This window comes from Sporichthyaceae bacterium, from assembly GCA_036269075.1.
Lineage (GTDB): Bacteria > Actinomycetota > Actinomycetes > Sporichthyales > Sporichthyaceae > DASQPJ01.
In genome coordinates, this window is record DATASX010000030.1 from 1 (window position 1) to 57,671 (window position 57,671).

General features: G+C 70.7%; 47 protein-coding genes (1 of these 47 running past the window's edge). 22 read left to right on the forward strand and 25 right to left on the reverse strand.

The window, feature by feature from the left end; translation table 11 throughout:
- Positions 1-72: 72 nt before the first annotated feature.
- The 3 genes from VHU88_05730 to VHU88_05740 all read right to left on the reverse strand — a co-directional run bounded on the left by VHU88_05730 (position 73) and on the right by VHU88_05740 (position 3,680).
- Positions 73-879, reverse strand: a complete 807-nt coding sequence (locus tag VHU88_05730; GenBank protein HEX3611168.1) for an ABC transporter ATP-binding protein — start codon at positions 877-879, stop codon at positions 73-75.
- Positions 876-2,396 (reverse strand): cell wall synthesis protein CwsA, encoded by a 1,521-nt coding sequence (cwsA, locus tag VHU88_05735; GenBank protein ID HEX3611169.1) that lies wholly within the window; start codon positions 2,394-2,396, stop codon positions 876-878. Before cwsA ends, VHU88_05730 begins: the two co-directional genes overlap by 4 nt.
- A 246-nt stretch (positions 2,397-2,642) precedes the next feature.
- On the reverse strand, positions 2,643-3,680 hold the full coding sequence (locus VHU88_05740) for a hypothetical protein (protein HEX3611170.1): 1,038 nt from the start codon (positions 3,678-3,680) through the stop codon (positions 2,643-2,645).
- A 486-nt stretch (positions 3,681-4,166) separates the two neighbouring features.
- Here VHU88_05740 and VHU88_05745 point away from each other — a divergent pair, with 486 nt between their 5' ends.
- A complete protein-coding gene (locus VHU88_05745; GenBank protein ID HEX3611171.1) occupies positions 4,167-4,376 on the forward strand; it encodes a hypothetical protein in 210 nt (69 codons plus the stop codon).
- Positions 4,373-4,657 carry a hypothetical protein gene (locus tag VHU88_05750; GenBank protein HEX3611172.1) on the forward strand — a complete coding sequence of 95 codons (285 nt, stop codon included), beginning with the start codon at positions 4,373-4,375 and terminating at the stop codon, positions 4,655-4,657. The genes VHU88_05745 and VHU88_05750 overlap by 4 nt, the downstream gene beginning before the upstream one ends.
- 13 nt (positions 4,658-4,670) lie before the next feature.
- Here VHU88_05750 and VHU88_05755 read toward each other — a convergent pair whose 3' ends face one another.
- Entirely contained in the window at positions 4,671-7,163 is a 2,493-nt protein-coding gene (locus VHU88_05755) for a transglycosylase domain-containing protein (GenBank protein HEX3611173.1), read from the reverse strand.
- Between the two features lie 209 nt (positions 7,164-7,372).
- On the opposite strand from VHU88_05755, the gene VHU88_05760 reads away from it, so the two are divergent.
- Together VHU88_05760 and VHU88_05765 are read left to right on the forward strand one after the other, a co-directional pair.
- Positions 7,373-8,119, forward strand: coding sequence for a response regulator transcription factor (locus tag VHU88_05760; protein HEX3611174.1), 747 nt, complete (start codon positions 7,373-7,375; stop codon positions 8,117-8,119).
- 16 nt (positions 8,120-8,135) lie between these two features.
- Complete coding sequence (locus VHU88_05765) at positions 8,136-9,032, forward strand: hypothetical protein (GenBank protein ID HEX3611175.1); 897 nt, start codon at positions 8,136-8,138, stop codon at positions 9,030-9,032.
- An 842-nt stretch (positions 9,033-9,874) separates the two neighbouring features.
- On the opposite strand, the gene VHU88_05770 is transcribed toward VHU88_05765, so the two are convergent.
- Entirely contained in the window at positions 9,875-11,455 is a 1,581-nt protein-coding gene (locus VHU88_05770) for an ABC transporter substrate-binding protein (protein ID HEX3611176.1), read from the reverse strand.
- Between the two features lie 612 nt (positions 11,456-12,067).
- On the opposite strand from VHU88_05770, the gene VHU88_05775 reads away from it, so the two are divergent.
- From VHU88_05775 to VHU88_05790, 4 genes are all read left to right on the forward strand, one after another.
- A complete protein-coding gene (locus VHU88_05775; GenBank protein HEX3611177.1) occupies positions 12,068-14,545 on the forward strand; it encodes a S53 family peptidase in 2,478 nt (825 codons plus the stop codon).
- Positions 14,546-14,721: 176 nt separating this feature from the next.
- Positions 14,722-15,105: a hypothetical protein gene (locus tag VHU88_05780; GenBank protein ID HEX3611178.1), complete on the forward strand. Its 384-nt coding sequence runs from the start codon at positions 14,722-14,724 to the stop codon at positions 15,103-15,105.
- Positions 15,102-15,983, forward strand: coding sequence for a mechanosensitive ion channel family protein (locus VHU88_05785; GenBank protein HEX3611179.1), 882 nt, complete (start codon positions 15,102-15,104; stop codon positions 15,981-15,983). Before VHU88_05780 ends, VHU88_05785 begins: the two co-directional genes overlap by 4 nt.
- Positions 15,980-16,249: a hypothetical protein gene (locus VHU88_05790; GenBank protein HEX3611180.1), complete on the forward strand. Its 270-nt coding sequence runs from the start codon at positions 15,980-15,982 to the stop codon at positions 16,247-16,249. Before VHU88_05785 ends, VHU88_05790 begins: the two co-directional genes overlap by 4 nt.
- Here VHU88_05790 and glgX read toward each other — a convergent pair.
- From glgX to VHU88_05830, 8 genes are all read right to left on the reverse strand, one after another.
- Positions 16,194-18,335: a glycogen debranching protein GlgX gene (gene glgX, locus VHU88_05795; protein ID HEX3611181.1), complete on the reverse strand. Its 2,142-nt coding sequence runs from the start codon at positions 18,333-18,335 to the stop codon at positions 16,194-16,196. The genes VHU88_05790 and glgX overlap by 56 nt on opposite strands.
- Before the next feature lie 77 nt (positions 18,336-18,412).
- Positions 18,413-20,188, reverse strand: coding sequence for a glycoside hydrolase family 15 protein (locus VHU88_05800; GenBank protein HEX3611182.1), 1,776 nt, complete (start codon positions 20,186-20,188; stop codon positions 18,413-18,415).
- 118 nt (positions 20,189-20,306) lie between these two features.
- On the reverse strand, positions 20,307-20,501 hold the full coding sequence (locus VHU88_05805) for a CsbD family protein (GenBank protein HEX3611183.1): 195 nt from the start codon (positions 20,499-20,501) through the stop codon (positions 20,307-20,309).
- Between the two features lie 91 nt (positions 20,502-20,592).
- Entirely contained in the window at positions 20,593-21,030 is a 438-nt protein-coding gene (locus tag VHU88_05810) for a hypothetical protein (GenBank protein HEX3611184.1), read from the reverse strand.
- Between the two features lie 47 nt (positions 21,031-21,077).
- Complete coding sequence (locus VHU88_05815; GenBank protein HEX3611185.1) at positions 21,078-21,515, reverse strand: PRC-barrel domain-containing protein; 438 nt, start codon at positions 21,513-21,515, stop codon at positions 21,078-21,080.
- Between the two features lies 1 nt (position 21,516).
- Positions 21,517-22,143, reverse strand: coding sequence for a PRC-barrel domain-containing protein (locus tag VHU88_05820; GenBank protein HEX3611186.1), 627 nt, complete (start codon positions 22,141-22,143; stop codon positions 21,517-21,519).
- A 223-nt stretch (positions 22,144-22,366) separates the two neighbouring features.
- Entirely contained in the window at positions 22,367-24,307 is a 1,941-nt protein-coding gene (locus VHU88_05825; GenBank protein HEX3611187.1) for a potassium transporter Kup, read from the reverse strand.
- A 177-nt stretch (positions 24,308-24,484) separates the two neighbouring features.
- Positions 24,485-24,772 carry a hypothetical protein gene (locus VHU88_05830; GenBank protein ID HEX3611188.1) on the reverse strand — a complete coding sequence of 96 codons (288 nt, stop codon included), beginning with the start codon at positions 24,770-24,772 and terminating at the stop codon, positions 24,485-24,487.
- 200 nt (positions 24,773-24,972) lie between these two features.
- Between VHU88_05830 and treY the strand changes: the two genes are divergently transcribed.
- Together treY and treZ are read left to right on the forward strand one after the other, a co-directional pair.
- Positions 24,973-27,642 carry a malto-oligosyltrehalose synthase gene (gene treY / locus VHU88_05835; GenBank protein ID HEX3611189.1) on the forward strand — a complete coding sequence of 890 codons (2,670 nt, stop codon included), beginning with the start codon at positions 24,973-24,975 and terminating at the stop codon, positions 27,640-27,642.
- Positions 27,639-29,384, forward strand: a complete 1,746-nt coding sequence (treZ, locus tag VHU88_05840; GenBank protein ID HEX3611190.1) for a malto-oligosyltrehalose trehalohydrolase — start codon at positions 27,639-27,641, stop codon at positions 29,382-29,384. Before treY ends, treZ begins: the two co-directional genes overlap by 4 nt.
- Positions 29,385-29,406: 22 nt before the next feature.
- Here treZ and VHU88_05845 read toward each other — a convergent pair whose 3' ends face one another.
- The gene (locus tag VHU88_05845) at positions 29,407-30,201 is read right to left on the reverse strand and encodes a SigB/SigF/SigG family RNA polymerase sigma factor (GenBank protein HEX3611191.1); all 795 of its coding nucleotides are present in this window, start codon (positions 30,199-30,201) and stop codon (positions 29,407-29,409) included.
- Between the two features lie 259 nt (positions 30,202-30,460).
- On the opposite strand from VHU88_05845, the gene treS reads away from it, so the two are divergent.
- Together treS and VHU88_05855 are read left to right on the forward strand one after the other, a co-directional pair.
- Positions 30,461-32,131: a maltose alpha-D-glucosyltransferase gene (treS, locus tag VHU88_05850; GenBank protein ID HEX3611192.1), complete on the forward strand. Its 1,671-nt coding sequence runs from the start codon at positions 30,461-30,463 to the stop codon at positions 32,129-32,131.
- A 9-nt stretch (positions 32,132-32,140) separates the two neighbouring features.
- Positions 32,141-33,523, forward strand: a complete 1,383-nt coding sequence (locus VHU88_05855; protein ID HEX3611193.1) for an aminoglycoside phosphotransferase — start codon at positions 32,141-32,143, stop codon at positions 33,521-33,523.
- 52 nt (positions 33,524-33,575) lie between these two features.
- Here the strand turns inward: VHU88_05855 and VHU88_05860 are convergent, their stop codons facing one another.
- The 3 genes from VHU88_05860 to VHU88_05870 all read right to left on the reverse strand — a co-directional run bounded on the left by VHU88_05860 (position 33,576) and on the right by VHU88_05870 (position 38,760).
- A complete protein-coding gene (locus VHU88_05860; protein ID HEX3611194.1) occupies positions 33,576-36,758 on the reverse strand; it encodes an ATP-binding protein in 3,183 nt (1,060 codons plus the stop codon).
- A gap of 150 nt (positions 36,759-36,908) precedes the next feature.
- Positions 36,909-37,544: a hypothetical protein gene (locus tag VHU88_05865; protein ID HEX3611195.1), complete on the reverse strand. Its 636-nt coding sequence runs from the start codon at positions 37,542-37,544 to the stop codon at positions 36,909-36,911.
- Between the two features lie 16 nt (positions 37,545-37,560).
- Positions 37,561-38,760 carry a branched-chain amino acid ABC transporter permease gene (locus VHU88_05870; GenBank protein ID HEX3611196.1) on the reverse strand — a complete coding sequence of 400 codons (1,200 nt, stop codon included), beginning with the start codon at positions 38,758-38,760 and terminating at the stop codon, positions 37,561-37,563.
- A gap of 116 nt (positions 38,761-38,876) precedes the next feature.
- Between VHU88_05870 and VHU88_05875 the strand changes: the two genes are divergently transcribed.
- The gene (locus VHU88_05875; GenBank protein ID HEX3611197.1) at positions 38,877-39,152 is read left to right on the forward strand and encodes a helix-turn-helix domain-containing protein; all 276 of its coding nucleotides are present in this window, start codon (positions 38,877-38,879) and stop codon (positions 39,150-39,152) included.
- Between the two features lie 98 nt (positions 39,153-39,250).
- On the forward strand, positions 39,251-40,513 hold the full coding sequence (locus VHU88_05880) for a hypothetical protein (GenBank protein HEX3611198.1): 1,263 nt from the start codon (positions 39,251-39,253) through the stop codon (positions 40,511-40,513).
- On the opposite strand, the gene VHU88_05885 is transcribed toward VHU88_05880, so the two are convergent.
- Together VHU88_05885 and VHU88_05890 are read right to left on the reverse strand one after the other, a co-directional pair.
- Positions 40,479-40,937, reverse strand: coding sequence for a carboxymuconolactone decarboxylase family protein (locus VHU88_05885; GenBank protein ID HEX3611199.1), 459 nt, complete (start codon positions 40,935-40,937; stop codon positions 40,479-40,481). The genes VHU88_05880 and VHU88_05885 overlap by 35 nt on opposite strands.
- 85 nt (positions 40,938-41,022) lie before the next feature.
- The gene (locus tag VHU88_05890) at positions 41,023-41,940 is read right to left on the reverse strand and encodes a phytanoyl-CoA dioxygenase family protein (GenBank protein ID HEX3611200.1); all 918 of its coding nucleotides are present in this window, start codon (positions 41,938-41,940) and stop codon (positions 41,023-41,025) included.
- 227 nt (positions 41,941-42,167) lie between these two features.
- Here VHU88_05890 and VHU88_05895 point away from each other — a divergent pair, with 227 nt between their 5' ends.
- Positions 42,168-42,299, forward strand: coding sequence for a hypothetical protein (locus tag VHU88_05895; GenBank protein ID HEX3611201.1), 132 nt, complete (start codon positions 42,168-42,170; stop codon positions 42,297-42,299).
- Positions 42,300-42,306: 7 nt separating this feature from the next.
- On the opposite strand, the gene VHU88_05900 is transcribed toward VHU88_05895, so the two are convergent.
- A complete protein-coding gene (locus VHU88_05900; GenBank protein ID HEX3611202.1) occupies positions 42,307-43,905 on the reverse strand; it encodes a hypothetical protein in 1,599 nt (532 codons plus the stop codon).
- A gap of 97 nt (positions 43,906-44,002) precedes the next feature.
- Between VHU88_05900 and VHU88_05905 the strand changes: the two genes are divergently transcribed.
- The gene (locus VHU88_05905) at positions 44,003-45,037 is read left to right on the forward strand and encodes a MoxR family ATPase (GenBank protein ID HEX3611203.1); all 1,035 of its coding nucleotides are present in this window, start codon (positions 44,003-44,005) and stop codon (positions 45,035-45,037) included.
- On the forward strand, positions 45,034-46,242 hold the full coding sequence (locus VHU88_05910; GenBank protein ID HEX3611204.1) for a VWA domain-containing protein: 1,209 nt from the start codon (positions 45,034-45,036) through the stop codon (positions 46,240-46,242). Before VHU88_05905 ends, VHU88_05910 begins: the two co-directional genes overlap by 4 nt.
- A 13-nt stretch (positions 46,243-46,255) precedes the next feature.
- On the opposite strand, the gene VHU88_05915 is transcribed toward VHU88_05910, so the two are convergent.
- Together VHU88_05915 and VHU88_05920 are read right to left on the reverse strand one after the other, a co-directional pair.
- Entirely contained in the window at positions 46,256-47,314 is a 1,059-nt protein-coding gene (locus VHU88_05915; GenBank protein ID HEX3611205.1) for an alcohol dehydrogenase catalytic domain-containing protein, read from the reverse strand.
- A gap of 82 nt (positions 47,315-47,396) precedes the next feature.
- A complete protein-coding gene (locus VHU88_05920; protein HEX3611206.1) occupies positions 47,397-49,727 on the reverse strand; it encodes a hypothetical protein in 2,331 nt (776 codons plus the stop codon).
- 169 nt (positions 49,728-49,896) lie between these two features.
- Here VHU88_05920 and VHU88_05925 point away from each other — a divergent pair, with 169 nt between their 5' ends.
- Together VHU88_05925 and VHU88_05930 are read left to right on the forward strand one after the other, a co-directional pair.
- A complete protein-coding gene (locus tag VHU88_05925) occupies positions 49,897-50,370 on the forward strand; it encodes a GNAT family N-acetyltransferase (GenBank protein ID HEX3611207.1) in 474 nt (157 codons plus the stop codon).
- 9 nt (positions 50,371-50,379) lie between these two features.
- Positions 50,380-51,141: a polysaccharide deacetylase family protein gene (locus VHU88_05930; GenBank protein ID HEX3611208.1), complete on the forward strand. Its 762-nt coding sequence runs from the start codon at positions 50,380-50,382 to the stop codon at positions 51,139-51,141.
- A gap of 3 nt (positions 51,142-51,144) precedes the next feature.
- Here VHU88_05930 and VHU88_05935 read toward each other — a convergent pair whose 3' ends face one another.
- Positions 51,145-51,621: an SRPBCC family protein gene (locus VHU88_05935; protein ID HEX3611209.1), complete on the reverse strand. Its 477-nt coding sequence runs from the start codon at positions 51,619-51,621 to the stop codon at positions 51,145-51,147.
- Positions 51,622-51,738: 117 nt separating this feature from the next.
- Between VHU88_05935 and VHU88_05940 the strand changes: the two genes are divergently transcribed.
- The 3 genes from VHU88_05940 to VHU88_05950 all read left to right on the forward strand — a co-directional run bounded on the left by VHU88_05940 (position 51,739) and on the right by VHU88_05950 (position 53,769).
- Positions 51,739-52,521 carry an LLM class F420-dependent oxidoreductase gene (locus tag VHU88_05940; protein ID HEX3611210.1) on the forward strand — a complete coding sequence of 261 codons (783 nt, stop codon included), beginning with the start codon at positions 51,739-51,741 and terminating at the stop codon, positions 52,519-52,521.
- Positions 52,522-52,692: 171 nt separating this feature from the next.
- A complete protein-coding gene (locus tag VHU88_05945) occupies positions 52,693-52,872 on the forward strand; it encodes a hypothetical protein (protein HEX3611211.1) in 180 nt (59 codons plus the stop codon).
- 12 nt (positions 52,873-52,884) lie between these two features.
- A complete protein-coding gene (locus VHU88_05950) occupies positions 52,885-53,769 on the forward strand; it encodes a methyltransferase domain-containing protein (GenBank protein HEX3611212.1) in 885 nt (294 codons plus the stop codon).
- A 7-nt stretch (positions 53,770-53,776) separates the two neighbouring features.
- On the opposite strand, the gene recD is transcribed toward VHU88_05950, so the two are convergent.
- Complete coding sequence (gene recD, locus VHU88_05955) at positions 53,777-55,678, reverse strand: exodeoxyribonuclease V subunit alpha (protein ID HEX3611213.1); 1,902 nt, start codon at positions 55,676-55,678, stop codon at positions 53,777-53,779.
- On the reverse strand, positions 55,675-57,671 hold the 3' portion of the coding sequence (locus VHU88_05960) for a UvrD-helicase domain-containing protein (GenBank protein ID HEX3611214.1). 1,399 nt of this gene lie beyond the right edge of the window; only the last 1,997 of its 3,396 coding nucleotides appear in the window; the start codon falls outside the window, past its right edge; its stop codon occupies positions 55,675-55,677. Before VHU88_05960 ends, recD begins: the two co-directional genes overlap by 4 nt.

Sequence of the window (57,671 nt, forward strand, 5' to 3'; positions counted from 1 at the left end):
TCATGGTGAGGATCGAGCGCATCCGGTGCCCGCGGATCGCCTCCAGGGCACTGCGGGCGGTGTCTCTGCCTTTCATTGCCAGCTCCCTCGCTGAGCCGGCAGGCCCAGCAGCGTGTTGAGCGACGTGTGGGTGAGGTCGGCGGCGTCGTCGTCGGACTCGTCGGAGACGATCAGGCCGTCGCTGAGCTTCACTCGACGCGAGGCGCGCGACGCGACCTCCGTCTCGTGCGTGATCAGCACGATCGTGGAACCGGCCGCGTGCAGGTCGGCGAACAGGCCGAGCACGTCGTCCGTGGACGCCGAGTCCAGGTTTCCGGTCGGCTCGTCGGCCAGGATCATCGCCGGGTTGGTCACCAACGCGCGGGCCACGGCCACGCGCTGCTGCTGACCGCCGGAGAGCTCGTTGGGGCGGTGCTCGACGCGGTGGCCGAGGCCCACGCGCTCCAGAGCCTGCATCGCCAGGCGCTTGCGCTCCGGGCGATCCATGCCGGCGTAGACCAGCGGCAGTTCCACGTTGCGCCAGGCCGAGAGCGTGGCCAGCAGGTGGAACTGCTGGAACACGAAGCCGATCTCGGCGTTGCGGACCTGGGCCAGGCGGGTCTCATCCAGGGTCGACACGTCCTGTCCGGCCAGCCGGTACGTCCCGGAGGTCGGGGTGTCGAGGCAACCCAGGATGTTCATCAGCGTCGACTTGCCCGAGCCGGACTGTCCGATGATGGCCACGTACTGACCGACGTGGATGTCCAGCGAGACACCCTGCAGGGCCGACACGATCTCGGCGCCGGTGACGTAGCGCTTGGCCACGTCGGTCAGGGACAGCACTGGGACCGGCGTCGCCGCGGATGCGCCCGCGGCCGCGGATGTGGTCAGCGCGCTCATCCGGCACCCCCACCGAAGCCGCCGCCGCCGAAGCCGCCGGTCGTGGTGCCACCCGTGCGGGTGCCACCGGTGCCGGTCCCGGTGCCGGTGCCGGTCCGACCGGTGCGACCGGTGCCGGTGCCGCCGGTGCGGTTGCCCGCCAGGCTGGTGATCGTGAACTGGACCTGGTCACCGTCGGACAGGCCGGAGGTCACCACGGTCTGCTGGCCGTAGCTGGCGCCGAGGGTGACCGGGACCTGCTGCGGCGAACCGTTGACCACCTTGGTCACCATGGTCTGGCCGTTGACCGTCGTGATCGCGGCGGTCGGCACGGTCAGCACGTCGTTCAGTTGCTGAGTCGTGATCGCGACCGTGGCCGTGTCCCCGGGGTGCAGGGTGGTCGGGCTACCGGTGACGTTGATCGTGACCGGGAACTGCGCCGCGCCTCCGGAGGTCGAGGACGCGGTGACGCCGACCGAGGCGACCGTGCCGAAGACCGGCTGGTTCGAGCCGCTGGTGGTGATCGTGGCTTCCTGGCCGACCTTGATCGAGTCGAGGTCCGCGCCGGACACCGTCGCGTTGACCACCCACGACTTGAGGTTGACCACCTCGATGGCCGCGCTCGACGAGGTCGTCGCGCTCGGGCTCACCGCGGAGGTACCGGTGCCGTGGCTGCTCCCGCCGCCGCCGCTGCCGGACCCGCCGGAGGAGCTGCCGCCCCCGCTGCCGGAGGCCGTGTCGCCGACCGAGATGTTCACCGCCGAGACCGTCCCGGTGATCGGGGAGGTGATCGTCGCCCCGGCCAGGTCGGTGTTCGCGGAGTTCAGCTTGTCCTGCGCGCCTGCCAGCTGCGACTGCTCGCCCGCGATCTGCGCGTCGGCGCTGTCGATCTGGGCCTGCTCGTTCGCCTCCTGCGTGGCCAGGTCGGCCGCGGAGGTGGTCGAGCCCGAGGTCCCGGTCGCGCCGGTCGGCCCGGTCGACGTCGACGCCGAGGCCTTCAGCGCGGCCAGCGCTGCCTTGTCGGCCGCGAGGTTGGCCTGCGCCGAGCTCAGCTGCGCGGCGGTCTGGTTGTACGACGCCTGCGCGGCATTGACCGCCAGCTGCAACGACGTCCTGTCGATCGACGCGAGCGCCTGGCCCTTGGTGACGCTCTCACCGACGGTCACCTTCACCGAGTTCACGGTGCCGGCGCTCGGGAACGTCAGGTCCGCGACGTTGGCCGCGGCCACCGTGCCCGAGGCCTGGACGCTCTTGGAGACGCTGCCCGTCGCGATCGTCGAGGTGATGGTCCGCGAGGTCGGCGCAGGCGTGCTGGTCCCGCCGCGGGTCAGCGCCCACGCGCTGCCACCGCCGGCGAGCAGCACGACGGCCAGGCCGGCGGCTACCCACTTCTTACGGCCGCGACGTTTCGGTCGCGCCAATTCGGCCGCGGTCGGTGCCGCTGCCTTGCGACGCATCAATCTGCGTCGCCGCTTCTCCTCCGCGCCCGGCTGCGCTTCCGCGCCCGCCGAGTCCGCGGTGTCGATGGTCATGCTCATCTGCCGCCCCCACGCCTTTGGCATCGCTACTGCGGGCAGCCCCACGGCCCCCCGGCGAGGACAACATTCGGGCTCGGGGCTTGGGGATTCCTGTGAAAGGGCAACAGCAATTCTGTGACAGAAAGTTCACAGCGAGCGCTCAGGTAAGACGCCCGGTCGGCCGGAACGAAAGCGGACCCGGCAGCCGTGCGCTAGCACGGGCTGCCGGGTCCAGAATGCCGCGAACCTGCGCGGGTTGCGCCTCGATCAGGCGGACTGCGGGGCCGTCGGCATCGACATGGTGCTCGGGGCCTTGCCCTTCGCCGGGCTGGTGCTGCCGGCGGCCGTGCCGGGCTTGGCCGGGGTGCTGGCGCCGTTGGCCGTGCCGGGCTTGGCCGGGGTGGTCGTCCCGGTGGTGCCGGTCTTGCCCGTGGTGGGGGCGGTCTTCGACGCGGTGGCGCACGCGGCACCGGTGGTCGAGCCGGTCTTGGTCCCGCTCGCGGGCTTGCCGGCAGTCGGGGTCGTCTTGCCGGTGGTGGGCGTGGTCTTGTCGGTGCCCGTGCCGGTGGTGGTACCCGTCTTGCCGGTGGTGGCGGTGGTCTTCGCGGTGCTCGGGCACGCCGCCGTCGGGGTGGTCTTCCCGGTGACCGGGGCGGGCTTGGTCATCGGCGCTGCGGGCTTCGCGATTGGGGCCGGCTTGGCCTTGTCGGCGGTGGCCGGGGCCTTGCCGGTGACCGGGGGCGTGGTCTTGGTGGTCATCGCGCCCTTGGGCATGGACTTGACCACGGTCGACCCGTTGCCGCCGTTCCCGCCACCGTCGCCGTCGTGCTTGCCGACCATCGGGGCGCCCTTGTCGGCCGGGCCCGGCTTGCCGTGGTCGGCGTCGCCGCGGTGCATGGGACCGTTCGGGACAGCGCACGGCGGGGCCGGGTGCGCCCACGGGCGGTGCATGCCCGGGCCGTGCATGAACGGGCCGGGGTGGACGGCACCGGGCTTGGCCGGGCCGGGCTTGAGCGGTCCGGGCTTGAGCGGGCCGGGCTTGAGCGGGCCGCCCTTGTCGGCCGGACCGGGCTGGTCCGCGCCGGGCATCGGGTGCTCACCCTTGCGGTGGTGGTTCAGGAACGGCAGACCGAAGTGGTGGTGCCGGTGGTGGCCGAATCGGCCGGGCATCGGCCGGTCGCAGTCGGGCCCTGGCTTGTCGGCCTTCGGGGTCTGGTGCATGCCGGGAGCCGGCGGGGTCGGGTGAGACGCCGCCGAGGCGGTGGAGACACCCGAGAGCGCGGTGGCGCCCGCGAGCGCCACCATCACTGCGATTCTGCGAAATTTCACTGCGGGCCCTTCGTGGCGGATCCCGGCCGGTTCATGCCGGGTTCTGTTGAGTGCACCTATCGGGAGGGCCCGGACAAACCACGGGAAAGCAAGAAGCACCTCACAAAATTTGATCGAACGCAACGAACCGGCTGTTCCCGGGGCGCTCTTGCCATTCCGGACACTCGCTTTGTCCGGGAATGCCAGGATTGTCCGACCGCGCCGATGAACTGACGCACTTTCAGTCCGGGCGACCCAAAAGTCGACGGACTCCCCGACCGATGCTCCGGACATGGAGAACATCAGGCGCGAAGTGGATCTCCACTTCGCCGGCTTCGGTCCTCGGGTGAATTTGCCCGGGCCACAGCGGACCCAAAGCGGACTGCCGGCAATCCCTCAAACGGGCCGGGCAGCCTCGGAGGGTGTGGGCGTGGGGACGGGTGTCCCCGCGCGTGGAGAAGTTCGGGACCCGGGGGGGTCGACATGTCGTTCATCGCAGTGCTCGTGTTCCTGGTCGTCATCGGCACGATCGGGGCGCTCATGGTCCTGACGCCGATGATCGATCGTTCGGCCGCGCAGCCGGACGCCTACTGGGCGCCTGGACCCGTGGTCCCGGCCCCGCGCGACGGCGCAGCCGCTGATGTCGCGGTCCAGGCTGTCGAGGTCGTCGAGCCCGAGGCGGGAGTGCGGTGAGCCGGGTACCGGCGCAGCGCGGCGCCTATCAGGTCCGCGACGCCCACAGCCGCGTCGTGCTGGCGTCCGCCCGGACCTACGACGAAGCCGTCGAGGCAGCACACGGTCAGGCGTGGGCCATCGCCCAGGACATCGAGGGCCGACTCGGTGCGCAGGGCGAAGGTCACGCCGGCGGCATCGAGGTCCGCATCGAGGTCGTCGACGGCGCCAGCGGCGAACGCCTGGCGGCCTACGCGGCCTGGACCGGACCGGTCAAGGCCGCGAACCTGCGCCGAGCCTGAGCCCCGACCGGTACTACGGCGACGGCGGGGTCTTGCCGGGTCCGCCGCCGGACTTGGCCCCGCCGCCGGGGTCGGTCGTGGCCGGCGGTGGCGGTGATTCCGGCGGCTTGGTGACCGGTGGCTTGGTGACCGGCGGTTCGGTCACCGGCGGCTGGGTCACCGGAGGTTCGGTGGCCGGCGGACCCAGGGTGGGCGGCGTCGTCGCGCCGCCCGGGTTCGGGCTCGACGACCCGCTCGGCGAGGCGGAGGGCGGGGACAGGTCCAGGGTGCCCTTGACGCCCGGACCGATGTTGAAGTTCTGGGTCGGCTTGCCCTTCAGTGCGAGCTCCATGAACGTCGTCCAGGTCTGGGTCGGGTAGACCGCGCCGAAGAAGGTAGGCAGGCCGGCCACGCCGTCCAGCGACTCGGTGCCGTCGCCCTTGATGTAGTCGACCGAGGCCGCGATCTGCGGCGTGCAGCCGTTGAACCACGCCGTCAGCGACTGGTGCGTACCGGTCTTGCCGGCGACGGGACGGCCCAAGGCCTTGGCCGCCGTGCCGGTGCCGTTCTGGACGACGTTGATCATCGCGCGCAGCACGTCCGACCGGACCGGCGAGCTGTAGACCGGGCTCGGGGTGATCTTGATCGGCGTGATCGTGACGGCGCTGCCGCTGTTGTCCTGGACGTGGTCGACCACGTGCTGCGGGGCCTGCACGCCGGTGCCGCACAAGGTCGCGTAGCCGTCCGCGACCACCGTCGGCGGCACGGAGAACGTGCCGAGCGTGATGTCCGGGACGTTCTCCATGCCCGGCGCGTTGTTGGGGAACCCGGCCCGGACCAGTGAACCGCGAATCTTGGGCGGCCCGAGGTCGACGGCCAGGTTGAGGAACACGGTGTTGATCGAGTCGGTCAGGCCCTGGAACAGGGTCACCGCGGGTCCGTAGCTGGTGTTGAACTCGTTTCGGCCCAGCTTCTGACCGTTCATGTAGAGCGGCGAGTTGCCGTCGAAGACGGAGTTCAGGCCGTAGCCGTTCTCCAGCGCCGCGGCCACCGAGAACGGCTTCACCCCCGATCCCGGTTCGATCGGATAGGTCGCCATGCTCACCTGGGCGTACTTGTCGGTTCCCAGGAAGTCCTTGCCGCCGTACATCCCGAGGATCTTCCCGGTGTTGGGCTGGACGGCAGCCAGGCCGACCCGCACGCCTTCGGCCTTGGACTTGGGGAACTCCTGCGGCACCGCGGTCTCGGCGGCCGACTGCACCTGCTTGTCCAGCGTAGTGTAGATCTTCAGGCCGCTGTTCTCGATCTGATCCTTGGTCAGCCCGCGGGACTCGAGCTCGTTCTCGACCGTGGTGAGGATGTAGCCCTTCTGCCCGCCGAACTGTGAGTTCTTCTGCTGGGTCGGAATCGTGGGGAACTGCTCGCCGGACCGGTCCGACGCACTCAGCGCCTTGTCGGTGACCATGCCGTCGAGCACGTAGCCCCAGCGCGACTGCAAAGCGGTCAGGCCGGCGGCGGTCGAGGGGTCGTACCCGCCGGGGGAGCGGATCAGGGCGGCCAGCACCGCGTCCTGAGGCACCGTCAGCTTGCTTACGTCCTCGTTGAAGTAGGCCTTGGCGGCGGCCTGGACGCCGTAGGCCCCGCGACCGAAGTAGATGGTGTTCAGGTAGTTCTCGAGGATCTGGTCCTTCGAGAGCTGCTTGTCCAGCTTGATCGCCAGCAACGCCTCCTCGATCTTGCGGGTGAGGGTGCGTTTGGAGGTCAGGTAGTAGTTCTTCACGTATTGCTGGGTGATCGTCGAACCGCCCTGTTGCACCGTGCCGCCGCGCATGTTCACCCAGAACGCGCGGATGATGCCGGTGAACGAGACGCCGCTGTCGTGGTAGAAGTTCCGGTTCTCCGCGGCGATCACGGCGTCGCGCAAGGACTGCGGCATCTGCGTCAGCGGGACGATCTCGCGGTCGGTCTGGCCGAACTGGCCGTAAGCCGTCTTGTTGTCGCCGAAGTAGACCTGCGAGGTCTGCTCGAGCACGCTGGCGTTCACCGCCGGGATCGTGACCCGTTCGTAGGCGATGAACACGATCACGAAGCCCGCTGCGACGATCCCGAGCAGCGCCACGAACGCCTTGATCATCCGGTGTCGGCGCCGGCGCTTCTTCGCGGTCAGCACCGTGATCCCGGCTGCGGCAGCCGCGGCGCCGGATCCGGCTCCGGCGGCCACCGGGGGCCGCTGCGGCGGTCCGCCCGCGGGCTCGCCGCGCGGGGGGAACATGAGCGCAGGCTCGTCGACCGGCGGCGGGGACGGGTCCTGGCCGCCCACGGGGCGGAACCACTCTGAGGTCTGCTCCGCAGGGGGCTCCGAGGTCGGCCGGATCTGCGCGGTCGGCTCGTCGGCAGCGACGGTCCAGGTCTGCGGGCCCGGGCCGGGATCGACCGACGGCGGGGGTGCCGGCGGGGTCGGGGGTTGCGCGGGGCCGGGCCGGCGCCTGCCCAGAGCCCTCTTCAGCCGCTCAAAGGGGTCCTTCACGCGAACCGCACCTCCCGGGCACCCGATTGCACGCCCTGCACCGTCGCGACCCTACCGACCACCACTCGGGGGGCTGCGACCAGCGCCGGACGCCAGGGGCGCGTCCACAACACTTACACAGAAAGACCTCAGAAATGCTCCGCAGATCTCACAGAAATCGCACAAGAAAGGCATGGGAAAGCCAAAGCCACGAGGTCCAGATTGATCACATGACGACTTCTTCCAGCATCTTGAACCCGACCGCCCGACCCGGCGCTCTGCGGGAGGACGGCACCCCGATCCGGGTCCTCGTCGTCGACGACGAGCCGAGCCTGTCCGAGTTGCTGATGCTGGCCCTGCGCTACGAGGGCTGGGACATCCGTACCGCCCCGGACGGCACGTCGGCCCTGCGGATCGCCAAGGAGTTCCGGCCCGACGCCGTCGTGCTGGACATCATGCTGCCGGACATGGACGGGATCACCGTCCTGCGGCGGATGCGCGGCGAGGTCGGCGACGTGCCCACCCTGTTCCTGACCGCCAAGGACGCTGTCGCGGACCGCATCGCGGGCCTGACCGCCGGCGGCGACGACTACGTCAGCAAGCCGTTCAGCCTCGAGGAGGTCGTCGCCCGGCTGCGTGGGCTGGTGCGGCGCACCACCGGCCCGTCGTCGGAGGGCAACCGGCTGGTCGTCGGTGACCTCGTACTCGACGAGGACACCCACGAGGTGTTCCGCGGTGACGAGCTGATCAAGTTGACGGCAACCGAGTTCGAACTTCTGCGCTACCTGATGCGCAATCCGCGCCGGGTGCTGTCCAAGACCCAGATACTGGACCGGGTCTGGAACTACGACTTCGGCGGCCAGGACAACGTCGTCGAGATCTACATCTGCTACCTGCGCAAGAAGATCGACGCCGGCCGCCCGCGGATGATCCACACGCTGCGTGGGGCAGGCTATGTGCTGAAGCCGGCCGCATAGCCGCACTGGGAGACTCATGGCACCGTGGGGGCGACGCAGACATCGCGTCGCCGCGCGGGTCGGAGTCCTGGTGGGCTCGCTGGTCGTGGCCGGCTCCGGGCTGGCGTTGCTCGCGCGACACTTCGGCAACTGGGGGGCCTTCGGTGAGGGTTGTACGGCGCGGGTGGGGTCGCGCAGCGCGGACCTGACCCTGGACCAGGCACGCAACGCCTCCGCGATCGTCTCGGTCGCGGTCCGCCGCGACCTGCCGGCCCGGGCGGCCACGATCGCGTTGGCCACCGCGATGCAGGAATCGAAGCTGACAAACCTCGACTACGGCGACCGCGACTCCCTCGGGCTGTTCCAGCAGCGCCCGTCGCAGGGGTGGGGGACCGCGGCTCAGGTCCTGAACCCGATCTACGCGGCCGGGGCGTTCTACGACGCGCTGGTGAAGATCCAGGGCTATCAGACGATGAACATCAACAACGTTGCCCAGGACGTGCAGCACAGCGCCCACCCCGACGGCTACGCCCGGCACGAGTCCGCGGCGCGCGCCCTGGCCTCGGCGATGACCGGCCAGTCGGCCGCGGCGTTCAGCTGCGTCGTCGGCGGCACCCAACTGCTGGCCGACAACACCGGCACGCCGGCCACCCGGGCGGCGACCGTGGCGACGGCCTTGACCGGTGCGTTCGGCTCGATGCTGACCACCGGCACGCCGGACCAGACCGGCGCCGTCGTGGCCACCGTCGCGGCAGGCACGGAGGCCGGCCAGCACGCCTGGGCCGCAGCCGAGTGGCTGGTCGCCCAGGCGAAGTTCTACGGAGTGTCCGCGGTGGAGTGCGCGGGCAAGGTCTGGACCGCCAAGAATTCCTCGAAGGGCTGGACCGCCGACCCGAACACCTACCCCGGCTCGCTGCGCTTCACCGTCTCCTGAGGCCTCGTCAGGTTCGACATGTCCCGTCGCGCCCACGGCCTCCACGGCGTCGCCTCCGCCCGGCCTCGCCCCCGCCCAGCCCGCCTTGACCCCGTCGGCTGCAGAACACAACCGAGGCGGCTGAGGCGCGACGCGCGGTCGGCCGCGCCACTGGCGTGTCGGCCCTGCTCGGCAGCCTTCACGGCCCGGCCTCGCCCTCCCGCGTCCCGCGTCCCGCGGGCCCGGCCCGGCCCCCGCCCCCGCCCGGCCCCTGTTCATCCCGCCGGCTGCAGAACACAGCCGAGGCAGCTGAGGCGCGACGCGCGGTCGGGCGCGCCCCTGGCGTACCGGCTCTCCTCGGCAGCCTTCACGGCCCAACCTTGCCTCGCGTGCTCGGCCCGGCCTCGCCCCTGCCTGGCCCGGCCTCGTCCCGCGGGCTCGGCCCGGCCCGCCCCCGCCCAGCCCGCCTTGACCCCGTCGGCTGCAGAACACAACCGAGGCGGATGAGGCGCGACGCGCAGTCGGTCGCGCCGCTGGCGTATCGGCCCTGCTCGGCAGCCGACGAAGGCAGGCTGGGGGGCGCGTCTGGAACAGCGCAGCGCCCGGGTGGAGGGGTCCACCCGGGCGCTGCTTGGTTCAGATGTTCAGATCGTGCTTGGAAGGCTTACTTCCAGGTGTATCGCGCTTCGCGCTCAAACCTGTTCAGGCGCCTCGGGAGCGGACGCCGCTCGTTCCTCGCGGCGGTGGCTCGTCTCCCTTCGCCTCCGGTGCTCGAGAGGGCTCGCAAGCTCGCTCTCTCGGCACCTTCGGCTCCGGTCGACGCGCCGTCCGCTCGTTGGTGGGGCGGCGTCGTTCCGCTCGGCTTACTTCCAGGTATAGATGATGAACTGGTCGGGGTCCGGCGCGAAGCCGTTCGGGGAACCGTCGGGGTTCGAGACGGTGTTGGTGCTGGTGTACTTGTAGATGAACTCGCGGCCCTGGCCCATGTTGTGGTCCCAATTGTTGCCGGTGCGCTCGGACTGGACGTAGCTGAAGCGCTGGTCGAGGGACGCGTCCGACTTCCAGACGGTGCCGTTGTCCAGGGTCGCCATCATGCGGTCACGGGTCAGGTTCGGACCGGTGGCCTTGGCAGCCTGCGCGAAGATGTTGATGCCCGCGTAGCCGGCCTGCACGATGTGGTGGTTCGTGCCCTTGTTGAAGCGGGCGTACTTGTTCATGGTGGCCATGAACTCCGGGCCCCACAGCTTGTAGGTGGTGTTGGTCCAGTAGCGACCAACCGGCCACTGGCCGAAGATCGAGCCCAGCACCTCAGCGGCGAGGTGGTTGCCCGAGATGCCCTTCGGCGGGTAGTAGCCCTGCTGGGCCGACTCGACCATGAACTTCGCCATCGTGGCCGGGTTGATCACGTAGTGGATGATGTGCTCCGGCGCCGCCGCGCGCATCGCCAGCACGTACGCGGACATCGAGGTCTCCGAGATGGAGACGTCGGCGCGCTTGACCAGCTTCGAGCCCGAGGCGTCCATGACCTTGGCGACCTCGTTGCAGGCCAGCTGCATCTCCGGGCTGGTCAGGCAGACCATGCCGTAGGTCTTGGGCTTGATGACGTTGGCGGCCCAGTGGGCGCCGGCCATGGCCTCGTGGATCATCGACATGTGGCTCGGGAACATGAACGGGTCCTGCCACTCGGTCTGGGAGTAGGCCCAGGCACCGACGTAGGGCAGGTGGTACTGCTTGAGGTCGTCGTGGATCGAGGCCGTGGCCCAGTCCACGCCGGTGACCAGTGCGAAGACCTGGTCCTGACCGGCCAGCTTCTTGATGCAGGCCTTGGCACGGGCAACCTCGCCCGGGCCGTCGTCGCAGTCTGTCATCTCGAGACGACGGCCCAGGATGCCGCCCCGGTCGTTGATGGCCTGCATGGCCGCGAGGTCGCCGTGGACCTGCGGGGTCACCAGCACGTTGCCCAGCGCCATGCCGTGCATGTTGATCGTGCCGAGCTTGATGGCGTCCTTGGTGACACCGATGTCGGTGGCGCCGTTCTTCTGGTCGTACACCTTCTGCTGATCGGCCGAGGTGTCGGCCTTGACGGTGTCCAGCGCGCCGGTGGCGGTGCCACCCGAAGCCGGGACGGCAGCGGGCTTGGCAGCGGTCGACTTGGTGGTGCTCTTCGTCGCGGTCGACTTGGTCGAAGCGGCGGTCTTGGTGCTGGTCTCGGCCTTGGCGGCCGGGGCCTTCTCGGTGGTGCTCGCGGCGGGAGCCGCAGCCTGGGCCGGGGCCGCAGCCGGGGCCGGGGCGGCCGCGGTGTCGGCAGCGGCGGCGGCCGGAGCGGCCGGAGCCTGCGCGACCGAGGAGGAGGTACCACTGTTGCTGCCACAGGCAGCAAGCACGAGCGCGGCAGAAGCCACCACGGGGGCGACCTTGACGACGCGGCTGTTCCAGCGTCTCACCCAGTTACTCCTTAATTGGCCCGGGCGATCCAGCCCGGGGATTCCGATGTCCGAAGCGGTCGCGACCGGGCCGAGCCTCATCGGCTGGTCGCTGGTTCGGGGTTTCACCACAAATCCGGACAAGTGGTGCGCCGGACGTTGTGGGATAAGAATGTCCTGAGAAAACGCTGAGGAGCAACTATGTGACAGGGGGTACACGCCCCCGATCGGGCGTGACTGATCGGTAGGGGAACCGCCGCAGTGCGGCCTACGAATCACATTTCTGCAGGTCAAGACCTTGTGTGGCGATGCCGTACACGGCTCGCGCCGTCGGGCCGGCGCTTTCGATCGACTCAGCAGAAGTCTGAGAAAAGAACCCGGACGGCCTCAGGTGTTGCTGCGGCGGGCGTGTCCGGGAGGTCCTTGAGGCCGACCGCGGCCCGGGGCGCGGGGCGAAGGGCGTGTCCGGATCGGGCGGTACTGCCACCAATGGTCGATGTTTTCCCCATAGCCCGTCGTGCCCTGCTACAACCCGGTTGCGGGGTTGTGCCGAATATGGGCCTGTTAGCAGTGGGGGACGCGGCGCCTGTCGGTGCGGTGCTCAACCTGGAGCAATGGAAATCGGAGGCGTCAGTGCGGCGTAGAGCTCGTGTGCGGTCGCTGGGTTCGGTGCTCGCGGGGGCGGTCGCGATCGCAACCGCCGTTTTCGTGCTGCCGCCCGAATCCACGGTCCACGCCGCCCCGGCCCGGCGCACCACCGACGTGCTGCCCGCGAGCCTGCTGGCCAACCCGGTCGGCCCAGCCGCGAGCGACAAGCGGATGACGGTCTCGGTCGTCCTGTCCGACCCGAACGAGGCCGCGGAGCGCTCGTTCTCCAACAGCGTCGTCGACCCGAGATCGCCGCTGTACCACCGGTTCCTGACCCCGGCTCAGTACGCCGCCCGGTTCGCGCTGCCGGCAACGGTGCGCACGGCGACCGGGTCCTGGCTGCGCGGCGGCGGGCTCGACCTGGGCTACGTCTCGCCGCTGGGCGACCTGGTCACGGCCTCCGGTACGGTCTCGCAGATCGACCACCTGTTCGGGGTCAGCCTGAACAGCTACCGGGTCGGCGGCGCGGAGTTCGTGGCCAATGACCTCGCCCCGCTGGTGCCCGGCGGGCTGCCGATCGCCGGCGTCGTCGGTCTCAACGACCTGGCCCGTTTCGCGGCCGCCAAACCCAAGGTCGTGCATCCGGCGATCGGCACTTTCTCCGGCGTCATCGACGTGAAGTCGCTGTGGAAGACCTACGACGCCCCGGAGTCCGACACCGGCCAGGGCGTGAAGATGGGCGTCTTCATGGCCGGCAACACCGAGCCGGTCGTGGGCAGTCTGCGCTTGTTCGAGCAGCAGGAGGGCCTGCCGAAGGTCCCGGTCCGGGTCGTGCGTACGGAGCCCGGGCGTGACGACGAGTTCGGCACCAACGACGGCGGCGGCGAGTGGATGCTCGACTCCCAGGCCTCCACCGGCATGGCGCCGGGCGTCTCCGAGCTCGACCTGTACACGGCGAAGTCGCTGGCCGACGCCGACCTGATCGGGATGGTCTCGTACTGGGCCAACGACCCGAACGGCCCGCAGATGATGAACGCCAGCTTCGGGGAGTGCGAGGAGTTCCCGTTCACCACCGAGCTGGGCAAGGGTGCGTTGGGGCTGGGCCTGTCCAACCAGTCCGAGGACTCGGTCGAGAAGTCGCTGATGCAGGCCTTCGGTGAGGGCCGCACGCTGTTCTCGTCCTCCGGTGACAACGGCAGTTCCTGCGTGATCGCCGCGCTGCCGGTGGTCGGCGGTGGCAACGGTTTGCTGAACCAGGTGGTGCCGGCCGCGGACTACCCGGCCGGCAGCGGTTGGGCGACGGCGGTCGGCGGCACCGTGCTGACCCAGGGCAAGGACGGCTCGCGAGCCGACGAGCAGGCGTGGGCCTACGGCGGCGGCGGTTCGGCGCTGTTCATCCCGGAGCCGGAGTTCCAGAAGAGCGAGAAGAACGTCAACCACCCGTGCCTGCTGATGAAGCCGGACGGCACGGCACTGCCGCCGGGCACGATCTGCCGCGGCATCCCGGACATCGCCGCCCTGTCCGGCAACGGCAGCCAGGGGCTGAAGATCGTCAACTACAACGAGCCGGCGGCCGTCGGCGGCACCAGCCTGTCCAGCCCGCTGATGATGGGCATGTGGGCCCGGGTCGTCGCGGCCTCGGCCAAGCCGCTGGGCCCGGCCGCACCGGCGTTCTACAAGATGGAAGCGAGCAAACGGACCGCCGACATCCACGACATCACCGAGGGTGAGCAGGGCGGCAACGGCCTCAACTTCCCCGGCCCAGGTTGGGACTACAACACCGGCTACGGCGTCCCCGACGTCGCCAAGCTGACCGCCGACTTGTCCGGCTCGACCACCCCGGTCCACAAGGCGCCGGCGGCCCACGTGGCCGACCTGCCCACCGGAAGCCTGGCCGGCAACCCCGACGGCTGCCTGCCGTTCGGCACCTCGCCGGCCGACAACGTCGACCCGACGACACTCGGGGAGAAGAACGACTCGCTGGACATCACCGATGCCGCGATGTCGCTGTCGCCGGACGACCAGTCGCTGCTGATCACCGTGCACGGCCCGCACCTGTCGCCGAAGTACGCGGTGGAGTACCAGGGCAGTTTCGTGAAGGTGGCCTGGCTATACGACGGGACCACCTACGAGGCCGCCGTGCAGAACGACGGCACGGGCAGCGCCGCCACCGTGTCAGCGCTGAAGGACGACCCGATGGCGCAGCCGGACAAGAAGGCCGCCAGCGCGACGTACACCGAGAACACGCTGGTCATCTCGATGCTGCTGTCCTCGATCGGCAACCCGAAGCCGGGCGACCGCCTGCGCTACCCGGTGGTCCAGACCGGTCAGGCGATCAGCGCCGCCGGTGTCCTGACCCTGCCGGAGACCGACGACGCGGCCGGGCCGGCGCGCGACTACACGGTCGGTCAGCAGTGCGCCCAGGCCTCGGCGGGAGCCCACCCGGCCGCGCCGAAGGCTCCGCACGGGGCGAAGGGCCCGAAGCTGCCCCACGCCCCCAAGGCCCCGCACCGCAAGCACTGATCCGACCGGCACCGCCGCAGACCCCCGGCCGGCGCGCATCACGCGTAGCGGGCCGGGTAATCCCGGCGGGATGGATGTCAATCGGGGGCGGCCTCCTCGCCGCAACTCTGCTCAGCGGTCTGGTGGTGGGCCGGGACAGCGCGGTCGACCTCGGCTGGTTCGGTCGGACGTCGGGGGTGGCGCTGGCCGTCCTCGCCGCCGTGGGACTGTTCCTCGTGGCCTTGCGGTTGCTGACCAACCGTGCCGTGTCGTTGCGCGAAGTGCTGCCCGGCGCGTCGGCGAACGTGGTGCTCAAGCGCCACCGCTACCCGCGTGCGCTGTCACGCCGCAGACCACCGCGGTCAACCGGGATGTCGACCGCGATGAACGCTCCGCCGCGGCCGGTGCGTCGCGGTCGGCAAACCATCCTGACGGACCGTCAGACCTGGATCGGCGGTGCGATGAGTCATCTGACGTGGTGTCAGGTGAACTGTGTCTCGTGCGGGTTTGTGCCTCGCTGTGCGGGTAGCCGAGGTTCGATGCGAGCACTCACCGACCGTGCGGCGGCGGGGGCGGGATGAACGGGATCAACGACCTGCTCGACTGGGCGCGCGACCAGGGCCTGCAGGCCCTGCTGATCGTCATCGGCGTCGTGCTGCTGTCCCGCGCCGTCGGCGCGGCGGGCCGCACGGTGACCTCGCGCATCGACCGGGCCTCGGTGTCCGCCGACGCCTACACCCGAACGGAGCAGGGCAAGCACCGGCACTCGGTGGCGCAGGTCCTGATCTGGCTGACCAATGTCCTGATCGTCAGCGTCGCCGCGGTCCGCGTGGTCGCGCTGTTCGGCTTCTCGATCACCGGCCTGGTCGCCCCCGCGGCGGTACTCGGTGTGGCGCTGGGCTTCGGTGCCCAGCGGATCGTCCAGGACCTGCTGGCCGGGTTCTTCATCATCGCCGAACGGCAGTACGGCTACGGCGACGTCGTGCGGGTCGCCGCGCTCGGCTCGGAGAGCGGGGTCACCGGCACCGTCGAGGACATCTCCCTGCGGATCACCCGGATGCGGTCCTCCGACGGGGAGGTCATCATCATCCCGAACGGCCAGATCGTGCAGGTGACCAACCTGTCGCGGGACTGGGCGCGGGCGACGATCGACATCCCGCTGCCGGCGAACATCGACGTGGACGAGGCCGGTCGGGTGCTGCGGGCGGCCTGCTCGGACGCCTACCACGACACGACCCTGTCCCGGCTGCTGCTCGACGAACCGGTGGTCATGGGGATCGAGAGTCTGACGGCCGATCAGATGAGCGTCCGGATCGTGGCCCGGACGTTGCCCGCCGCGAAGGGCGATGTCAGCCGGCAACTGCGGGCCCGCATCTTGATCGCGCTGCGGGCCGGCGACGGCATGGGCGCCACCCCGTCGCGAGCATCGGTCAAGGCGGGGGCCGGGCGCACCTCGTGAGGCGGCCGCTACCCGGCGGACTGCAGCGAATACGCCTCTCGACGTTGGCGCTCGCGGCCGCCTTCGTCGGGCTGTTCACGTTGTGGGTGATGGTCCGGGCCCCCTCCGCCGGCCACTACGACGGCTTCACCCCGCTCGGTGCCGCGGCCTCGGCCGCTCACCTGCACTTCCACCTGGCGCCCACGCCGAGTGCCACCCCGACTTCGCCGGTCACCGGCGGCGCAGGACCTGCGCCGAGCGGGCACGCACCCGGCGGCGGGTCCTGACCACCGCCGCGCGGTGCGGGCCACGGGTCCGGCCCGGGCTCGTCGCGGTACCGGCGGGCAGTTCGGCGGTGTCCAGCACGACCTCCCACGCCTGACCCCACTGGGTCGGCAGCCGCCAGTTCAGGTCGACGTCGGAGGCGTTGAACAGCAGCAGGAACGAGTCGTCGACGATTCGATGGCCGCGGGGGTCCTTGCCGGTGATCGCCTCGCCGTTGAGGAACAGCCCGATGCACCGGGCGTGCGCGGTGTCCCAGTCCTCGTCGGTCATCTCGGCGCCGTCCGGGCGGCACCAGCCGAGGTCGACCGTGCCGCGGATCGGCCGGCCGGAGAACCACCGCTTGCGACGCAGCACCGTGTGCTCGCGGCGCAGCGCGATCAGGTCCGCGGTGAATGTGACCAGGTCGGAGTCGAAGTTGTCCCAGTCGAACCAGGACGTCTCGTTGTCCTGGCAGTAGGCGTTGTTGTTGCCGTACTGGGTGCGCCCGGCCTCGTCCCCGCCGAGCAGCATCGGCACGCCCTGTGAGAGCAGCAGGGTGGTCAGGAAGTTGCGTTGCTGACGCTGCCGCAGGGCCGCCACGGCCGGGTCGTCGGTCTCGCCCTCGACCCCGCAGTTCCACGACCGGTTGTGGCTCTCGCCGTCGGCGTTGCCCTCACCGTTGGCCTCGTTGTGCTTCTCGTTGTAGGAGACCAGGTCGTGCAACGTGAAGCCGTCGTGCGCGGTGACGAAGTTGACGCTGGCCACCGGGCGTCGGGAGTCGTCGGCGTAGAGGTCGCTGCTGCCGGTCAACCGGGTCGCGAACTCCCCGACGGTGTGGAACTCCCCGCGCCAGAAGTCGCGGACGGTGTCGCGGTAGCGGCCGTTCCACTCCGACCAGACCGGCGGGAAGTTGCCGACCTGGTAGCCGCCCTCCCCGAGGTCCCACGGCTCCGCGATCAGCTTCACCTGCGAGACGACCGGGTCCTGCTGGACCAGGTCGAAGAACGCGGACAGCCGGTCCACCTCGTGGAACTGCCGGGCCAGGGCCGAGGCGAGATCGAAGCGGAAGCCGTCGACATGCATCTCGGTCACCCAGTAGCGCAACGAGTCCATGATCAGTTGCAGGGTGTGCGGATTGCTTACGTTCAGGCTGTTCCCGGTGCCCGTGGTGTCGTAGTAGTACCGCTGATCCTCGTTGACCAGGCGGTAGTACGCACTGTTGTCGATCCCCTTGAACGACAGGGTCGGGCCGAGGTGGTTGCCCTCGGCTGTGTGGTTGTAGACCACGTCGAGGATCACCTCGATTCCCGCGTCGTGCAGGGTGCGGACCATCGACTTGAACTCCGAGACCTGTTCGCCGTCGGTCCCGGAGGCCGAGTAGCCGTTGTGCGGGGCCAGGAAGCCAATCGTGTTGTAGCCCCAGTAGTTGCGCAGGCCGCGCTCGATCAGGTGGGAGTCGTGCACGAACTGGTGCACCGGGAGCAGTTCCACCGCGGTGACGCCCAGCCGGGTCAGGTGGTCGACGACCGCGGGATGGGCCAAACCGGCGTAGGTGCCGCGCTGCTCCTTGGGTACGTCGGGGTGCCGGGCGGTGAAGCCCTTGACGTGGACCTCGTAGATCACCGAGTGGTGCAGCGGGATGTCCGGGCGGCTCTCGTTGTGCCAGTCGAAGTAGGGGTTGTGCACCACCGCGCGGGGGACGTGCGGTGCGCTGTCGGCGTCGTTGCGGGAGTCCTCGTCGCCGAAGTTGTAGCTGAAGCAGGACTGGTCCCAGTCGATCTCGCCGTCGATCGCCTTGGCGTAGGGGTCCATCAGCAACTTGTTCGGGTTGCAGCGGTTGCCGGTGGCCGGGTCCCACGGGCCGTGAACGCGGTAGCCGTAGCGCTGGCCGGCCCCGATGCCGGGCAGATAGGCGTGCCAGCAGTGCGCGTCGAGTTCTTCGAGGCGGACCCGGTGTTCGGTGCCCGAGTCGAACAGGCACAGCTCGACGGCCTGCGCGGCCTGGGAGAACAGTGAGAAGTTGGTCCCGGCGCCGTCGTAGGTCGCGCCCAGCGGATATGGCCGGCCTGGCCAGGTCTCGATCGGTTCGGGGCCAAGCGGGCGGGTTATCGCAAGCCTCCTGGGCTGGGGGACCGATCGCTACTTCCCGGTAGCGCTGCGGCCCAAACCTCCGGGCCAGGAGAAACTCAGGGTTGGTGCGCGGACTCCAGTCGCTGCGCCGCGCTGACCAGGCCGAGGTGGCTGAAGGCCTGCGGGAAGTTCCCGATCAACCGCTCGGCTGCCACGTCGTACTCCTCGGCCAGCAGTCCGACGTCGTTTCGCAGCGCGAGCAGGCGTTCGAACAGTTCGCGGGCCTCGGCCACCCGGCCGATGCCGGCCAAGGCGTCGACCAGCCAGAACGAGCAGATCAGGAACGTGCCCTCGGAGCCGGGCAGGCCGTCGACGCCGCCGTCGGCGCTGGGGTCGTAGCGGCGCACGAACCCGCCCTCGGCCAACTCCCGCTGCACCGCTTCGACGGTGCCGACCACCCGGGGGTCGTCCCATGGCAGGAAGCCGATCCGGGGGAGCAGCAGCAGCGACGCGTCCAGCCCGGTGGAGCCGTAGAACTGCGTGAACGTGTTGCGCGCCGGGTCGAAGCCCCGGGTGCACACCTCGTCCTTGATCTGCGCGGCCACGGCTCGCCAGCGCTCGACCGGGCCGTCCAGGCCGAATCGCTCGACCGCGGTGATCGCACGGTCCATCCCGGCCCAGGCCATCGCCTTGGAGTAGACGAACGGCCGGGCGGTCCCGCGGACCTCCCACAGGCCGGCGTCCTCGCGCTGCCAGTTGCCCTCGAGGTACTCGAGGAGTTTCAGCTGCAGTGACCACGCGTCGGACTCGGCGGCCAGCTCGGCCTCCCGGGCCAGGTGCAGTCCGTCGAGCACCTCACCCCAGACGTCGAGCTGGAACTGCTCGTGGGCGGCGTTTCCGATCCGGACCGGCACCGACTTCTCGTAGCCGCGCAGCCAGTCCAGGCTGAACTCGGGGATGCGCCGGGTCCCGTCGATGCTGTAGAGGATCTGCAGGTCGGCGGGGTCGCCGGCGACCGCGCGCAGCAGCCACTCGCGCCAGGCCTTGGCCTCGGCGTGGAAGCCGGCCGAGATCAGCGTGGACAGGGTCAGCGACGCGTCGCGCAGCCAGCAGTACCGGTAGTCCCAGTTGCGTTCGCCACCGAGTTCCTCGGGCAGCGAGGTGGTCGGCGCGGCAACGATCGCGCCGGTCGGGTGGTACGTCAACGCCTTCAATGTGATCAGCGAGCGGCGGACAGCCTCGTCGTAGCGACCCTTCGGCCCGCACTGCGCGATCCAGCTGCGCCAGAAGTGCTCGGTCTGCGTCAACGCCTGCTCGGCGTCGAGGCGCTTGGGTGCTGCATGGTGGGACTGACGGTGCGTCAGAACGAACGGGATCCGTTGTCCGGCCGAGATCTCGAACTCGGCGACGGTACTCATGCCCTCGCCCTGCATCTCGACGTCGGTACGCAGCCAGGTCGAGTCGGGCCCGGCGGTCGCCACCAGCGCGCCGTCCTTCTGCCGGACCCACGGGACGATGCTGCCGTAGTCGAACCGCAGTTGCAGCGACATCCGCATGGGGACGCGGCCGGAGCGCCCCTCGACGATCCGCACCAGATCGGCCCCGTCGTCGCGGACCGGCATGAAGTCGATCAGCCGTACGGTCCCGTCCGGGGTCTCGAAATCCGTCTCCAGCACGAGGGTGTCGGGACGGTAGCGACGGCTGCTGCACTGCTCGACGTCGGCCGGGGCGATCCGCCAGTGACCGGCCTCGGGTTCGTCGAGCAACGCGGCGAAGCAGGCGCCCGAGTCGAATCGAGGTGCGCACAACCAGTCGACGGATCCGCCCCGGGAGACCAACGCGGCGGTGTGCAGGTCGCCAAGTAGCGCGTAGTCCTCCAGCGGCGTGCTCAAGGCCAACCTCCCTGCGGGCAGGCGACAGGCGGCGGCCGAGTGGGGGAGCCGGCCGCCGCCTGCCTGGTCCTACGGGGACCGCGTGCCTACGGCACGGGTCTTCGCGCGTGGGACGAACTCAGTGCTTCATCCCGTCCTTCGCGTCTTCCATTGCGTCCTTGGCCTTGTCGCCGGCCTGCTTCAGATTCCCCTTGCTCTGGTCGGCCTGGCCTTCTGTCTGACGCTTGTCGTCGCCGGTGATCTCGCCGGCCTTCTCCTTGACCTTGCCGGCCATCTCCTCGGCCTTGTGCTTGGCGTCGTCGAAAACTCCCATGTTGCCCTCCCTCATCGGGTGGAGACCGACTCGTCGTCCGGCCTCTCTCCCCGGGCTACCCGGCCTGGGCGGACCGACACACCTCGCGGACTCAGTGGCCCCGGGACCCCGGCGCGGGCGCGTCGCTCGGCTCGCCCGCCCGCGGCCCGGCGACGCGCGTGTACGGCGGCATCGAGTTCCGGTCCTCGGCGGCGGCCTGCGTGGGCTCGTCCTTGGCTGCGGCGGCGCCGGCCCGCCGGGTCCGCACCACCTTCACCAACGCGAGAACCACGATGGCCGCGACGATCGCCGGCAGTCCGCGGCGCGCGGAGAGCATCGAACGGCTCTGCCTACGACCCAGCGCCTCCAGCCGTGCGGGGACCGGGACACCGGCCCGGTCGGCCAGGTCGGTCAACCGGTTGACGCCCTCACCGACCGCTACCGGTGCCCGCTCGGCCACGATCCGGCCGCCGCGCCGCACCTGTTCCAGTCCGGTCGCCGCGACCTCCGGCATCCGGTCCGCCAGATCCTGCAGGGCCTTGGTACGCATCTCATTCCCTCCACGTCAGCTGAATACCTGTGTCTGGGCCGGTTCCCTCAGGGCGCCGCGAAGACCGCGGCGTACCCACCCAGCCCGATCAGTCGGTCGCCCGGCAGGTTCTGACGGTCAGTCAGAACATTGAGGATGGCGCCACTGCCGGGGTCGAACTCGACATCCATGACAGTGCCCAGACCGTCGCCTGCCTCGCTCAGCGCGGGTTTGCCGATCAGGTCCAACTCGCTGTCGGCGACGTGCCGCTCGGCCTCGTCGCGTGCGATGTGCAAGACCTCGACCGAGGCAACCGTCACCGCGTCCGGGCCGAACGCGATCAGTTGCCTCCAGTCCAGCAGCGTGGCCTTGCCCGGCGTGCGACCAAGCCGCAGCGCGACCACGCGGGGTGGCGCGGGTCGGACCACGAAACCCTCGACGCGGCCGACCGTGTCCGCCGAACCGGTCGCCACCACGTCGTGCAGTGAGCATTCGCTGAAGCGCATCTCAAGCCCCGCCGTCGGATGCCAGCCGGGCCCGGAAAGCGTCGACGGCGGCGCCGAAACCGGCGAGGTCGTCGGCCACGAAATCGGTCACCGTAGCGGGCACCACGAGGCGCTCGCCGGAGACCGCGCGGGTAGCGGGAACCGGGACGTACACCCTCCGCCCGGGGCTGCGCATCTGTTGCCCAGCCTCGATCTCGTAGCCGACGACCTCAGCCGTCATAAATTCTCGCTCGCTCGTTCCCGACTCGCTCGAGTCGCTCGTGGGGCCGGGTCCGACCTGGAGAATCACATCGGTCACGGTGCCGATCTCCTGGCCGGTCTCGGTGAGCACTGCCCCGGACAGCACGTCGCCGTTGCGCCGCTCTGCCTTGGGCGCGACCTCGTCGACCGGGACCAGGACCTCCTCCACGCGGATCATCACCGCGTCCGAACCCAGCCCGTGCACTCCGGACCAGGGCAACGCGTCCTTGCGGGACCGGCTGAACAGCCCGTGGTTGTTCAACGTGAACCCGGCGACCGAACCCGCGCCGCGGTCGAACACGACGTCCTTGACCTCGGCGATGCGTTCGCCGCCCAGGGTCACGACCGGACGGCCCGTCAGTTCCCCGGCCCGCAACAGAATGCTCATCCGTTACGCCCGATCCCGACCACCCCACCGCGGCGCCGGCGCCGCTGCATCGCGACCACCAGCGTCGCCAGGATCACAAGCAGCAGGACGATGAGGATCGTCCAGATCATGGAGGCACCTCCCGCGCGGCCGGGCGTGCCGGTGGGGGCCGGGCACGCGCTCGATTCGGACCGGCGTCAGCGACGGCCGGGATCTCTGCCTACCCCGCGTCCGTCGCCTGCAATCACAGCTCGAGTTGGGTGCTCATCCCGATCGTCCGTTCGACCGGCAGTTTGAACTGGATGGCCGGATCGGCGGCGTTGTGGGCCAGGGCGATGAACAGTCGCTTGCGCCAGGTGGGCAACCCGCGCCGTCGGCCGCGTTGGATGTTGATGCGGGAGACGTAGTAGAGCGGGTTGTCCGAGCGGATCAGCGTGCGGTCGTCCGGACTCTTCGCCAACGCCAGTGCCCGGGGGACGTCCTGGGAGTCCTGGAAACCGAACCGCACGCGTACGTACCAGATCCCCGTGTCGCCACGGCCGATCTGCTCGGCGGAGCAGCGCTCGGCGGTCGGGACGTGCGGGATGTCCTCGTTGACGGCCTCGACGATCAACACCTTCTGGTGCAGCACGCTGTTGAATTCGAGGTTGGCGCGCAGGGCCAACGGCGCGGTCTTTCGGCTGGGGTGCAGGAACACCGCGGTGCCGCCGACGCGGAACGGTCGGTCGCGGCGAACCTCGTCGAGGAACTCCTCGAGGTCGCCCTCCAGGTCGCGGCGGCGCGAGGTGATGATCGCCCGGCCGCGCTGCCAGGTCGTCATCACCACGATCATCGACCCGGCGATCACCAGCGGCACCCAGCCGCCGTGCGCGACCTTGGTCAGGTTGGCGCCGAAGAAGATGATTTCCAGGCCGCCGAACAGGATCCCGCCGCAGATCAGCTTCCACTTCGGCCAACCGCGGCTGGTGGCGGCCAGGATGCCGAACAGCGTGGTGGTCAACAGCAGTGTGCCGGTGACCGCGAGGCCGTAGGCGGTGGCGAGTTTGGCCGAGGAACCGAAGGCCACCGTCAGCGCCAGCACCGCGATCCAGAGCAGGTTGTTGACCGCGGGCAGGTAGATCTGGCCGCCTTCGGTCTTCGAGGTGTGCTGGACCTTCAGCGGTGGCAGGAAACCCAACCGCACGGCCTGGCGCGACAGCGTGTAGGCGCCGGAGATCACCGCCTGCGAGGCGATGACTGTCGCCATCGTGGCGAGGAAGACCAGTGGGAGCCGGAACCGGTGCGGGCACAGCAGGTAGAACGGGTCGGCGGCGGCGTCGGGGTGGTGCAGCAGCAGCGCAGCCTGGCCGAGGTAGTTGGCCGTCAACGCGGGCAGGCAGACCACGAACCAGCTGAGCCGGATCGGCCCGCGCCCGAAGTGACTCATGTCCGCGTAGAGGGCCTCCGCGCCGGTGATCGCCAGCACCACAGCGCCCATCGCTATGAATGCCAGGTGCGGGTGCCGTACGCCGAACAGCACCGCGTACGACGGGGACAGGGCGCGCAGCACGGATGGTGACATCGCGATCTCGCGCACGCCCAGGATCGTGATCACGACGAACCAGAGCAGCATGATCGGCCCGAACACCTGGCCGACCTGTCCGGTGCCCCAGCGCTGCACCATGAACAGCACGACCAGGATCCCGACCGCGATCGGCAGCACCAGGTCGGACAGTTCCGGGGCGGAGCTCTTCATGCCCTCCACCGCGGACAGCACCGAGATGGCCGGGGTGATGACGCTGTCGCCGTAGAGCAGCGCGGCGCCGAGCACACCCAGGGCCATCACGACCCGGACGAGCTTCTGCCGACCGCTGCCGAGGGCACGCCGCGTCAACGCCGCCAGAGCGAGCACGCCGCCCTCGCCGTCGTTGTCGGCGCGCAGGACGATCGTCACGTACTTGATCGTCACCACGATCACGAGCGACCACAGGATCGCCGAGACCACGCCGAGGATGTTGGCCTCGTCCGGCTTGACCGAGTTGTTGTCGATGGAGAAGACGGTCTGCGCCGCGTACAGCGGGCTGGTGCCGATGTCGCCGAAGACGACGCCGAGGGCCCCGAGTGCCAGGCCAAGGCTGCCGGCGCCGTGGGCTGCGGGGTGGGAGCCGCGTTCGGGCTTGTCGGTCGTGGTGCTGGCGACCGCCATGTCGGACAACTTGCGCCCCTCCGACAGCCGGTGCGCTCGCCGGGCCGATCCTGGCGCGCAATGGTTAAGCCGTCGTGCAAACAATGCCAGTCAGCCGGCCCTCCGCTTTCCTGAGGGCCGGCCGGCAGGCTGCACAAGATGTCGACCCCGACGTGAGTTCCGCCGGGGCAGCCAGGACTACGCCCCCGGGCAGTGGGCGGAGCTGGGGACGGCGGCACCGCCGCCGGACGGGCCGTTGCCGGGCTCGGTCGCGCCGCCACCACCGCTGTTGCCGGGCTCGGACGGCTTGGGCGAGGCGCTCGGGCTGTCCCCGGCACCGGGCAGCGGCAGCGGGAGCGGCGGGGCGTCGCTCGGGCAACCGGCGACCGCGGGGCTGGTGTGGGTGTGGGCGAGGGCCGAGGTTGCAGGCACGCAAATCGCGCCCGCAACGAGAACCGAACCGATGATCACCGAAATCCTGGCCATGAGTATGCCGACCTCCCTGGTCGCGGTGGCGATCCGCTTCGCGCGGACTGGGAACCAACGTCAGGAGAGCCTTTCCGACAGGCAATGATTCATGCCGCATTCACCGGGTGAGTGAAGAAGTATTCGGAATTCGCCGTGCGGCTTGCGTGACCGGTGTGACTGTCGAGTTTGCTGACACGCCGAATGGGTACCTCCGCCTGGTGCATCCACGCGCTACCTACCGGTTGCAACTGCGGCCCGGTTTCGATTTCGACGCCGCCGCGGAAATCGTGCCGTACCTGGCCGAACTCGGCGTCAGCCACGCGTATTGCTCGCCGTACCTGCAGGCAGCACCCGGCAGCGAGCACGGATACGACGTTGTCGATCATTCCCGGATCAGCGCCGACCTCGGCGGTGCCGCCGCCCACGAGCGCTTTGTGGCCGCGCTGTCCGCGGCCGGCATGTCGCACGTCCTGGACATCGTCCCGAATCACATGGCACGGGTGAGTCCGGACAACGCCTGGTGGTGGGACGTCCTGGAGAACGGTCCGGCCAGTCGTTATGCCGGCCATTTCGACATCGACTGGGACGGCGAACTCGAGAAATCCCGGCACACGGTGCTGATGCCGATCCTCGGTGATCAGTACGGGCGCGCGTTGGAGTCCGGCTCGGTCACGGTGGCCCGCGTCGGCGGCGGTTTCGTGGTCCGGGTGCCCGGCGCCGAACTTCCGTTGTCGCCGCGGACGATCGAGGAGCTGTTGACCGGCGCCGCCGAGCAGATCGGGTCCGTGGAACTCGCGGAACTCGCCGGGCGGTTTGCCGAACTGCCGCACGCCCGCCTGTCCGACACGGCGGCCGTGACCCGGCGGCACACCGAGAAGGAACTGCTGCGCGAACACCTCGCCGAGTTGTGTGCCACGCGTTCGGAGGTGGCCGCCGGCATAGACGCTGCGGTGGAACGGCTCAACGCCGACCCGGACGCCCTGGACGCTCTGCTGTCCCGACAGAACTACCGGCTGGCCGCCTGGACGACTGCCAACGAGGAGCTGGACTACCGCCGGTTCTTCACGATCGACTCGCTGATCGGTCTGCGGGTCGAGGACGACGCGGTCTTTGACGACACCCACGCCCTGGTCGCCGATCTGGTGCGCCGCGGGATGCTCACCGGCCTGCGGGTGGACCACGTTGACGGACTCCGCGACCCGCAGGCCTACCTGCACCGACTGCGCCGGGCCTGCGCCGGGGTGTGGACCGTCGTGGAAAAGATCCTGGCGCCCGGTGAGAGTCTGCCGGACTGGCCCTGCGACGGCACCTCGGGCTACGACTTCGTGACCGCCGTAGACGGCCTGCTGGTCGACCCGGCGCGGGCCGCGGCGATGGATGACTGCTACGCCCGGTTCCGCGCCCTGGACTCGACATCGTTCGAGTCGGCCCCGGAGATCTCCTACGCGGCGGTGGTACGCCAGGCCAAGCAACAACTGATGAACACCGAACTGGCCGGTGAGATCGACGGCCTGGCCGGGCGGTTCGGGCGCGTGTCCGAACGCCATCGGCGACATCGCGACCACACCCGGGCCCAGTTGCGCGAGGCGATCGTCGAGGTACTCACGGCGATGCCGGTGTACCGGACTTACGTGTCGCCGGACCGCGGCGTCACCGCCGCCGACCGGCGAGTGGTTGCCGCCGCGCTGGCCGGGGCCGGGGCTGCCCGTCCCGACATCGACGCCGAACTGCTGGAGTTCCTCGGCCAGGTGCTGCTGCTCGACCGCTCCGGCGGGGAGGAGACCGAGTTCGCGTTGCGTTTCGCGCAGATCAGCGCACCGGTCATGGCGAAGGGCGTGGAGGACACCGCGTTCTACCGCTACCAGCGGTTGATCGCGCTCAACGAGGTCGGCGGCGACCCGGGGATCTTCGGATGGCCGGTGGACCAATTCCATTCCTGGTGCGCGAAAATCGCCCGCGAACACCCGCGCACGATGCTCACGCTGTCGACCCACGACACCAAGCGCAGCGCGGATGCCCGCGCCCGGATCGCAACCCTGGCGGAGATCCCGGCCGAGTTCGGTGCCGCAGTGCTGCGCTGGGCCAAGCACAACGACATCCACCGCTCCGCCGCCCTGCCCGACCGCGACACCGAGTATTTGCTCTACCAGACGCTGATCGGGCTGTGGCCGGTCGAATTGGGGCGGGTTCACGACTTCATGCTCAAGGCGGTCCGGGAGGCCAAGCTGCACACCTCCTGGGTGCGCCCGGACGCTACGTACGAGCAGGCACTGGAGCGCTTCTGCGCCGGCGTGCTGGGCGATGAGATCTTCCTCGACGACCTGGCCGATTTCCTCGCGGGCAACGGAATCATCGAAGCCGGCCGGACCAACTCGCTGGCGCAGACCACGTTGCTGCTCACCTGCCCGGGCGTGCCGGACATCTATCAGGGCGACGAGCTCTGGGACCTGAGCACGGTTGACCCGGACAACCGGCGCGAAGTCGACTTCGGCCTGCGACGCGAGTTGCTGGCGAGCCTGCGCGGGGCCGATGCCGCGACCGCGCTGGAACATCTGGAGGACGGCGGCGCCAAGCAGTGGCTGATCCGCCGGCTTCTCGAACACCGGCGGGTGAACCCGGAGGTTTTCGACGCGCCGGTGCACGTGGGTCTGCAGGCCACCGGCGCCGGGGCGGCCCGCGTGGTCGCGTTCACCCGCGGTGAGCTCGTCGTGGTGGTGCCCCGACTGCCTCTCGCGGTGGGGGGCGATTTGGGGGACACCCGGGTGGAATTGCCGCGCGGGGCCTGGCGCGACGTGCTCAGCGAGGCCCGCCACGACGGGGGCATGGTCTCGATCGCCGGGCTGCTGAAGGATTTCCCGGTCGCGGTGCTGGCCCGGGACAAACGGTGAGGCCTGCAGGTCGATCCGTCTGGGCGCCCTACGCGCGGACCGTCGAGCTGTGCCTGGGCGCGGAGCGGGTCGGCCTCGAGCCGCAGGTCGGCGGTTGGTGGGCCGGCGGGCCGCACCTGCAGGCCGGCGACCGGTACGCGTTCAGCGTCAACGGCGGTCCGCCACGGCCCGACCCGCGCTCGGAGAGCCAGCCCGACGGCGTCCATGAGTCCTCGGCGGTCGTCGACCACCACAGCCATGTGTGGAACGACGCGGACTGGCGCGGGTTCGAACTGGCCGGCGCGGTGCTCTACGAACTGCACGTAGGCACGTTCACCCCGGCGGGCACCTTCGACGGCGTCGTCGAACACCTCGAGCACCTGGTCGCGCTCGGCGTCGACGCGATTGAGGTCATGCCGATCGCCGAGTTCCCCGGGGCCCGCGGGTGGGGCTACGACGGTGTCGACCTCTACGCCCCGCGCCACGCCTACGGCGGTCCGGACGGGTTCAAGCGCCTGGTCGACGCCTGCCACCGAGCGGGCCTGGCGGTGATCCTCGACGTCGTCTACAACCACCTCGGGCCGGCCGGGAACTACTTGAGCGAGTTCGGGCCGTACTTCACCGACCGCTACAGCACCGGCTGGGGCGCGGCGGTCAACTTCGACGGCCCGGACAGCGACGGGGTCCGGCGTTACGTCGTCGACAACGCCCTGCTGTGGTTCCGCGAGTACCACGTCGACGCATTGCGGCTGGACGCCGCCGACGTGATCCACGACCACAGCGCCCGCCACGTGCTGGAGCAACTCGGCGAGGAGGTCGCGGAACTCTCCGACGCCCTCGGCCGGCCGTGCACGCTGATCGCCGAGTCGGCCCGCAACGACCCGCGGTTCGCGCTGCCGGTGTGGTCCGGCGGGTTCGGCCTGCACGCGGTCTGGTCCGACGACTGGCACCACGGGGTGCACGTCGCGTTGACCGGCGAGACCGGCGGCCGGTTCGTCGACTACGGCGACCCGAGGTTGCTCACCGCCGCGCTGTCGGCCGGCTGGGCCTACGACGGTCGCTACTCGAGGTTCCGCCGTCGTGTGCACGGCCGCAGCCCACGCCAATTGATGGACCATCAGTTCATCGTGTGCGTGCAGAACCACGACCAGGTCGGCAACCGGGCGCTGGGCGAGCGGATCGGTCATCTGGTCCCCTCGGCCAGGGCCCGCGCCGCCGCCGCGCTGCTGCTGACCACGCCGTTCACGCCGATGCTGTTCCAGGGCGAGGAGTGGGGCGCCGCGACGCCGTTCCTGTACTTCACCGACCATTCCGAGGCGAAGCTGGCCGCCTCGATCCGCAAGGGCCGGCGTCGGGAGTTCTCGACGTGGGGCAGCGACCCGGCGCAGGTGCCCGATCCGCAGGCGGAGAAGACCTTCCGGCGCTCCTGCCTGGACTGGTCCGAGCCCGAGGCGCCGGAGCACGCCGAGATGCTGCGCTGGTACACGCGGCTGATCGCGCTGCGCCGCGCGCACCCGGACCTGGGACCGGGCAAGGCCGCGGTGGCCGCCGACTTCGACGCGGCCACCGGGTTGTTGCGGGTCGACCGCGGGCAGTGCCTGGTGCTGGTGAACCTGGGCGCCGACGAGTTGGCGGTGCTGGCCCCGCCGTTCGCCGAACTCCTGGCCGCCGACGAGGCGGTCCGCTCGGTCGGCCGCATGCTGGCGCTGCCCCCGGACGCGGTCGCTGTGCTCACGCGGTCACCGGGGCCGGAGGCGCTCTGATGACCGGCGCCGGGTGGGTGCCTCAGTCGTTGACGAGCTGCTCGCGCAGCGAGTCCAGAGTCCGGCTGAGTAGGCGCGAGACGTGCATCTGGGAGATGCCGAGCTCGGCGCCGATCTCGGTCTGGGTCTTGTCCTCGTAGAAGCGCATGTGGAGCATCATCCGCTCACGCTGCGGCAACCCGGCGATCAGCGGCCGGACCGAGTCGCAGTCGATGAAGAAGTTGATGCGCTCGTCCTCGACGCCGATGGTGTCGGCCACGGTGAACGACTCCTCGCCGTCGGCGTTGACCGGTGCGTCCAGCGAGGTCGGGGAGAACGTGTCGTCCGCGGCCAGCGCCTCGCTGACCAGGTCCGTGGGCAGCGCGGCGTGCAGCGCCAACTCCTCCACCGTCGGCTCCCGGCCGAGTTGGTGGGTCATCAACTCGTTCGACTCACGCAGCGTCGCCTTGGCCTCCTGCAGGCGCCGCGGCAGCCGGATCCAGCGTCGCTTGTCGCGGAAGTACCGCCGGATCTCACCCTGCACGGTGGGCCGGGCGAAGGTGGTGAAGTCGTGGCCGCGGTCCACGTCGAACCGCTGGATCGCGAGCACCAGGCCCAGGTAGCCCACTTGGCGCAGCTCGTCGGCGTCGACGGCCTTGTTGGCGTACTGCGCGGCCAACCAACGCACGAGCCCGGAATGCCTGCGTACCAGGAGGTCCTGCATCCGACGCTTCTCGACGAGCCCGGCGGTCCGCATCGCGCGGAAGAGTTCCTGGTCGGTGTACTCGGCGATGCCCGACCCCGTGACGACGGTGTCGGTGCTGGAGTAACTCCTCATCGTCGTTGCCTTCGGCGCACCGGGATCCATGGCCAGCTGTGTGACCGATCCCGTAGCAAGGGACGCCGACCGCCTTGCGCTCGGACGACCCGTGCATTGCCACTATCGCACAAACCAGGTTTCAGGGGGATTGTGGTTCGGTAGCCGATGACGGAAACCACGCTGTGCAACGTGCGCCCTGCACTTTTCCCGCTCAGTTTGCTCGCCGACTACCAGGGGTAGTCGGCCAAAACCTCGCTGCGCCCTGCCTGGGGGACGAATGACGGACTGGTACAAGAGTGCGGTCTTCTACGAGGCCTTGATCTCCTCGTTCAAGGACAGCAACGGTGACGGGGTCGGCGACCTGCCCGGGCTGACCCAGCAGCTGGACTACCTGCAGTGGTTGGGAATCGACTGTCTCTGGCTCCCGCCGTTCTACGCCTCGCCGCTGCGCGACGGCGGGTACGACGTGAGCGGCTACACCGAGGTCCTGCCCGCATACGGCACGATCGAGAACTTCGTGGACCTCGTCCAGGCCGCCCACGCTCGCGACATCCGGGTGATCGTGGACATGGTGATGAACCACACCTCGGACGCCCACCCGTGGTTCCAGGCCTCCCGAACCGACCCGGACGGCCCCTACGGCGATTTCTACATGTGGGCCGACGACGACAAGGGCTACCCGGACGCCCGGATCATCTTCGTGGACACCGAGTCCTCGAACTGGACCTTCGACCCGGTGCGCCGCCAGTTCTACTGGCACCGCTTCTTCTCCCACCAGCCGGACCTGAACTTCGAGAACCCGGCGGTGCAGGACGCGATGCTGGAGGCACTGCGCTTCTGGCTGGACCTGGGCATCGACGGCTTCCGCCTGGACGCCGTCCCGTACCTCTACGCCGCCGAGGGCACCAACTGCGAGAACCTGCCCGCCACGCACTCGTTTCTCCGGCGCGTGCGGTCCGAGGTGGACAAGAACTTCCCGGACACCTTGCTGCTGTGCGAGGCCAACCAGTGGCCGGACGACGTCGTGGACTACCTCGGCGAGGGCGACGAGTGCCACATGGCGTTCCACTTCCCGGTGATGCCTCGGCTTTTCATGGCCGTGCGCCGGGAGAACCGCCTCCCGATCTCGGAGATCCTGTCGGCCACGCCCGCGATCCCGGACGGCTGTCAGTGGGGCATCTTCCTGCGCAACCACGACGAGTTGACCCTCGAGATGGTCACCGACGAGGAACGCGACTACATGTGGGCCGAGTACGCCCTGGACCCGCGGATGAAGGCCAACATCGGCATCCGTCGCCGGCTGGCCCCGTTGCTGGACAACGACCGCAATCGCCTCGAACTGTTCACCGCCCTGTTGTTGTCGCTGCCCGGTTCACCGTTCCTCTACTACGGCGACGAGATCGGCATGGGCGACAACATCTGGCTCGGCGACCGCGACGGCGTGCGGACCCCGATGCAGTGGACCTCGGACCGCAACGGCGGCTTCTCGACCGCGACGCCGGGCCGGATGGTGCTGCCGCTGAACCAGGACCCGATCTACGGCTACCAGGTGGCCAACGTCGAGGCGCAGACCTCCGCGACCAGCTCGTTGCTGCACTTCATCAAGCGGATGATCGAGGTCCGCAAGACCACGCCCGCCTTCGGCAGCGGGACGTTCACCGACCTCGGAGGGGCCAATCCGAGTGTCTTCTCGTTCCTGCGTGAGTACCAGAACGCCGACCACACCGACGTTGTGCTGTGCGTGAACAACCTGTCGCGGTTCGCCCAGCCGGTCTCCCTGGACCTGCGGCGATTCGTCGGATGGACACCGGTGGAGATGATCGGCGGGGTCCCGTTCCCGCCGATCGGCACCGACCCGTACCCGCTGACCGCGCCGGGGCACGGCTTCTACTGGTTCCGGCTCGATCCGACGTCAACGGTCGTGCCTAGTTCCTCGAGGGTCGGGTAGGGCGCGCGCATGAATCCAGACGATCTGGCCCGCTGGTTGCCGGAGCAGCGCTGGTTCGCCGGCCGGGATCGCCAAATCGTCGATGTCCGCGTGGGTGAGATCGGGACGTTGCTCGAGGAACCACTGGTACGGGTGCACGTGGTCACCGTCGGTTACGCGGACGGCGGCGAGGAGCGCTACCAGGTGCCGGCGGTCTATCGCGACCGACCGCTGCCCGAACTCGGTGCTGCCCTGATCGGGAGCGAAGCGACGGATGACGTCCCGCTCCTCGCCTACGACGCCACGCAGGACCCGGAGGCCGCGGCCGCCTTCTGGGCGGGGGTCCGCGGCTCGCGGCGACTGCCGGGTCTGGAGTTCCACGGCGAACAGGCCGTCACCGGGTTGGCGCCCGACCTGGTCAGTCGGATGATGCCCGCCGAGGCCAGCAACACCTCGATCGTGTTCGGCGAGGCGGTGATGCTGAAGATCTTCCGTCGGCTCACCCCTGGGCTGAGCCCGGACGTGGAGTTGTCCCGTGCCCTGCAGGAGGCCGGGAATCCGTACGTCCCGGCAGTGCTCGGCTGGCTGGACGGGTCCTGGCACGACCCGGACGGCTCCGGCGACTCGGCCGCCCTGGCGATCGCGACCGAGTTCCTCAGCTCCGCCAGCGGCGCCTGGGACCTGGCGTTGACCAGCCTGCGGTCGTTCCTGGCCGAGTCGGGCGAGTCGCCGGCCGACTCCGGTGCCGACTTCGGCATGGAGTCCTACCGGTTGGGCGAGGCCGTCGCAGCCATCCACTCCGACCTGGCCAAGGCGCTGGGCACCGGCCATGCCTCGGCCACCTCCATTGCGGCGAGCCTGACGAAGCGGCTGACGATCGCCGCGCATGAGGCCAATGTGCTGGCCCCGTTCGTGGTGGCCATCGAGGAGCGCTACGAGGCGATGGCCTCGGAGGGTTCGACGGTCCAGACCCAGCGCATCCACGGTGACCTGCACCTGGGCCAGGTGCTCCGGGTGCCGGCCGGTTGGCGGATCCTGGACTTCGAGGGCGAGCCGGGCACGCCCATCGAGGAGCGCCGCGCCTTCGGCAGCCCGCTGCGCGACGTGGCCGGGATGCTGCGGTCCTTCGACTACGTGGCCGACGCCCTGCTCGGCCCGTTGGGCGACGCCGACCCGGTAACCGTCGAGCGGGCGCGGACCTGGGTGGCGCACAACCAGCTCTCGTTCGCCTCGGGGCACGCGGCACAGGGCGGCCCGTCCGGCGCGCTGGTGCTGGCGAGCTTCGTGCTCGACAAGGCCGTCTACGAGGTCGTGTACGAGAGCCGCTTCCGCCCGGAGATGGCCGCCGGGCCGCTGGCCTCGATCGAACGCATGCTCGCCGCGGTCACCCCGCCCCCCGACGACTCGGCCTGATGCAACATCTGCGGACGTCGTCCGCAGATGTCGTGAGGATCGGCCCGGACGCTCAGGGTTCCAGGCCGGTCTCGACCAGGCGCTCGGCCAGTTCGCGCAGCTTGATGTTGCGCTGGTTCGACGTCTTGCGCAGCCGGTCGAATGCCGTCTGGTGGGTGAGGCGGTGGCGCTCCATGAGGATGCCGACGGCGTGCGCCACCGTGCGCTGGCCGTCGAGGGCCCGGCGCAGGTGCTCCTCGGTGTGCAGGTGGCCGCTCTCGCGGAAGGCCCGGTCCAGCGCGGTGGCCAGCAGATCGCCGAGCATGCCCGCCAGTGCGCGCTCGTCGGTGGAGACCAGGCGCGGTGCGGCGAATTCGATCCACACCGAGTGCGGCTGCTCCGGAGCGGTCGCCGAGACCAGCAGGCCCGGCACCGGCATCCCCGGCCGCGGTGGCTCGGTCTCCTGGCGGGCCGCGCAGATCGTGTCGTACAGCCGCGGCGAAACCTCGGCGGTCGCGTGGGTGCCCGAGGCGCAGATGTAGGTGTCCGGCGTGACCCCGGGCTCGTCGCGGAACAGGATCGCCTCGCCCTCGAACAGCTCGCCGAGGCCGGTCACCGCCGCCGCCTGGAGCTCGGCCAGGTCGACCTGCTCGACCAGTTCGGCGGCCAGTTGCGAGGCGGCGTCGCGCCGGTTGCGGAAGTTCCGCTCCCGGGTGACGTCGCGCACCGCGCAGACGACCAGGTCCTCGCCGCTGTCCGGGTGCGGCACGGTCGAGACGGTCAGGGACACCCACACCAACCGGCCGTTGTTGTGTCGGATCGGCAGCTCGAAGGTCCCGGCCGGTCCGGAGGCGACGGCTTCCCGCAGCGTCCGGTCGAACAGCTCACGGTGCTCGACGTCGACCTCGTCCGGCGCCCATGCGTAGGGCGGCGCGTAGGGCAGGCCGGCGCGGCCGAAGCCGGTCAGGTGCGCGAACGCGTCGTTCATGTCCAGCACGACGCCGGACCCGGTGGCGATCACGACGCCCTCGGTCAGGGAGCTGAGCATCGCGGCCCGCCACGAGGCGTCGCGGGAGCGGGCCCGGGCCCGCTCCAGGTTCGCCCGTAGCCGGGCCACCAGGTCCGGGCCGGAGAACGGCTTGACCACGTAGTCGTCCGCGCCGGCGCCGAGGCCTTCGGCGGTGGCCTCCTCGCCGGCCCGCGCGGAGAGCATCACCACCGGCATGTTGGCCAGGTCCGGATCCGCGCGAATCGCCGCCAGCAGCCCGAAGCCGTCGGTGCCGGGCATCATCACGTCGGCCAGGATCAGGTCGTGGGGCGAGCGCCGGGCCTCCTTGAGCGCGGCGTCACCGTCGTTGGCCAGGGTCACGTCGAACTCGGTGCCCAGCAGGCTGCGCAGGTAGGAGCGCATGTCGGCGTTGTCCTCGGCGATCAGTAGCCGGGGACGGTCGCGTTGCGCCCGCCGGTCCGGGCGCGGGCCGGGCCCGGACCACGACAGTGCCTCCTGCAGGTACGGCGCGGCGGATTCGGCGTCCGACAGCACCGACTCGATGGGGATCTGCGGGCCCTCCCCGTAGGGCACCCGGACGGTGAACACCGAGCCGACCTCGGGCTCCGAGCCGACCTCGACCGTGCCGCCGAGCAGCTTGAGCAGTTCCCCGACCAGCGCCAACCCGATGCCGCAGCCCTCCTGCGAGCGCCCGGCGGTGTTCCGGGCCCGGTAGAAGCGCTCGAACAGACGGGGCAGGTCCTCGGCGTCGATGCCCACGCCGGTGTCGGCGACGACCAGTTCGGCGTGGGTCCCGGTGTCGCGCAGCCGCACCTGGATCGACCCGGCCAAGGTGTACTTCACCGCGTTGGACAGCAGGTTCAGGACGACCCGTTCCCACATCTCGATGTCGATGAACGCCGAGCGGGGCAGCTGCGGGATCGCGACGTCGAAGCGCAGGCCGGCCGCGTCGACCGCGGGCGCGAAGTTCGCGGCCAGCGCCGCGGTGGCCGCCGAGAGGTTGACCGGCGCGGGCTGCGGGGTGAGCCGACCGGCCTCGATGCGGGCGAAGTCGAGCATGCCGCGCACCAGCGTCGAGAGGCGTTCGGTGTTGCGGGCCGCGATGCCGATCAGGTCGCGGTGCGCAGGCGCCAGCGGGGTTTCCTCGTCGGAGAGGACGTCGGCCAGCGGCGCCCCGATCAACGTCAACGGGGTGCGCAGTTCGTGGCTCACGTCGGCGAAGAACGCGCTCTTGGCCTCGTCCAGATCGGCCAGCGCCTGGACCCGGGACCGCTCGTGCTCCAGCCGACGGGCACCGCTCAGCGCTGCCGCGAGGTGGACCGAAGCGGTGTTGATGAACACCCGGTAGGACGCGTCGAAGGGTAGGTTCGGGCTCAGCGCGACGGTCAGCACCGCCACGCCCTTGGTCTCACCGGGCTCGCACACCGCGGTCGCGAACAACTGCTTGTGCGGGGCGGTGCCGTCGGGTGCCTGCTCGATGAGCACTCCGTTGGGGGACTGCGCCGCCCGGGCCAGGTCCGCCGGCTCCAGCACCACCCGGACACCGCCGCCGCGGGTGACCCGGGGCGGCCAGGCATCCATCCGGTGGATCGCCACCCCGGGCAGGTCGGCGACGTTGGCCTCGAGGATCGCCGCGGCCCGGTCGACCACGCTCTCGGAGTCGGAGATCGTGGACATCTCCCCGGACAGTTGCAGGATCGTCTCCTGCCGCCGTGCCGCGATCACCTGTTCGGTGGTCTCGGTGAGCGCGCACAGCACGCCGCCGACGTGCCCGGACTCCATCGTGATCGGGGAGTAGGAGAACGTGAAGTAGCACTCCTCGGTGAACCCGTGCCGGTCGATGAACTGCGGTTGGTCCTCCGACCAGGTCGCGCCCTCACCGGCCAGCACGCCGTGCAGCATCGGCCCGATGACTTCCCAGATCTCCGGCCAGACCGCTTGCCCGGGGGCGCCGAGGGCGTCGGAGTGCTTGTTCTCGCCCATGATCTGGCGGTACGCGTCGTTGTAGAGCATGACGAGTTCCGGGCCCCACCACAGGACCATCGGGAACTTCGAGGACACGCACATGCCGACGGCCGAGCGCAGCGTGGCCGGCCAGCCCGCCAGCGGCCCGAGCGGGTTGTTGGACCAGTCGTGGGCCGCGATCGCCGGGCCCATCTCGCCGCAGGACTGCAGGTGCGACTGCCAGCGCGCGCTGACGTCCGCGCCGGGGGCCGATTGCTGTGGAACGCTGGGCTTCTTGGGCATACCTGTCCAGGAACCGTGCCCTCGTGAGAGGGCGGCGGCGGGTCGGCTGCTTGTTCAACCGCTCGCCGTCGCGAGCCTATCCCGGCTCAAGCGGGATGGACCGGTCAACGCGACCACAGGTGCCCCGTCGGGTGAATCCGCCACGAAGGTTCAGCGCGCCTGGCTGAACTTCACCGTGTAGGTCTTGCCGTCGACCTTGGTCAGCTCGACCTGGAGCTTGCCGGCGCGAACCGACTTGCCAGGGGTCAGCGTCAGTTTCTTGCCGCCGACGGTGAGCACGAGCTGCTTGGCCGAGGCCTTGTCGAGCTTGGCGGTGCTGCCGAGGACCTTCGCGGTGCCGGTGGCGGTGCCGGCGAACAGCACCGTGCAGGTCGAGCCGCTGCAGGAGGTGTGCAACCCGCCGGGCATCGAGGCGGCCATGTTCGGGTCGGACATGTTCATCGGCATCGCCGAGGAAGCCATCGTCGACCCGTCGGGCATCTTCATGGTCCCGCCGGTCGACGGCGCCGCGGGACCGCTGCCCTTCATGGTCATCCCGGGCATGTTCATCCCGGGCATGCTCGACGAACTGCCCGAGGACCCGCCGGACGAGCCACCGCCGGACATCCCCGGCATCGACGACATCGAGGAGGATCCCGGGCCCATGTCCATGCCGGACATGGAGTTGTCGTCGGCTGAGTTGGTGTTGCCGGACTGGCCGATCACGGTGCCGAACATGATCACCACCCCGGTCACGCCGGCGAGGAACGGCATGACTCCGACGTCGGTGCGGATGCCAAAATTCATCAGTTTGCTCCCGGCCTCAGTTGCTCGCCGTGCTGCGTCGATCGGGGGACCAGAAGTCCACACCGCCGTCCTCGGCGCGCAAGGTGCGATAGGCCTGTGCGGCCGATCGGTCCGGCAGTTGGGCCCAGCGCGGTCGCCGGGGCCGCGACACCAGCGTGAGCATCCCGCGCGGACCGTCCTTCGCCCACACGTGCCGGACCTTCTCGATCCCGTCGGCCAGGGCCCCGCTCACGCCGCGTGGCCCGAGCAGGACGCCGACCAGCAGGGCCACGCCACCGAGCAGCAGGGGCTGGAATCGGTACTGCTCGAGTGCCATCGGCAACGCCATGAAGAACATTCCGCCGAGGAACACGGCGGGCACCGAGTCGAACCCGGCGAAGACCGGGACGGCCAGGAAGAACACCGACTGCAGCGCGAAGAACTGGTCGACCCCGGGCGGGGCACCCAGTTGTGGGGCCCACAGCGCGCCGCCGATCCCGGCGAACAGGCCGCCCATGGCGAACCCGGCGATGCGGTACTTCCACGGGTTCACGCCGACCGAGGCGGCGGCCTGCTTGTCGGTGCCGACCAGCAGCATCGCCCGGCCGTACCGGGAGTGCCGGAACCGTTCCACCAGTACGACGCACACGATCGAGAGCACCATCAGGAAGAAGTACTCGCCGTGCTCGTTGCGCAGGGACAGCCCGTAGAAGTTGGGCCGTGGCACGAACGGCGCCTGCAGGCCGCCGGTGAGCTTGCCGGAGGTGAAGACCGAGTTCTCGATCGTGAACTGCACGGCCAGCGTCAGGATCATCACGTAGATCGCGGTCAGCCGGGCGGAGACCATCGCGACCGCGATCGAGATCGCCACCACGATCGCCGTACCGAACAGGCAGGCCACCGGGTACGGCCAGTTCAGGCCGTCGGTGTTGGTGCGGTAGGCCCAGCCGGAGAGGTAGATCGCGGTGCCGGTCAGGCCGGCCTGCATCAGGGTGATCTCGCGGGCGTAGCCGGACACGATCAGCGTCCCCAGCGCGACGATGCCCATGATGAACGACATCTGGATGATGAACAGCCAGTAGTTGTTCTCGAACGTGCCCAGCGCCACACCGAGCACGACCAGCAGCGGCTTGCCGATGCCGCGATTGTGACGACCGGAGATCCCGGCAAACACCTCCTCGGAGCGCTCCTGGGACCGATGGAGAGTGGACCTCCGGGCCAGCGTGATGCTGGACACGGCGCCTCCCAACATAAAGACTGACTGGTCGGTTTGTTTGGTACATTGTCGGTGCGGGACTGTGTACTACTCAGGACTGGCGGACGCAGGTCGCGGTGCCGAAGATCGGCCCTGACGTGCGGGCGGCCCGTCGCGGCCAATTCGTTTCTGCTGCCCGCGCGCCGGCCGCTGAAACCGGGTTCCGCACGCCGACGATCGACGACGTGTGCGCCCGCGCGGGGCTGTCCAAGGGCGCTTTCCACGTGCACTTCTCGTCCAAGCAGGAGCTGCTGCACCACGCTGACGACCCGGCCGGATTCCGGTGGGAGAACGTGGCGAAGGTCGTCGACATCCTGCTCGACCACCTGCGGGTGAACACGCGGGTTTTAGGGCACCTCTCCCAGTCCCGATAGGCGGCGTGGCCACCCGTCCGCATCCGCCTGGGACTGGGAGACATGCCCTGCGGCGTGTGTCCCGGATTCCCGGGCGCCGGCTGGGTATGGTCCGACAGGTGCGGGTTCGGACCACGATCGTGGCGGCAACAGTTCTGGCGGTGAGCGTCCCGGGCCTGGCCCTGGCCGTGAGCAAGGCGAACGGCGCCGCCGACCCACCGGAGGGGTCCGCGGCACCGCTGTACGCATTGCCGGCGCACCCGGCCTACCCGCAGCCCTGCCCGCCGCCGCCGCTGCCGCACCACAAGCACCACGGCGGGCCACACAAGCCGCACAAGCCGCACGGCCCGAAGATCCCGGACGCGAAGCTGCCCGAGGCGCCCGCGCTCCGACCGCATCACCCCGACCTGTCGCCGATCCGCGGCAAGGGGATGTGGATGACGACCTGGGCGGACTCGAAGGTCGACGTGCCCGCCGTGGTCGCCGCGGCCAAGGCCGGTGGACTGCGCCAGCTGTGGGTGCGAACCGGAGGCAGCAAGCAGGGCTGGTACGGCAGGCCCTTGCTGGACAAGCTGTTGCCGGCCGCACACCACGCCGGGATCGCCGTGGTGGCCTGGGACTTCCCGATGCTGTCCGACCCCATCGCCGACGCGCTGCGAGCCGACGCGGCCTTGCTCAACACGTTCGGCGGGGAGCGCCTGGACGCGTTCAGCCCGGACATCGAGACCCGCGCCGAAGGCACGTACAACTCCGCGGAGCGGGTGGCCCTGTACCTGGCCCACGTGCGCCTGGCGGCCGGCAACCGACCGGTCGTGGCCACCGTGATGCGCCCGACGCCGAGTCAGCTGAAGGACTATCCGTACCAGACCGAGGCGCGGTACGTCGACGCGTTCGCGCCGATGGACTACTGGTCCTGCCACGAGCCGGGCGAGACCGCCGTGGACTCGATCCGCGCACTGGCCGCGATGCGACCGGTGCACCCGGTGGGTCAGGCCTACGACATGAAGTGGGAGGGCGGGCGCTGGGGAAAGCCGACGCCGCAGGAGGTCTGGCGGTTCGTCGACGCCTCCCGCCGCGCCGGTGCGATCGGGGCCAGCCTCTACGATGCCGAGACGGCCACCGACGAGGAGCGGCACGCGATGAACGCCTATCCGTGGTCGAAGGTCGACCAGGACCGCGTGGAGGCCACGACCTTGTCCGAACCGGATCCGGCGTCGACGGCGCCGGCCGAGCCGGGGCCGGAACCGGTCGCCGGCCCGACCCCGAGCGCGGCTCCGACCGCTACCTCAGCTCCGACCGCTACCTCAGCTCCGACCGCTACCGCGGCTCCGACCCCGGCGGCGCCGGTCAGCCCCAGTCCTGGCCCGCGGGCTGACGGGTAGTCACGTTCAGTCGGTTGAAGAAGTTGCTGGTCGCGATCCACAGCACCAGTGCGGCCAGTTCCGGCTCGCTGAAGTGCTTTGCGGCCGCGTCCCAGATCTCGTCCGGTACCGCGTCGGGAGTGTCGGCCAGCCGGGTCGCGGACTCGGCCAGGGCCAGCGCGGCCCGCTCGGCCTCGGTGAAGTAGTCCGTCTCACGCCAGGCGACCGCGGTGAACAGTCGCTCGTCGGACATCCCGGCCCGCCGCAGCCCGCGGGCGCCGCTGTCCACGCAGGCGCTGCAACCGTTGATCTGACTGACCCTCAGGTGCACCAGGCCGAGAACCTCGGCCGGGACGCCGGCGCTGTGGGCCGACTGGTAGAGCGTGGCGATTGCCTTCTGCACGTCCGGCAGCAGGGCTGGGACAGCGTTGATGCGAGCCTGCACGGTGGTTCCCCCTCGTTCTCGGGTGGCACATTCCGTTCTGCTGACGGTCGGGCCTACCCAGATGTGACGGGTTTCCGGCGACGTCTCACATGTTGAGACGTGGTGCCGGTGGCGACTCCCAGTTCTCGCCCTGCTGCAGGGCGAACAGCGACGTGTAGCCGCCCGACCAGTCCGGGGGGACCATGCAGGGGCGCGGGTCGTGGGCGGCCCAGCGGGCCGGCTTCCCGCGGACGACCGCTCCGGCGTAGCGGCTGGGCAGCGGGTTGGCGGTGTACGGGAAGGCGTCGGCGGCCGAGTACACGTTGAGCAGCAGGGGGCGCCCGGCATCGGACAGGTTCGGCCGCGACCCGTGCACCACCCGGCAGTTGTGGATGGTGATCGACCCGGCCGGGCCGGTGAGCTGGGCGGCATCCTCGACCGGAACGGTCTTGACGTCCGCATCGGACAGGCAGCCGGTCCACTGGTCGTTCGGGTCGTACTGGGAGTACAGGTCGCCGAGATGGGTCCCGGGGACCACCATCAGCGGTCCCTGGTCGGGCCCGCAGTCGTACAGGTACAGCCCGGCGGTCAGCGGCGAGTAGTTCGTGTGCGGCCAGTACGTGATGTCCTGGTGCCACTTCACCTCGGTACCACCCTGCGCCCACTTGAAATTGAGCTTGCTGTGGTGGAACTTCACATCGGGCCCGACCAGGTCGGACATGACGTCGGCCAGCGGGGACTGGGCCGCAAATCGCCAGAACTCCGGGTGTTGATCGACCGGGCTGGTCAGGCGGCGCAGGCGCGGTGTCTGCGCGGTGTGCCCCGGCTCGACGTCGAAGATCGCGTCGGACTGGGTCAGCGCCCGGGAGCGGTCGACCATCTCGTCGGTGGCTGCCCGCAGCCGGTCCAGCCACTTGGCACCGATCACCGACTCGACGAGCAGGTAGCCGTTCTCGAAATAGAACTCCTGCTGCGCCCGGGTGAGCACGTGGGGTTGCCGGGCGAGGATCTCCTCCGGATTCATGGCTCCCATGTTTCCCCTGCGACGTCCCCGGCTCAATCCCCGCGGGGTCGGCACATTCGGCGCGGTCCCGACGTCAACTCCCCGGAGCCCGTGCCGGCATCGAGGACGCGAGGGTCGGGGCATGGACGGACAGCAGGTGCTGGCGCGGGGCCCGGGCGGTCGCCGCGCTCTACAACGGCCGTGCGCAGGCCGCCCGTGCGGCGTGGGTCGACGCCCCGCCCGGTGCGGTGGTCGTCATCGGCGGGCAGATCCGCATCGCGCCGGCCTTCACCGTCCGCGACGGCCGGATCATCGGCATCGAGGCCATGGCCGACCCGGAGCAGATCGCCGCACTCGACCTGCAGGAAGTGGCGGGCTGACGGTCCGTCAGCCCAGCACGATCTCCCGCAGCGCGGCTCGCAGCAGGTCGGCGATGCCGTCCCAGTTGGCGGCCTCGGCGTTGCCTGCCTCCTGTGCCCGGGGCTCGGTGGCCTCGCCCGCGCCCTTTCGCCACCCGATCGCCTCGCCCTCGCAGGCGGCGATCAGCGCGAGCACCAGGTCGCGGTCGTAGGCGCAGATCCGCGCGGTCTCCATCGCGGTCAGGCCTGAGCCGTTCGGGGCCAGTTGGTTGATGGTCGCCAGCGCCGGGTGCATCGACTCCGCGTCGGTGCTGATCTGGGGCAACGGCGCTTCGGCGTCCTCGAAGAAGCGGCGTCCGCCGAGTTCCGGGCGCAGCCGGTCGTCCATCTCGTCGGCCAGGTTCATCATCAGCCCGACGGCCCACAGCAGCAGTTCCGGCACGAACGGGTCGCACCACAGTTCGTAGCTCGCCAGCACCCGGCCGCCGGTCCAGGTCAGCTTCGCGAAGCGGATGCTGCGGTTGGCCCGGTTGATCCGCTCCAGCGCGAGCGCGTCACCGGCGGTGCCGAGCAGCAACGGCGAGAACAGTTCCACCACCGGGACGTCCGGGGAGACGTGGACGAACACCATCGCGCTGCCCGAGTGGATGGGGATGTCGCCGTCCTCGTCGTGGACGATCGGGTGGTCGAAATATGCCGCCAACGTCTCCTCGACCGCGGCGCGCAGGTCGGCCTGGGCGACCGCCGCGCGCGGCGTCTCGTCGCGGTGCGGTCGGTCGAACCCGGGCAGCTCGAGGAACGAGGGGTGCGGGACGTCGAAGACGTCGCGGATCGTGGCCAACGTCATCGTGACCAGGTGCGCGGAGGCCGACCGCGGCACCTCGGCGACGAAGTTCGCCGAGCCCTCCGGGAACTCCCCACCCGGGTCCTCGGCCGGCGCGGTCCAACCGATCGCGACCAGGGCGGTCTGCCGGGCCTCGGACAGCGCCAGCCGCTTGTCCAGGTAGGCATTGCCGGACACCTCGCCGCGGATGTGGTCCGCACCGACGCCATGGATCTGCACGTACGGGGCGACGCCCTCCAACTGGGCCGCGTCGATCGCGGTGGGCAGCCCGATGATGAACGAGTCGTGCCGGCCCAGCGACTCCACCAGCACCCCGAGCCGCTCGGTGAAGCCGGTCCAGGCCGAGTCGATCGCCGAGTCCAGGTCGAAGCCGGCTACCGCCCGGCGGGTCACGCCGGTGTGGTCGGCCGGTTCCGGGACGGCGGTCTCGGCTGCCGCCGCGGGCGATTCCTCGCCGAGATCGTGGAACGCCACCAGCACCGTCCGGCGCAGTTGGTCGGCGTTGCGGCAGCTCTTCAGGTACCGCAGATCATCGATGATCGAGACGTCGCCGAGCCCGGCCGCGCGCAGCTCGGCCGCCACCCAGGAGCGGGCGTCGGGGTCGCGGCTCAGCCAGCCGTCGCGCAGCGTGCTCCACAGATCGCGGACGAACTGGGTCGCCGGCCGGGCCCCGTACCGGCGACGCAGCCCGACCAGCGGGTCGTCGACCAGCTCGAGCTCGCCGGCCAGCTCGCTCAGCAGGTCCTGGGGGATCGACTCCCACTTGAAGCGGTACCGCGGCATCCGGGCTCCTCGGGACGCGTGCGCCGATGTCGTAGGCGATCATCGTGCCGGTCCGGGCACGGCGGTTCCGTTCGGGGTGCGCCCGTACTGTTCGGTCATGACGACCGAGGCCGCGGCCGGCGACATCCGCGCCGATCTGCGCGCGGTGATCACCGGTTCGGGCCTGAGCCTGCTGGGCGACTGGCTCGGTCCCGAGCAGGTCAAGCGCGACGTGCTCGCCGTCCTGTACGCCGGCCGGCACCTCCTGCTGGAGGGGCCGGTCGGGTCGGGCAAGACCCTGCTGGCCTCGGCGATCGCCCGGGCGCTGCCGGCCATCCGGCTGGCGGGCTGCGACTTCGGCTGCCTGCCCGGCGAACAGGCCTGCCCGCAGTGCGCGCACCGTGCTGCTCTTGGCGAGCCGCTCTCCGAACGCGTGGTCGGCGGGTTCGACCGCCTGGTGCGGGTGCAGGGCTCGCCGGACCTGCTGCCCGAGGACCTCGTCGGCGACCTCGATCCGGCGGCCGCGTTGCGGTTCGGTGCGCTCGACGTCCGGGCGCTGCGGCCGGGCCGGTTGCTGCGGGCGCATCGGCGCATCCTGTTCCTCGACGAGGTGAACCGGATGTCCGAGCGTCTGCAGAACCTGCTGCTGGAGTTGCTCGAGGAACGGGCGATGACCGTCGGCGGCTACGACACCCGGTTCGGCGTCGACACGGTCGTGGTCGCGACGATGAACCCGGCCGAGTACGTCGGGGTGGAACGGTTGTCCGAGGCGTTGGCCGACCGTTTCGAGCGGGTCCGGCTGGAGTACCCAACTCCGGCCGACGAGGTGCGGATCCTGCGTTCCCGCGTCGATCTGACGATGCCTCACCTGGATCCGGCGCCGGCCGAGGTGGCGCAGTCGGTCGTCGAGTTCGCCAACGGTCTGCGGGCCGACGCCGAGGTGCGCACGCCACCGAGTGTGCGGGCCAGCCTGGCGGCGTACGAACTCGCCGTCACCGTCCACGCGTTGAGTCCGGCCGAGGGCTGGCCTGCCGCGGTGCGGTCCGCGGTGCGGTTGGCCTTCCGGGGCCGGATCGCGTTGGCCCACACCAGTCCCGACGTCGGGCGGCCGGACGCCTGGCTCGACGCCCGGCTGGGTGCCGGTCGGGCATGACCGCGACCGGCGTCGACGTCGAGCTCGCCGAGGTGGCCGCATTGTTGCGGACCCATCCTGACGTGAGGTCAGGTCCCAGCGTGCGCGCGGTTCTGGCCGCCGCGGAGCTGTACGTGGCGGTCGGTGCGGTGGCCGGGGCCGGTCCGCCGCAGGAGCACCTGGTCCGCCTGCTGCGGGCGGCGTTGCTGTCGCTGCCGCACCGGTTGCGGGTGCGGCCGGGCGCCGACGCGGTGCTGATCGTGTGGGATGCGGTGCTTGCCGTGGCACGACCAGTCACCGAGCCCGACGAGCCGCCGGAGAATCGCGAGGCGCAAGCGCCTGTCCAGACCCGGCCGGTGTTCCGGCTCGGGGACGGCGGCGCCGGATCGGGGGCCGCGCGGGACCGGGCCGGGTTGCCTGGCGTGGAACCGGAGATCGCGGCGCTGCTGGTCGACGTGCTGCGTCCAACCCGCCGTGGTCCGTTGGCCGACGGTCTGACGCCGGGCCCGGCTCGGCCGCCGAGCGGGGAACGGGGCGCGCCGACCCGGATGCGGCCGGGGGACCCGTCGCGGGACCTGTCGGTACGGGCCAGCCTGCGTGCCGCGCTGCGCGACCCGACGGCCTCGGCCGACCCGGCGACCTGGCCGAGCGACGCGCTGCGGGTGCGTCCACCGCGGCCGGACGTCGCGCTGGACGTGGTGCTGGCCCTGGACATCTCCGCGTCCATGGCCGGCGCGGAGGTGACGCCGTTGGCCCGCGCGATCACCGGGGCAGTGGTGCGGGCCGGGCACCGGGTGGCGCTGCAGGTGTTCGCCGCGACCAGCGCGCACCTGTGCGGCTTCACTCGCGACCCGGCGCGGTTGCTGGCTGCGGCCGGGCACTACGAGCCGGCCCACCCGACCAATCTGGAGGCCGCGATCTTCGCCGCGCACGACCTGCTGGCGCGGGAGGGGTCGCGCTCCCGGGCCGGGGTGATCCTGCTGGTGACCGACGCCGAGCCCACCGTGTGCGGGACCCCCCGCCGGCGCGCCCGCGGATACGGCGCCGCCATCTCGCGAATGGCCGCGGCCGACGCCGCCGCGGCGGCCAACGCCGACGGGATCACGGTGTCGGTGCTGTGCCCACCCCGGGGCACGGTCGAGTGCATCGACGAGGACTTCGCCTCCCGCCTGGCCACCGCCGGTGGCGGGACGGCCCGCAGCTACCCCGCCTCCGTCGCCCGCTGACCCCCACGGCCCGTCAGCGGGTCGGGTCGAGCACGATCTTGGTGGCCTCGCGCTCGTGGAACATCCGGTAGGCCTCGGCCGCCTGCGACATCGGCATCCGGTGGGAGATGATCCGGCTCGGGTTGAGCTTGCCCGCCGAGATCAGCGCGAGGGTCTCGTCCATGTACTTGGGGATGTTGCAGGCCCCTCCGCCGATCAGGCGGATGCCCTTGATCCACAGCTCGCCCCAGGGCAGTTCGAGCGTCTCGTCGACGTAGACCGCCGGCACGGCCAACGCCCCGCCGGCCCGCGGCAGGCGCATCGCGATCGCCAACGCCGACGGGTGCCCGGCGGCGTCCACCACGACGTCCGCGCCGCGCCACTCGGTGAGGTCCAGCACAACGTCGATCGGGTCGGTCTCGTCCGGGTTCACGGTCACCGCGCCGTAGGCTTCGGCCTCCTTCAGGCGGGCCGGCACCTTGTCGATGATGACCACCTGCGAGGCGCCCAACGCCTGAGCGGACATCGCCGCGCACAGCCCGACCGGGCCGGCGCCGACGATTGCCACCGTGTCGCCCGGTTCCATCGCCACGCGCACCGACTCGTAGCCGGTCGCCATGATGTCGCCGACGAACAGGAAGTCCTCGTCGGTCCCGGCGCCGCCGTCAGGAACCTTGCGGCAGACCAGATCCGCGTTCGGGACCACGACATACTCGGCCTGGCCGCCGTCGAGGTCGCCGAAGGTCAGACCCATCCCGAAGATCATCACGCCCATGCACTTGCCGGGCTGGCCGCGGCGGCAGGTGTAGCAGTGGCCGCAGTTGACGACGCACGAGACGACGACGCGGTCGCCGGCCTCCACGAGGTTCACCCCGGGGCCGACGTCGGTGACCGTGCCGAGGAACTCGTGGCCGAGGCGCAGGTCGTCCTCGAGCTCGAGCTTGCCTGCGTAGGGCGCGATGTCGGTGCCGCAGATCGCCGTCATCTCGACCTGCAGCATGATCTCGCCCTGCGAAAGTTCGGTCGGCGCGGGGACGTCCTCGACCTCGATCTGGTACGGGCTCTTCAGGACAACCGCGCGCATCGTCGCCATGGCCAACCTTCCGCCGGGGTGGGGAACCGATTCCAGTTTCCCACCCCGATCGGACAGTGTGTCCAGCGGGTGGCTCCAGCTGTTACTGGTAGCTGATCATCACCGGGGTGGGCACCTTGGTCATGGTCTCGGTGGGGGACAGGATCGGGTGGTCCTTGACGTAGAAGTCCTTCCAGCCCAGCCAGTGCACTCCGGGCGGCAGGTTGTCCTTGACCACCTTCCACGTGGCGTCCTTGTCGTAGGGCATGCCCTGCCCGTCCATGTGGACCAGCATCGCGAGGTTGTCGTGCGTGGTGACCAGGCTCGACTCGTCGAGGATCATCGACTTGCGGAACTGGTGGATCACGAACAGCTTCTGCGGCAGGTGGTTGGCCGCCGTCAGATCCGACAGCCAGGCGCTGACGCTGTTCAACTCACTGGCCTCGATGCTGCCGATCTGGCCGAGCGGGTGCTGGCCGGGCTGCAGCTTCCACTCCGGGTCGACGGCCAGGCCGACCCACGGGAGCTTCAGCAGCGGCTCGTACATCTTGGCCTGGGTCAGGGCGTTCTGCAGGCCAGGCTGCAGGTCGAGCACGACGTACATCCCGGCGGCGCCGGCCTGCTGGACCCAGGAGACCAACTGATCCATCGGGGTCTTCGCTGAGTACGTGCCGTCGCTGGTCGGATTGCCCACCGCGGTGGTCGTGATGATCTCGAAGGTCGGGACCACCGGCACGTCGGACAGCGAGTTGTACTGACCGGCGACCTGCTTGGCCCGCGCGATGCTGGCGGGCAGGTCCTGTGCGCCGAGCACGCCGAGTTCCGGCGCCATCATGTGGCCGTAGAGCGCGACCAGGCGGCGGCCAGGGAAGAACATCGCCCCGCCGCCGGGGATCTGCAGGCCGGTGCTCGCGGTCGCGACCCGATCGGCGACCAGCGCCGGCGGTCCGAAGTCGTGGCCCACGGCCAAGACCTTGTCGGGGTGCTGCGCGGTCAGGGCCTCGACCGAGCAGGCGCCGTCGCGGGGGTCGTCGACGGACAAGGCGATCACCCGGGCGCCGGCGGCCAGTGCGCTGGCCGCGCCGGCGATCGCTCCCACGTTCGCGGAGTCCGCCGGGTCGTTCGGGTCCAGCGCTGGGGTCGGGCTGGTCTTGTCCGGGACGGGTGTGTCGAAGGCCGGCACGAACACGGTCAGGCCGCTCAGTGCCTTGGGCGCCGAGGTGTGCGGCAGGTTCGCCGGATCGGTGATGACCTTGACCCCGGGCAGCGCCGTGGCCACGTCGGCGGCCACGGTCGGGTCGGCCGCATAGACGACCTGTGGGCTCAGCCGCTTGATCTCGGCTGTCCAGGGGCGGTCGGCGGGGGCGATGACCGGCGCGGTGGTCGCGGTGGGCGAAGCGCTCGCCGACGGCGTCGCCTTCGCGTTCGACGAACTGGCCGAGGCGGTGGGGGTCGGCGTGGCGCTCGGGGTAGCGGCCTGGGCCTGGTCGCCCGGTGGGGCGGGCTTGATCGAGGTGAGCAGGCAGGAGTTGTCCGGCGGGGTCGCCGGCTCGTCGGACAACGGGATGTTCGGGTTCACCGACGGTGCGGCGCTCGGGGGCAGCGCCGTCGAACCGCCGGTGGCGGACCCCGCCGAGGGCGTGATTTGACACGGCCCGCCGGTCGGCGACACGCAGCCTCCTGCGGCTGGCGTCGGGCTCGTGTCCAGCGGCGTGACGTTCGCGGCCGGGGTGGCCGAGATCGCCTGCGGCGCGGGGCTGCACGGAGCGCCGGCCGAGGCGGTGACCGGCCCGCCGGCCGGGATCACCGGGGTGCCCAGCAACGGGAACGTCGCGGGGTCGTTGGCCAGCCGGTCGATGATCGGACCGAATTTCTCCTCCAGCGACGATGACGAGGACGACGACCCGGTCGTCGGATTCGGCGTCTGGACCGGCCGCACCGGGTTGGTGCTCAGGGGGCCGCGCATCGGTTCGGACCGCGAGGCCGCCGTCGGGCCGGTGGTGCCGCCCGGCGCGCCTGACGAGGAGTCAGTTGGTGCGGTCGTGGTGGTGGGCGCGGCCGGACCCGTCGCGGGGGCCGGGCTCGGGGCGGCCGGCGTGGGTGCGTCGAGCAGCATGGGGACGCCGAGTTGCCGGGCCTTCTCGGCGGCGGTCCGGACCTCCGACCGGTCCTCGACCGACGCGATGACCACCACCGGTGCCGAGCTGAACAGCGTCGCGGAGACCCCGGCTGCCACCGCCTCGGGGGTCTGGCCCCCCAGCACGGTCGTGCAGTCATTCGGTTCGTGGACCCCGGCGGCGCTTCCCCCGGAGTCGCCGCCGGCGGCAGGTTTGGTGCCGCCGTGCCCGCAGGCAGCCAGCGTCAGCGTCGCCGCGGTCAGCACGCCGAGGGAACGCAGTCGAGTGAGCCGTCGTGCCCGCGTCGAGGACGCCACCGAACCCCCGCAATGTTGGTTTGTGATCTTTGACCGCCAAGCTACCTTCGAGCTTCCGCAGCGCGCGGGCAACCTGCCCAGTGCAATGCCCTGTCAAGATCTGTGCGTGAATGCAAGCTTTCCGGATCCACGGGTCGCGACAGCTGACGACATTCCCGAACTTGTCGCTTTGATCGAATCCGCGTACCGGGGTGAGTCGTCCCGGATCGGGTGGACGACCGAGGCAGATCTGCTCTCCGGGCAACGTCTGGATGCCGTGATGCTCGCCGAGGAACTGGCCGATCCGACGTTCCGGATGTTCGTGGTCCCCGACGCCGAGGGCCCACTGGCCTGTGCCGCGGTGACCGATCGCGGCCGTGGCACCGCTTACTTCGGGATGTTCGCGGTGCGCCCGAACGCCCAGGGCGGCGGCATCGGGTCGTGGCTGCTGGCCCGCGCGGAGGAGCACGCGCGGTCGCTGGGGGCGAGGCGGATGGAGATGACCGTGCTGTGGATGCGCACGGATCTGATCGCCTGGTACGCGCGGCGGGGGTACGTGCCGACCGGGGATCGGGTTCCGTTCCCCGCGGGTGATCCACGGTTCGGTCTGCCGTTGCGCCCGGATCTGGCATTCGTCGTACTCGCGGCGCAGCTGACGCCGTAGCTTGGAATCGTGCCTACTCGCGCGTTTCGTGCCCTGCTGGTCGTCGGTCTGACCGCGACCGGCCTGACGGGCTTGGGCGCGCCGGCCCTGGCCGATTCGGCCGCAGGTTGTCCGCCGGTGCGGCCCGGGGTGATCGATCGGGCGCCCGGGTCCGGGAAGACCGTGGCGCTGACCTTCGACGACGGACCGAGTCCGTGGACGGCGAAGATCCTTGCGGTGCTGGAGAAGTACGACGTCCCGGCGACCTTCTTCGACACCGGTGCGCACGACTCCGCGTTCCCCGACGACATCCGCGCCGAGGCCGCCGCCGGCGACCCGGTCGGCGACCACACCTGGGACCACCAGTACCCGAAGGACGTGCGCGGCGGTTGGTCGCAGTCGTACCTGCGCGACCAACTCGGGCGCACCGACGCGGTTCAGCAGAAGCTGACCGGCCGACGGACCTGCCTGTTCCGGGCACCAGGAGGGGAGACCAGCAACGCGCTGCCGGAGGTGGCGCGGTCGCTGGGGCTGACGATGATCGGGTGGAGCGTCGACACCGAGGACTGGAAGCAACCTGACCACCAGTCAGTTTCGGCAGTGCATCGGATCGTGGCCGCCGCGACGGCCTCGCCGGGCAGCCACCCGATCGTGCTGATGCACGCCGGGAAGGCCAGTCACGAGCCGTTGTCCGTGGTGTCGGACTACCGGGGCAACACCGTGGCGGCCCTGCCTGCGGTCATTGCGTGGTACCGCTCGCACGGGTACCGCTTCGTGACGATGGAGCAGTAGCGGTCAGTCGGTCTCCAGCACGGCCTTCATGCGTTCCAGGGTCTGCCGAATGCCGTTGCGGTTCGTGGTGACCCGCAGCCGTCCGAACAGCAGCCAGTAGAGCTTCAGCGGCAGGCTCGGTGTCAGCCGGAACGACTCGGTGACCTCGCTGCCGTCGGCGCGGGGCGCAATGCGGTAGCCCCAGGTGTTCACCTCGCGGCCACCCGGCACCTCGACCACGAACGCGAACTCGCGCTCCGGGTCGGCGGTGACCACCCGAGCGGTCGTCCAGTACATGGGGCCGCGGCCGTTTCGTTTGACGTGCCCCTGGAACCGCGCCCCGACGGCGGGGCCGGTCGCCGGGGCGATCCAGCGGCCCTCCAGCGTCTCCGGGGAGAACTCGCCGATCCGCGTGACGTCGGTGACCAGCGCCCAAACGGCGGCCGGCGTCGCCTTCATCGTGACAGTTACCGAGTCGCCCATCGGCGTCAGCAGGACCATGTCGGGTCAGATTAGTCACCGCCGCCGGGGAAGCATTGTGGGTGACGGGGCGTTGCCTCCGCAGGATCCCGGTGTCCGGCGCCCCGTACCGCGCTACGACCTGACGAGGAGAAGCCTGTGCCCGATCGTCCGATCCGAATCGGAATCCAGATCCAACCCCAGCACGCGAGCTACCAACAGATCCGCGACGCGGTCGCCCGGGCCGAGGACATCGGCGCCGACACGATCTTCAACTGGGACCACTTCTACCCGCTCTACGGCGAACCCGAAGGCGCGCACTTCGAGGCCTGGACGATGCTGGGCGCCTGGGCCGAGGCGACCTCTCGCGCCGAGATCGGCTGCCTGGTCACCTGCAACAGCTACCGCAACCCGGAGTTGCTGGCCGACATGGCGCGGACCGTCGACCACATCGCGAAGGGCCGGTTGATCCTCGGCATCGGTTCGGGCTGGTTCGAGAAGGACTACACCGAGTACGGCTACGAGTTCGGCACTGCCGGCGGGCGCCTCGACATGCTCGCCGAGGCGATGCCGCGCATCGTCGAGCGCTGGGGCAAGTTGAACCCGGCACCGACCCGCAAGATCCCGGTGCTGATCGGTGGAGGCGGCGAGAAGAAGACGCTGAAGATCACCGCGCAGTACGCCGACATCTGGCACGGGTTCGGCGACCCCGATGTGATCGCGCACAAGTGCAAGGTGCTCGACGAGTGGTGCGCCTCGCTCAACCGCGACCCCGCCGAGATCGAGCGGTCGGTCGGCGTCGGGGAGAAGCGCCCCAAGGAGGTGGCCGACGACCTGCTGGCAGCCGGCGTCCGCATGTTCACCGTGGCTGCGGGTGGCCCGGACTACGACCTGTCGAAGCTGCAGGAGTGGGTTGCCTGGCGCGACGCGCAGAGCCGCTGATCAGTCGGCTCGACCGGTTGGAGATCGAAGGCTCGGTGCGCGGCCGCCGCGCGGGCGGGACACGATGGGCTAAAAGCCCGCCCAGCGGCTTTTCGGTGGGTACATTCGATTTGGGCGCTTCGGCGCAACATCGGGCGCCCGAGACTTGCCGGTACAAACCGAGGAGTGCCAATGCGCCGGTTGCTGATCAGCAGCCTGCTCGCGGGCGCGGCGCTGATCGCCGTGCCCTCCGTCGGGGCCGCCGCGGTCCTTGCCGACGCGCCGCCCGGAGGCCCGTCGTTGCCGGTGTGCCTCACCGCCAACGTCGGTGGTCTGGACCTGAACCAGCTGTGCAAGGACTCCGGCAAATAACCTGATCCGGCGGTGTCCGGCGCGGCGGATCCCTGGGCTGACTGGTTGCTGCGCCGCCGCGACGGCGGGGACGCGGCGAATCGCGCGATCGCCCGGGCAGCGCTGCACCGGATACGCGACCGACTGCTGGCCGGGGTCGACCCCCAGCCCGGTGAACACGTTCTGGACGTCGGCTGCGGCGATGGGCTGATCGGCCTGCGCGCGGCCGAACTCGTCGGACCTACCGGCCGCGTCGTCCTCAGCGATATCTCACCGACGCTGCTGGAGCACTGCCGGCAGGCCGCGCTGGCCGCCGGCCTGCACGAGCGCTGCGCCTACGTCGTCGCCGCCCTGCCGGAACTTCGCGGCATCGCCGACACGGCCTTCGACGTGGTCACCGACCGCTCGGTGCTCATCTACATCCCGGACAAGGCAACCGCGTTGGCCGCGATGCACCGCGTGCTGCGCCCCGGCGGGCGCCTGGGCCTGTTCGAGCCGATCAACCGGTTCACCAGCGCCCGCGACCCCGGCCGGCTGTGGGGCTTCGCAGTGCACGGCGCCGAGGAACTCGCCGCCCGGGTCAACGCCGTCGCGGCGGCCGACGCCCCCGAGGCCGCGGCGATGCTCAGCTTCGACGAACGCGACCTGTTCACGACGGTGGCCGCGGTCGGCTTCGTCGACGTCCGGATGGACTACCACGCCGAAGTCCTCGACGGCCGGTCGCCCGCGTCGAGCATCGAGGCGTTCCTGGCCACCGCGCCCAACCCACTCGCGCCGACCTACGCCGAGCTCCTGGCCGAGGCGTTGTCGCCGACCGAGGCGGAGATCCTGCGCGCCAAGTTGGCCCGCGCGTTCGCCGCCGGCGACCACCGCCGCCGCTCCGCGGTCGTCCACATAAGCGCCACCCGGGCCGGCTGACGCCCAGTCAGCTCCCGTCGGCGACGCGCAATCGCGGCCCGAGCCCGGTCGCCCGTGCCGCCGGATGCGTGACCGCCCGGGCCACCGCGTCCACCGAACCGACCAGCCGCACCGCGGACCCGGCCCGTGTGATCGCGGTGTACAGCGTCTGCCGGTTCGCCAAGGGCGAATCCGGTGGCGGCAGCATGATCGTCACCCGGGCGAACTCACTGCCCTGCGCCCGGTGCACGGTCATCGCATGGACGCTGCGGACGGCCGGCAGCCGGGCCACGGCCACGGTCCGGATCCGGCTACCGCGCCGGAAGGCCGCGGCGGTGCCGGTCGCGGCATCCGGCGCCGCCACGATGACGCCGGTGTCGCCGTTGAACAGCTCCAGTTCGGCGTCGTTGGCCGTGACGAGGATCGGCTCACCGAGATAGCGGCCGTCCGGCCGCGCTGCCGGGGTGTGGCCGGCCGCTGCCAGCCATGCGACAACCCGGTCGCCCCACAGCCGCACGCCGAACGGTCCGGCCCGATGCGCGCAGAGCAACCGGTGACTGTCGGCCGCGGCCAGCGCCGCCGACGCGTCGCCCACCGCGGCCGCCGCAGTCATCGCCGCGCCCGCCGCCAGTACGTCGGCCCGCAAGGCTGCCAGCGCCCGATCGTCCGGGATCGCCCCGGGCGGGAGCTCGACGAACTCGACGCCGTCCACGCCGGACCGCAGGATCCGCAGCGTCTCCTCGACCGCTCCCTCCCGCACGGCCGCGGCCAACGTCGCGATCCGGCCTTGCGCCGCGAACCGCCGACTCCCGGTCAGCCGCGCGACGCAGGGTGCCAACGCGTTGCTGCCGTCCTGGACCCCCGAGGTGAGGTCGCCCAGCACCGCGCCGGCCTCGACCGAGGCCAACTGGTCCGGGTCGCCCACCAGGATGAGCCGCGAGTTCGGTCGCACGGCCTCGGTCAGCCGCGCCATGAGCGTCAGCGAGACCATCGAGGTCTCGTCGATCACGACCACGTCGTGCGGCAACCGGTTGGTGCGGTCGTGCCGGAAACGGGTCCGGCTGCCGGGCCGGAACCCGAGCAGTCGGTGCACGGTGGTGGCCACGGCCTCCCCGACGCGTTCCCGGTCGCCGGCCTCGAAGCTCGCGACGGCGGACTGCACGGCCTCGGTCAGCCGCGCGGCCGCCTTGCCGGTCGGCGCGGCCAAGGCGATCCGCAGTGGTGGGCCGGGCTGGTCGCACAGCAGTGCCAACAGCCGCGCGACGGTGGTGGTCTTGCCGGTACCCGGCCCACCCGCGATCACGGTCAGCCGCGACCGGACGGCGTGCTCGGCCGCGACCCGCTGATCCGCATCGCCGGCCAACGGGAACAGCCGGTCCAGCGCCGTGCGCAAGTGCGCCTCGTCCACCTCGGGCGCGGCCGCGGCGGCCCGGGCCAGCAGATCCGCGGCCACCTCGCGTTCCTGACTGAAGTAGCGGTCCAGCCACAGCGAGCCGCCGACCATCCGCAACGGCCGACCCGGCGGGTCGCCCGGCCCGGCCACCAACGGACTGGCCGCGCACACCGCCCGCCACCGCTCCGGCTCCGGCCAGTCCAGGTCGGCCGTGGCGCCGGCGGGAACCAGGTCGTCGTCGGTCGCGGCCCGGTCCGGGTCGTCCGGGACGATCTCCTGGGCCACGGTCGCCAGATCCAGCACCACCGAGCCGCCCCGCGTGCCGCGCACGGTCAACGCTGCGGCGAGCAGCACGGCCGGGTCGCACTCGCCGCCCAGTCGGCCGAGCGCGGTGGCGACGTGCACGTCGGCGGCCGAGAGGATGCCCGCGGTGTTGAACTCACCGAGCAGCCCGTCGGACCACAACGACCGGTCGGGGCTGAACTCGTCGCGGAACGCGACACCTGCCGGGCGGCCCGCCACGGCTCCTTCGGTCATCGCCCGGCCGCCAACAGGTCGCTGACCGCAACGATCGCTGCCGCGGGCGGCCGCCAGGTGAACACCCCGGGCACCTGTTCGGCCGAGTCGGCGACGTCCGGTCCGGGCATCCCGCGCAGGAACAGGTACAGCGCGCCACCGAGATGCTGTTCCGGCGAATAGGCGACCTGACGCCAGGTCAGATAGCGGTGCACCGCCACCTGATACAGCAACGCCTGCAGCGGGTAGTCCGCCGCATTCATGGCCGCCGCCAACGAATCCGGGGCGTAGTGCCGCAGGTCGGCGGGGGTTCCGAACGGATGCAACCGGTTGGTCTTGTAGTCGACCACCACGTACGCACCCGAACCCAGCCGCAGCACGGCGTCGATGCTGCCGGTCAGGTAGCCGCGCAACGGCTGCTCGGCCAACTCCGGCCCGGCCAACCGCGGCAGCCAGGCCCGCACCGGGTCGTCCGGGCGCAGCGTCCGATCCAACACCGGGGCCAGGTCGGCCAGCCGCAATCGCCCCGCCGGGCGGTCCCCACCGGCCAACGGGAGCTCGAACTCCAACTCGCTCAACTGATCGCGCCGCCCGAACGAGGCCAACGACCGCCCCTGTGCCGCCTCGCCCAACGGCGTCCGCAGCGTGACCGCCAACGCCGCCGCCAACTCGCCCGGCTCGACCCCGTACAACGGGGTCCGCCCCAACGCGACGCCGCACTCGACGAGCAACACCTCGGCCAGGTCGGGCGCCGAATGGTCTACCGCCTCCAGCACCGAGTGCACCAGGGTGCCGAAGGCCGCGCCGCCCGGCAGATCCGCGATCGGCGGGGGCGGCGGCCCGGCCGGTGCCGCCGCTGCCTCGACCGCCGGCGCCGCGGCCTCGTCGACCGTTCCGACGGCGTCCGGATCGTCAGCGGTGGTGGCCGATTCCCCGGCGGCGTGGGCCAATGCGGTCAACGCGCTGTAGGAGGTCCGCCGCCAGTCGGTGTCGATCTCCCGGTCCAGCACGGCGGCCACCGGGTCGCAGGCCTGCGACCGCGGGGCCTGCCACACCTGGACCTGACGGACCGTCACATCGGCTGTGGCGAGTCCACCTCCCGACCCGGAAGCCCGGACCGCGGCCAGGGTGCGTGCCGCGGCGTCGTCGGGCAGGTACCCGGGCGAGGTGCCTGGCCCGCCGAACAGCAGCCGGTTCAGCGAGGAGTACGCCGTCGTCGTCGACCGCGCCCACCACAGGGTCAACGCCGACCGGGCCCGGGTCGCCGCGACGTAGAGCAGGCGCAGATCCTCGCCGTCGTCCTCCAGATGGTGCGCCGCGACGGCCTCCCGCCACCCGCTGCTGCCCCGGCCGCCGACGTTGGTCAGCCGCCGGCCGGTCGGGTCGTGGTAGCGAGCCACGTCCGGCTCGTCGACCCACCGGCTCCACCCGAACGGCACGTAGACCAGCGGGAACTCCAGGCCCTTGCTCATGTGCACGGTGACCACCTGGACCGCCCGGGCATCGGAGTCCAGCCGCCGACTGCGCTCGGCCGTCGGGTCGAGCCGATCGGACTCCTGCACCCGCCGGCGCAGCCAGGTCAACAACGCCGCCGGCCCGAGCGACTCGGTGGTGGCGACCGCGTGCAGCACGTCGGCGATGTGCCGCAGGTCGGTGGCCAGTCGTTCGCCGCCGGTGCGCCCCAGCAGTCGGGCGGTGCCCCGGTGGTCGGCGTCGACGGCGGCGAACAACGCGGCGACGCCGTCGCGGCGCAGCACCGCGCCCCAGGCACGGACCTGCTGCGCCAACGCGTCGTGTCCCGCGTCGCCCCAACCCAGCAACGTGCGGGCACCGACCCCGACGAACGCCGACAACGCCAACCGCCGCACCACGCCCGCCCGGTGCGGCTGCTCCAACGCCTCCAGCAGGGCCAGCCAGTCCGTTGCCGCGCGGGTGGCGAACACGTTCGTCCGGGCCTGCAGCACACACGGCACCCCGGCAGCCAGCAGCGCCGTGCGCACCTGCTCGGCCTGCG

Bases quoted from the DNA above. Each gene is read 5' to 3' on its own strand.
- VHU88_05765 (HEX3611175.1), top strand. From the start codon at position 8,136: ATGGCACCGTGGGGGCGACGCAGACATCGCGTCGCCGCGCGGGTCGGA.
- VHU88_05810 (HEX3611184.1), bottom strand. From the start codon at position 21,030: ATGCGTACCAAGGCCCTGCAGGATCTGGCGGACCGGATGCCGGAGGTC.
- VHU88_05935 (HEX3611209.1), bottom strand. From the start codon at position 51,621: ATGGTCCTGCTGACGCCGATGGGCGACTCGGTAACTGTCACGATGAAG.
- VHU88_05910 (HEX3611204.1), top strand. From the start codon at position 45,034: ATGACCGCGACCGGCGTCGACGTCGAGCTCGCCGAGGTGGCCGCATTG.
- VHU88_05830 (HEX3611188.1), bottom strand. From the start codon at position 24,772: ATGGCCAGGATTTCGGTGATCATCGGTTCGGTTCTCGTTGCGGGCGCG.
- VHU88_05945 (HEX3611211.1), top strand. From the start codon at position 52,693: ATGCGCCGGTTGCTGATCAGCAGCCTGCTCGCGGGCGCGGCGCTGATC.
- VHU88_05785 (HEX3611179.1), top strand. From the start codon at position 15,102: ATGAACGGGATCAACGACCTGCTCGACTGGGCGCGCGACCAGGGCCTG.
- VHU88_05805 (HEX3611183.1), bottom strand. From the start codon at position 20,501: ATGGGAGTTTTCGACGACGCCAAGCACAAGGCCGAGGAGATGGCCGGC.
- VHU88_05740 (HEX3611170.1), bottom strand. From the start codon at position 3,680: ATGGTGGCGCTCGCGGGCGCCACCGCGCTCTCGGGTGTCTCCACCGCC.
- VHU88_05855 (HEX3611193.1), top strand. From the start codon at position 32,141: ATGAATCCAGACGATCTGGCCCGCTGGTTGCCGGAGCAGCGCTGGTTC.
- VHU88_05915 (HEX3611205.1), bottom strand. From the start codon at position 47,314: ATGGCGACGATGCGCGCGGTTGTCCTGAAGAGCCCGTACCAGATCGAG.
- VHU88_05900 (HEX3611202.1), bottom strand. From the start codon at position 43,905: ATGCCGCGGTACCGCTTCAAGTGGGAGTCGATCCCCCAGGACCTGCTG.
- treS (HEX3611192.1), top strand. From the start codon at position 30,461: ATGACGGACTGGTACAAGAGTGCGGTCTTCTACGAGGCCTTGATCTCC.
- VHU88_05825 (HEX3611187.1), bottom strand. From the start codon at position 24,307: ATGGCGGTCGCCAGCACCACGACCGACAAGCCCGAACGCGGCTCCCAC.
- VHU88_05905 (HEX3611203.1), top strand. From the start codon at position 44,003: ATGACGACCGAGGCCGCGGCCGGCGACATCCGCGCCGATCTGCGCGCG.
- cwsA (HEX3611169.1), bottom strand. From the start codon at position 2,396: ATGAGCATGACCATCGACACCGCGGACTCGGCGGGCGCGGAAGCGCAG.
- recD (HEX3611213.1), bottom strand. From the start codon at position 55,678: ATGACCGAAGGAGCCGTGGCGGGCCGCCCGGCAGGTGTCGCGTTCCGC.
- VHU88_05820 (HEX3611186.1), bottom strand. From the start codon at position 22,143: ATGAGCATTCTGTTGCGGGCCGGGGAACTGACGGGCCGTCCGGTCGTG.
- VHU88_05730 (HEX3611168.1), bottom strand. From the start codon at position 879: ATGAGCGCGCTGACCACATCCGCGGCCGCGGGCGCATCCGCGGCGACG.
- VHU88_05865 (HEX3611195.1), bottom strand. From the start codon at position 37,544: ATGAATTTTGGCATCCGCACCGACGTCGGAGTCATGCCGTTCCTCGCC.
- VHU88_05745 (HEX3611171.1), top strand. From the start codon at position 4,167: ATGTCGTTCATCGCAGTGCTCGTGTTCCTGGTCGTCATCGGCACGATC.
- VHU88_05815 (HEX3611185.1), bottom strand. From the start codon at position 21,515: ATGCGCTTCAGCGAATGCTCACTGCACGACGTGGTGGCGACCGGTTCG.
- VHU88_05860 (HEX3611194.1), bottom strand. From the start codon at position 36,758: ATGCCCAAGAAGCCCAGCGTTCCACAGCAATCGGCCCCCGGCGCGGAC.
- VHU88_05760 (HEX3611174.1), top strand. From the start codon at position 7,373: ATGACGACTTCTTCCAGCATCTTGAACCCGACCGCCCGACCCGGCGCT.
- VHU88_05890 (HEX3611200.1), bottom strand. From the start codon at position 41,940: ATGAATCCGGAGGAGATCCTCGCCCGGCAACCCCACGTGCTCACCCGG.
- VHU88_05845 (HEX3611191.1), bottom strand. From the start codon at position 30,201: ATGAGGAGTTACTCCAGCACCGACACCGTCGTCACGGGGTCGGGCATC.